The sequence below is a fragment of the Pseudarthrobacter sp. NBSH8 genome, from assembly GCF_014217545.1.
Classification (GTDB): Bacteria; Actinomycetota; Actinomycetes; order Actinomycetales; family Micrococcaceae; genus Arthrobacter.
On the sequence record NZ_CP043178.1, the window covers coordinates 1772574 to 1829083 of the forward strand.

Below are 56510 nucleotides of genomic sequence, written 5' to 3' on the forward strand. Positions count from 1 at the left end.
GGGCATGAGGTCTCCTGAGCGATGACGGGGGTGGAGCTTCGTGAGCAAGGTCGCTGTAGTGCCTTAGAATCCTCAGCGGATGGAGTTCGGGTGCTTGGCCAACGGTGTGACCTTAATTTTCATGAAGGGGTACATCGGGAAGCTGCTCAGGATCTGGTGCAGCTCGTCGTTGGATTCGACGTCGAACACCGAACAGTTCGCGTACTCGCCGACCACTCGCCAGATTGAGGCAAGGCGCCCTTCCTGTTGCAGGGCCTGGGAATATTCTTTCTCCAACCCCTGCATGCGGGTGACGTCCTCAGCGGAGAGGTGCGCTGGGAAGTGCACGTCCATACGGGCCAAAAACAACATTTTTCTCCTTGATGGTCGGGTTAGGACAGGCGGTAGGCCGCGAGTTTGTCCTCGTCGACCTCTGCTCCGACCCCGGGCAGATCGCGCACGGAGATCGTGCCGTCGACTATCCGGAGCGGATCAGCCAACAGGTCATCGGCCATATCGAGAAAGTTGGACAGTTCCCCGGCTCGACGGCTTGTGGCCTCGTGGGCGGCGCCGAAGGTTACAGTCGCAAGGGAGCCGATCTGGGTGTCGATCTGGTTGCCCATGGTCACGTCCACACCGAGACCAGTGCACAGTCCCAGTATCTCGGTGGCCTCGGTGAAGCCGGAACGGGCGGTTTTGATACAGATGGCATTGCAGCCGCCGGAAAGCAGTTCCCGGGATACGTCCCCGGCTGTGGGGACGGATTCATCGCCCACCACCGGGATTGGCGATTTATCGACCAGGCGGCGGCGGCTCAAGGCTTCCTTGGCATCGCACGGTTCCTCGAGCATGGTAAGCCCAAGCCCCTCCGTCCTCCGGAGCACCTCGAGGGCTTCGTTAGCGGTCCAGCCGCGGTTCGCGTCAAGGTAAATCTCCACGTCTTCGCCCAGTCCCTCGCGCAGCACATGGCAGGCCTCCACGTCCAGAGACAGCGGCCGACGGCCCACTTTAAGCTTGAAAGTCGTGATGCCATACTCCTGACCGAAACGCAGGGCCTCGTCGAGAAGTTCCTGCGCCGGCCGGAAGCCGAGCATGTGACTGACCCGCATTCTGTCGGTATACCCACCCAGTAGCTTGTGCACAGGAGTGGCGAGCGTCTTGCCGATCGCATCCCATACGGCGATGTCTACGGCGCCTTTGGCCACCTGGTTGTGAATGGTCCTGCGCATCACTGCCTGGATCTGCTCCCGGTCCACAATCTCGAGTCCGGTCAGCTGTGGGGCGAATGTCTTCTCGATGATCGTCCCGATGGACTCTTGCGTCTCGCCGTAGGTATAAGGACGGGGAGGTGCGTCCGCAACTCCTACGACGCCGTCGTCGGTGTACACGCGAACCAGAACGTGGTCAGCGTTTGCCACCTCGCCGCTGGCGAACTTCAGCGGGTGCGTGTACGGGATGGAGTACGGGATCACTTCGATCCGCTCGATCTTCAACGGCTCGGTTCCTTTCGATTGTGCCAGGCAGTCCAGTAGTACAGGGAGAACGGTGCCCCAGGGCTCATTGCCCTGGGGCACCTCAGTGGACGGAAATCATGAACCCGACCATGTCAAAGGAGCCACTATTTGGACTGTCCCACTTTGGCGAGGACATAGTCATATGAGGCTTCTTCGCCGGCAGCGCCGTCTGCCCGCGGTGTGGTGTTGAGCATCAGTTCCGGCTTGACAGCCGAAGCAATGTCATCCGCATTGTGCGGGTCGCCGGGGAAGTAGAGCTGCTGGGTTACAGACTGGTAGCCGGGCGCTGAAACCTTGATGTGAATGTGGGCCGGGCGCCAGGCGTGCCAGCCCGCAGCACTGATCAGCTGCCCACAGGCTCCATCAGTGGGGATCTGGTACGGAGCCGGGCGCATGGTGTGGACGACGAATTGTCCATTGCTGTCGGCCTGCACGTTGGCGCGGAACAGCCAGTCCGGCAGGCCTGGGGCGTATTGGGAGTAGAAGCCCGCCGAGTCCGCATGCCAAATCTCGAGCTGTGCACCTTGGATCGGGTGGCCGTCGGTGTCGGTGAACTGGCCGCTGAACTGCAACGGAACGCCACCTTCGTCATCACGCATCTCAACCGTGGCGGGGGAATCCAGCACAGGGGAGTTCGGGACGTAATAGGGTCCCTCGATGGTGCCTTTCGTACCGGGCCGGTCCTGGGAGTTGACATCCTCCACGGTGTGCTCGAGCCACACATCGAGGAATAGCGGCCACTCGCCGTCGTTGCCCACCTTGATTAGCCAGGCTTTCAGGGCGTTGTACTCCTCGTAGGTGACTTCGTGTTGGACGATAATGTCGTTAGCCGCTTTGATGAGGGCACCGGCGAGCAAGCTCACACGCTCCATGGGTACTCCCGTTCCCGTGGGCTTGCCCGAAGCGGCGAAGCGCTCGGTCGCCTTCGAGCCGGCCTCCACAGCGCTACCCTGATTCTCCTGGCGGGTGTCCAACTGATTCTCAGTCATAGTGATCTCCACACTCCTCTGTGCATTGGGAACGCGAGATATCCCGTTCCTTGAACGCGCCGGCCGCGGGCTGTGCACCCGCAGGTTCACCGACTTCGCGTGACGTCCATCTCATGCTAGTCACAGGATAAGGACGAAACAAGGACATATATTGCACTCATTATGTCGCCTAGGGTACATAAAAGAACCCTTGGGCGGCACTAGGGTTTTGCCTGATGTGAGCACTGTCACCTTGCGGCAGACTGGGTGGGACACATTCATTCCGCCGAGGGATTCAGATGTGGCCGCACAGTCGCTGCCCGCCTCCCGCACCCTCTCCAAAGAAGGAGCACACCATGACCGAGCATCTGACGCGGGTCCGTGAGGTCCTGGCTGACGCCGTCGTTGACGATCGAGAGAACGGCGTTATCCGGGCGAAGCGTGAAATCTTCACCGACCAGGAGATCTTTGAATTGGAGATGAAGCACATCTTCGAGGGCAACTGGGTTTACCTTGCCCATGAGTCCCAGATCCCCAACGTGGGGGACTATTTCACCACGTATATTGGCCGGACCCCCGTCGTCCTTACCCGGGACAGGGACGAGAAGATCAACTGCATTGTCAACGCCTGCTCCCACCGTGGCGCCATGCTGTGCAGGCGCAAGACCGATAACAGGACCACCTTCACATGTCCTTTCCACGGCTGGACATTCAAGAACTCCGGAGAGCTCCTTAAGGTCAAGGATTCACGCAATGCCGGCTACCCGGAATCCTTCAACAAGGAGGGCTCGCACGACCTCACCAAGGTGGCCCGCTTCGACTCCTACCGTGGCTTCCTGTTCGGCTCATTGAATGCTGACGTCCTCCCGCTGGAAGAGCATTTGGGAGATGCCACCAAGGTCATCGATTCGATTGTGGACCAGTCCCCGGAGGGGCTCGAGGTCCTGCGCGGGGCTTCCACCTACACCTATGACGGCAACTGGAAGGTCCAGGCGGAGAACGGCGCCGACGGCTACCACGTCACCGCCGTGCACTGGAACTACGCCGCGACAACCGCCCGCCGCACCGCCGGTGACTCCGCTAACAAGACCAAGGCCATGGACGCCGGCAAATGGGGCAAGGTCAAAGGCGGCTTCTATTCCTACGATCACGGGCACCTGCTGCTGTGGCAGGAGTGGACCAACCCCGAGGACCGTCCCCTGTGGGACCGCCGCGACGAGCTCGTCGAAAAGTACGGCGAGGAAATGGCTAACTTCATGATCAACATCTCACGCAACCTCTGCCTGTACCCGAACGTGTACATCATGGACCAGTTCTCGTCGCAGATCCGTCACTTCCGCCCCATTTCAGCGGACCAGACCGAGGTGACGATCTACTGCATCGCGCCGAAGGGTGAATCGCAGGAAAACCGCTCAAAGCGCATCCGCCAGTATGAGGACTTCTTCAACGCAACCGGCATGGCCACGCCGGACGACCTCGAGGAGTTCCGATCCTGCAACAAGACCTACTGGGCCACCTCCGCCCCGTGGAACGACATGACGCGCGGCTCCACCCATGAGATTGCGGGTCCTGACGAGCAGGCTACCGCGCTGGGCATGTCGCGGGTGATCGCCTCCGGTGTGCGCACCGAAGACGAGGGTCTCTACCCGATCCAGCACGGGTACTGGAAGGAAGTAATGGATAAGGCCCTCGCCGAGGCGGAATCCGTTGCCCAGGAATCCGTCCCGGTCACGGCGTAATCGATCCTTACAGAGAGTGCTGAACCAATGGCCAACTTCATTAACTCCTTGATCGCGCTCAAGAGCGCCGATGAAATCGCGACCCTTGAGACTGTTCGCGCCTTCCTTTACCGGGAAGCCCGGCTGCTGGACGACCGGCAGTTCGACGAGTGGCTCCAGTGCTACCACCCGGACTCCGAGTACTGGATGCCGGCGTGGGACGTCGATGACCGGCTCACTGTGGACCCTCAGAACGAGATCTCGCTCATCTATTACGACAACCGTGGCGGCATCGAGGACCGGGTATTCCGGATCAAGACTGACCGCTCCTCCGCTACCTCCCTCCCGGAGCCGCGCACCGGGCACAACATCACGGACGTTGAAGTCCTGGAGCACGACGGCGGCCAGGTCAAGGTCCGTTTCAACTGGTTCACCCTGTACTTCCGGTACAACACCACCGACACCTATTTCGGCACGAGCTTCTACACCATCGATCTCTCCGGCGAGCAGCCGGTGATCCTGAAAAAGAAGGTCGTACTGAAGAACGACTACATCCACCATGTGGTGGATGTCTACATGATCTGACGGCACCCCGGCACCCCGGCACCCCGCCACGCCGGCACGCGTACGGCGCGGCCGTAGCGGCGTCGCACGGCCCGCCGCCAGATCTGCTCGCAAGAGATATCCGCACTAACTTTCCGGGGGTTGCGAGGATGCGACCCCCAACCAGGAGGAATCATGGGCCATCAGGTAGCCCTCAGTTTCGAAGATGGCGTCACCAAAGTCATCAAAGTCGGCGACTATGAGACCGTCATGGACGCGGCGTACAAGGCGCGCATCAACATCCCTTCCGACTGTCGGGATGGCGCCTGCGGCACGTGTAAGGCGTTTTGCGACTCCGGCTCGTTCGACCCGGGCGACTATATCGACGACGCCATGACCGAAGAGGAGCTTGAGAAGGGCTACCTGCTCACCTGCCAGGCCGTTCCGGAATCGGACCTCGCCATCCAGATCCCGGCGACCTCCGAATCCGCGAAAACCTCAGCTGCCACTTTTGCTTCCACGCTGAAGGAACTCGACAAGCACTCGGAGTCCACCATCTCCTTCGCCCTGGAGGTGCAGAACCGGGAAGCACTGGCTTTCCTGCCCGGCCAGTACGTCAACATCAAGGTCCCGGGCACCGACGCGGAGCGCTCGTACTCGTTCAGCAACGGCCCCGAAGGGATGGATGCATCCTTCATGGTGCGCATCACGCCGCAGGGCGCGATGTCCGAGTACCTGCGTGACCGCGCTGCAGTAGGGGACGCCATCGAGTTCACAGGCCCGTACGGCTCCTTCTTCCTTCGCGACCCCAAGCGCCCCCTGCTCCTGCTGGCAGGCGGCACCGGCTTGGCCCCGCTCCTGTCCATTCTGGAGAAGTTGTCCGGGAACCCCCCGGCCACGCCGGTCCACCTGATTTATGGCGTCTCCCGTGAAGCCGACATCGTAGGACTGGACTGGCTGCGCACCTACGCAGCGAAGTTGCCGACCTTCACCTGGGATTACATTGCCTCCGATTCGGATACCTCCGCCCCGCACACGGGATACGTCACACAGATCATCCAGCCGTCCCACCTCAACGATGGCGACGTCGATATCTACCTCTGCGGGCCGCCGCCCATGGTCAATGCCGTCTCCAAGTGGCTGGACACCGAGGGCATCCAGCCAGCCAACTTCTACTTTGAACGTTTCGCTCCCAAGGAAACCACCGGCGGGGACGCCGAGACGGGCGCGCCCGCCACAGCGGACAAGGTGGAGACCGCAGGCGACACCATCAGCCGGGTGGAAGCCATTTCATCCATGGAAACCGGCCGGCTCGAGTTCCGTACCGAAGACAGCTTCGCGCACCTGGACGCCCGCATGGGCCTTGAACTTGCCGTGACCGAGCTGATGTTGGACCGCCTGAGCACAGAGCAGTTGCACCAGTTCCGTCGCATTGCCGAAGCGACCACCCGGGCGGTGGACGCCGGAAGGGTTCTCGACCCGGAAGAGTATGTCAGGACCAATGAAGAGTTCCACGAGTACCTGTTCATGATCTCCGACAACCCCATGCTGCTGGAGTCCTACCGTCGGCTCGACGTCCACGCCCAAATGGCAGCCACTTTTGCAGAGGGCACGCATATCTTTGACCGGGTCGCCCAGGACCACCTTGATGTCGTGGACGCGTTTGAACGCGGCGACAAAGAGCGGGCCCGGGAAGTGATCATGGCTCACACCCGCGATGCAAAAGGAACCATGGCCGAAGCGATCAACGCCACGGTCAAGGGCTTCTGACGGTGGCGGCGTACTCAGGTCAGTTCATCACGCCCGGCCGCTTCGCCGGCAAAGTGGCCGTGGTCACTGGCGCGGCCCAGGGAATCGGGCAGAAAGTCGCGGAGAGGATCGGGGCTGAAGGAGGCTCGGTGGTCCTGGTTGACCGCGCCGACCTTGTTCAGGACGTTGCAAAGGGAATCCAGGAAGCCGCCCAGGGGGCTGGCTGCGGCGGGTCAGCCAGCTCCGTCACGGCGGACCTGGAAAGCTTCGCCGGAGCAGAACAGGCAGTGAACGCCGCCTTGGCCCTCCACGGAAGGGTTGACGTGCTCGTCAATAACGTGGGAGGAACCATTTGGGCCCGCCCTTTCGAAGAATACGACGAGGAGAAGATTGAGCGGGAGATCCGCCGTTCGCTGTTTCCCACCCTGTGGTCCTGCCGCGCCGTCCTCCCGGCGATGCTCGCCCAGGGCTCGGGCACCATCGTGAACGTCTCCTCAGTGGCCACCCGCGGAATGCACCGCGTCCCCTACGCCGCAGCGAAGGGCGGTGTCAACGCATTGACCCAGTCCCTGGCCATGGAGGTTGCCGTGCGCGGCATCCGCGTGGTTGCTACCGCCCCGGGCGGCACTGAGGCTCCGCCACGAATGGTCAAGCGCGGACCGGAAGCCGAGTCAGCTACCGAAAAGGCGTGGCACCAGGCCATTGTGGACCAGACCGTTGAATCATCCTTTTTAAAGCGGTACGGCACACTGGATGAACAGGCTGCGCCTATCGTATTCCTGGCCTCCGACGAAGCATCGTATGTCACTGGCAGCATCCTTCCGGTGGCAGGCGGAGACCTGGGCTGAGCCCCCTGTGACTGCAACCCGCTGGGGTGGCCGTGACCCGCGGTCGAGTAAGCTTGCCAGCATGATTCCGGGCCACCACCACGGCAACCCCGAGGAGGACTTGGCGCTGCTCGGCCATGCCGAGGTCTTCGAGGAGTTGCTGGAGACGCTCCGCACTGTGCGTAAAGGCAACGTACGTACGGTGGTACTCAGCGGCCCCCGGGGATCCGGGAAAACGGCGGTGTTGGACTTTTTCCTGGAGCACTGCCGGGGCGTCACGCGTGGCGTGCGGGTGCTGTCCGCCACGGGCGATGAATGGGAAGCGCAGCTCCCGCTTGCCGGCTACTCCCAGCTCATGGTCACCCCGCCGCTGCGCTCGGCAAAGGACCCTGGCAGAGGAAACGGCAGTTCCGGGGAGCTAGGCGGCATACTCAACCCCGCCCAGGCCGCCAACTATGCGTCGACTCTGGGTGCACACCTCGACGGGCTTCAATTGCACGGGAGCGTGGTGGTTGCCGTTGACGACGTTCAGCATCTGGACGCAGAAACTCTCCACGTCCTCGTCTTCGTCATGCGCCGGCTGCGCAGCAAAAGAGTCCTGTTCCTGGTCACCTTGGATCCCGCTCAGGCCCGGCTGGTGCCAGCCGGCGTATTGGCCTTCCTCACTGGGCATCAGGTTTCCCGTCTTCCACTGGATCCCCTGTCACCGCAGCGGGTCCAGGAGCTCGCACGACGGTGGTTTGGCATCGACCTGAACGCGACTGCCGCCCACGAGATCGTGCGGCATACCGGCGGATGGCCGCAGCCGGTTGTCGAACTTCTCGGCGAGCTTCCACCGGAAACCTGGCAGACATGGTTCTCGTCCTTGCCTCCGAGTTCACGCGTGCGGGCCCAAGTGCGTAGCCTCCTCGCTGCCGCGTCCCCCGACCTGGTAGCTGTGGCTGAGGCCACGTCCGTACTCGGCCGCAATGCCGGGATGGCTGAGGTTGCCCGTGTCAGCGGGGTCGAATACGTGATGGATGCCCTCGACGAGGGCCACCGGGCCGGACTGCTGGGCCTCTCAGTGGACCAGGCCAACTCGCTGGTGACATTCTTCGAAACGGGAACGACCGAGTCCGTCTACGAGCAGATTGCACCCAGCCAGCGCATGCGCCTGCACCGCAGGGCTGCGGACTCGGTGCAGAATGAGGGCGACCGCCTGGGTCACCGGGTGTCGGCTACCCCGGGACCAGACGAGGCCCTGGCCTCCGAGCTTGAAGAGTACGCCCGGCAACAGGCCCTCGTAGGTGCCTGGCACGATGTCTCGACCGCATTGTTTTCCGCGTCCCGGCTCTCGGGTGATGTCCGGGTCGGCAACGATCGCCAGCTGAGAGCAGTAGATGCCCTCGTGGGGTCCGGCAACATTGCCCAGGCCCAAATGTGGGCCGCCGCCGTCGACGCCATGGCACCCTCGCCACTGCGTTCCTCCGTTCTTGGCTACCTCTCCACTGCGTCCGGACAGAACCACAGCGCCCAAAGCCAGTTGGAAATGGCCTGGCGAACAAGCAACCCACAACGGGACCCGACTGCCGCGGCCCAAGTGGCCCAGCGCCTGGTCCTGCACGGGGTGGCCTCCTGGGATGGCCCTGTCATCACCCGTTGGGCGGAGCAGGCCATGTCACTGACAACGGCGGGCACCCCCGCCTACATCGAATCCGAAGCCATCTACGGGCTGGGACTTTACGCCCAAGGCAGGCTGGCTGAAGCCGAGGCCTCCTATCGCCAGGCTTTCGAACGCGCTTCCGAAAACGCCCAAAAGCAACGTGTGCAGATGGGAGCCGGATGGCTGGCCCTGCGGCTGGATGACGCGGAGACAGCGCTTGTAAATTTCGAAGCCGCTGCCCCGACTGAGTTCCGCGGTGGCTCGTTGCGGATCTCGCTGTGGGCAGAGGCGTGGTTGGCCCGCACCCAACTCGTGCTCGGCAACTGGGACGCGGCCGCGGACACGGTTGCACGCGCCTCGGTTCGGCTGGAGACCTCCCGGATGCCGCTGATCCGCCCCTTGCTGTATTGGACTGCCGCTGAGCTGTGGTCCATGCGTGGGGATTGGGACCGTGCACGGTACTACGTCTCCCAGGCGGCGGTGCAGCCGGGCACCTACCGCGCCATGCAGGTACCTGCCAGCCTTGCCCGGGCGCGCTTCCATGAGGCGCGGGCGGACTATGAAAGCGCTTTGGCTGTGCTGCAGCCACTGACGGAGCTGGACCCCTGGACAGAGAACAGGGTGTCGTTTTGGCCGTGGCAGGACTCCTACGTTAACGCTTTGGTCATGACCGACCAGCTGGATACGGCCGACGCTTTCCTTACCGCCTTCGAGCAGGTGCCGCGGGAGCGGGCCGTGCCGTCAGATCTGGCAAGAATGGCGTGGGCGCGGGGCCGGCTCGTTGCCGCGCAGGGGGATCCAGACACAGCCCGTGAGCATTTCGAGATGTCGCTGGGACATCTGCGGGGTCTCAACCGGCCATATCTGCGGGCCCGGGTGAGCTTTGCCTTCGGGCAAAGCATGCGGCGCGCCGGAAAAAGACGCCTGGCATCCTCCGTGCTGCGCGTAGCGAGGGATCTCTATGATTCCCTGGGCGCTGCCACGTACGTCGACAGGTGCGATCGAGAGCTGAAGGCGACAGGCCTTGACGTCGGCAACATGCCCGATCCATCTGACGCAGTGCTCGTAGCCGTAACAGGACCGCAGGTCCAGCTCACGGCCCAGGAGCAGTCAGTGGCGGAACTCGTGGCGGCCGGGGCCACCAACAAGGAGGCTGCCCGTGCACTGTTCCTGGCCGACAAGACTGTCCAATACCACCTGACCCGCATCTATGGGAAGTTCGGGATCCGCTCCCGGAGCGAACTGGCCGCACGTTTCCGCCCCAAGGACTGAGGCGCATGCAACCTGGCACTAAACCGGCGGCGGCCCTAATCAGGATCCGGGCGGGCTGGGAGTGCGGTTGGGCAGGTCCTTGGTAGCAGCGCCGACGACATCCAAGAAGCTTTGGAGCAGTGATGACCGGTCCTCACGTCGCCACGCCACGGCCAGCTCCACCTCGGGGGCCTGTTCGATATCGCGGTAAACGACGCCCTCAAGCTGCAGGGCACGGACGCTCGCCGGAAGGATGGCAACTCCACTACCGGCAGCCACAAAGGAGAGCATCGTGGACGTCTCACTGATGACTTGGGTGATGCGTGGCTGGAAGCCGGCCTCGCGGCAAAGTCCTGCGGTGGTGCGGTAAAGCACCGACTCCGGTGGATAGGAGATAAATTCCTGGTCCTGGAGTTCGTGCACGGCCACTGGCCGGTCCAGCGCCAGGGCGCTGAAGGACGGCAACGCCACGATGAGCGCCTCGCGTGTCACGATGCGGTATTCGATGTCCTGGGAGGCAATGGGCGGGCGCAATAGGGCCGCATCCAAGGTGCCGTCCCTTAGACCGGCCTCCATGGCCGGGGTGAGCATCTCGCCATGTAGATTCAGCGACAGCCCAGGGAGTACCTGCTTGGCGCGTCGAACGATCGGGGGCATGACTCCGTAGGTCGCTGAGCCGGAGAAGCCCACGCGCAGAACACCCGACGCGCCCTGTCCCACCTGATATACGTCAGCCCGGAGTGTTCCGACCGCATTGACGATCTGCCGGCCCCGGTCCAGCAGCGCCTGCCCCGCGGCCGTGAGTTCCACTCGGCGGGTGGTGCGGTTCAGCAGGCGCACACCCAGTTGCTCTTCCAGCTGGCGGATCTGCTGGGACAGGGGTGGCTGGGCCATATGCAGGCGTTTGGCGGCACGGCCGAAGTGGCGCTCCTCCGCTACGGCAATAAAGTAGTTCAGCTGCCTGATCTCCATTGGTTGTGCCGTCCCTCCGTATGGCGCTTCCGGTCGCGCGCCGTATTGATTCAGAAATCAAGTATAAAGCGCACCACTCGTGTCAGCGTCAGACATAATGGCAGGCTTCGCAGGGCTAACTGTCCGACGACGGCTGGCCGGGTGCCCAGGCCTGGCCTGGGCACCCTCTCCGTGGATCGGCTCATTTCTGGCAGCCGCCAACCGGGCTGCGTCAGAGGCGCACCGGGGGAGTGGCGGTGCTAAGTTCCTCTTCCACGGGCCGCTCCACGATTTCCTCGGCCCTGTGCTCGGCTTCTTCCAGTTTGCGCTGACGGGGGACCAAGACCGTGACAATTGCACCCAGCAGGGCGACGCCGCCGTAGATGTAAAACGCGGTGGCTCCGCCGATTCCCGCCGCCGCCAGCCAGCCGCCGATGATTGGTCCGAGAATGCCGCCCAAGCGGCCCACGCTGGCACACCAGGCCACACCGGCCGCCCGGGCGTTAGTGGTGAAGTAGTTGGACTGGAAACCGTAAACCAGCACCTGGGTGCCGAGGGTGCCCACTCCGGCGATGGCGATGCACAGGAACAACATCGGCAGGGGGAAGCCGAAGGTCATCAGCACCAGTGAGATAGTGGCCAGGACGAAGGTGCTGGCAATGACCCGCTGGGGACCGGCCTTGTCGGCGTAGCGCGAGAGCAGCAAACCTCCCGCCACCGCACCGAGGTTCAACGCCAGGGGAAAGAACAGGGCGTATGTCCGCCCGTAGCCGTATCCCTCCATGATCTTCGGCAGCCACGTGTTCAAGCCGTAGGTCAACAGCAGGCCGGAGAAGGACATCAAGCCCAGAAGGACGGAAGCCACCGCGAATTGTTTGGAAAATACGGCCGCGAAGCCAGTCTTCTGCGGGGCCGCGCCTGTCTGCCGAATGACCTGTTCTTCAAGGAGCGAGACGCCGGTCCGCTGCGAAGCAGCCAGGGCCTCATCCTCACGGCCGCGGGCCAGCAACCAGCGGGGGGACTCCGGAAGTTTGAACCAGGCGATGGGCACGAGCAGGACGAGGGGCAGGGCACCGATCATGAAGAGTCCGCGCCATCCAATGTTATTGAGGAGCAGTATGCCCATGACGGAGGCGAACACACCGCCAGCGGGGACGCCAGAGTAGACGATCGCGTTGTAGAACTGTCGCCGGCCGGCTGGCGCGAATTCTGCCATCGTGGCGCCTGCGGTGGCGATGACGACACCGAGGCCCACGCCCGTGATGAAACGCAAAGCGCCGAAGGACGCCACGGTTGTGGTCAGGGCCGTGACGAACATCCCCACCGAGAACCAGGCGATGCCCAGGAGCATAAGACGGCGGCGGCCGAAGAAGTCGCCGACCGCGCCGCAGATCAATGATCCGACCAGCACGCCAACGAGCGCCCACGAGCCCAAGAGGCCGGCGGTAGCGGCGTCGAAGGCACCAATCTGGCTTGGGTCGGCCAGCAGTCCCGGCAGGACGGTGCCGTAGACAACAAGATCGTAGCCATCGAATAACAGTGCGGTGCAGATGACGAAGGCCACCCAGTTTGCGGTGCGCGCCTCTTTGCGCGGGTCTTCGGCGATGACGGTGTGGAGCGTAGCCATATACCTGTCCTCTCTGACGGAGCATGGAAGTAGTGCCGTGGGGTGAACCTGCGTCCCTTGGCCTTGCTCCAGTGTTCCAGAGGTGTGATGTCCGCCATATGCGGTAAATGCCCGGGTTTGGGCCGGGGTGCGATCCATACTTATCAGATATCAGTCGGACGTGGATATGAGAATTTTTGAAAAAGTAGCAGCAAGTGCCGGTACAGGCATGCGCCCGCAGTGAGGAAGCGCGAGCGGTTTAGCTTTCCGCTGCGGAGGATTTGCGGAACTCCGACGGCGCCATGCCAAACTCGGACTTGAAAGCCTTGGCGAGCCACTGGGCGTCATGGATGCACCATCTCGCCGCTACTTCCGCGATGGTGAGATGGGCGGTGCGGTTAGCAGCAAGGTCACGACGGACGGCCTGCAAGCGTCTCTGCCGTACCAGGCCGGTCAGCCCCATCCCGCTTCCTACGAATAGCCGCTGAACCGTTCGCACGGAGACGTGGTGCGAGGATGCGATCTGCTGCAGGCCCAGGTTCGGGTCCTGTAGGTTTCGATTGACATATCGCGAGGGTGTTCGAGGAAGCGGGATGGCGACCCGGAGTGCTCAACGTGGTGGTGGGCGCCGGATCCGAGATCGGTGATGACTTCGTCACCCATCCTGTCCCTGGCTTGATTTCGTTCACGGGGTCGACGCCGATCGGGCAGAACGTTGGCAAACTTGCCGCCGGTGGAAAGCACCTCAAGCACGTTGCCTTGGAACTCGGCGGTAACGCGACCCTGGTGGTCCTTGCGGATGCCAATCTGGATGCTGCAGTGGAGGCTGCCGTCATGGGCAAGTTCCTGCATCAGGGACAGATCTGCATGGCGGTCAACCGCATCATTGTTGAGGCCCCGCTCTACGATGAGTTTGTGGAGCGTTTCACCGCAGCGGCCTCCGGAGTAGCCTTCGGCGACCCTGCTTCTGAGCAGACCCTGGTGGGTCCGGTGGTTAACGACAGCCAGCTTGAAGGGCTTAAAACGAAAATCGCAACAGCCAAGGCTGAGGGCGCCCGCACCGTCCTTGACGGCGAAATCACAGGCGGGTCGTCCCGCCGCATGTACTCGCCGACGTCAGTCCCGACATGGAGATTGCCCGCGAGGAGATCTTTGGACCGTTGGTGGGAATCCTCAAGGCCAACGCCGACGCCCACGCCCTGGAATTGGCCAACGCCACCGAATTCGGGCTTTCCAGTTCCGTGTTCACACAGGACCTCGATCTCGGCGTGCAGTTCGGACTTGGCATCAAGGCCGGCATGACGCATATCAATGAGATGCCTGTCCATGACGAATCACACGTGCCTTTCGGCGGCGAGGCAACTCCGGGCTGGGCCGGTTCAACGGCGACTGGGCTACTGCCGAATTCACCACCGACCACACGGTTGGAGTCAAGCGACTCTAACGCCGGGTGCCCCGCCGATGCACGGTTAGCGTGCATCGGCAGGGCACTTCCGTTTCCATCGTGCCGCTTACAGCCATCACGGACGGTATGGATCGGTACGATTTCGATATGAATCATTGGCCCGGAGTGTCCGCCGGCATCCGGGCCAATGGATAAGGTGAATTTATGATCAATCCCGCACGCCTGCACTCGGACCTGTCCCGCCTGGGCCGGGAGACCGATATGTTCATGGCCACCGTAGAGTCGCTGTCCGACGACGAAATGGCCGCCCCATCCTTGTGTAAGGGTTGGACCCGGGCAGATGTCATCGCCCACATCGCCTCGAACGGTGTGGCCTTGGTCAAGCTCATCGACTGGGCAACCTCCGGCGAAGAGCAGCAGCTCTATGCCTCGCAGGAGGCCCGCGTCCAGGAAATAGCCGAGCTGGCCAGCCTGCCCCGCCAGGAACTGCTGGGCAAAGTCCGCCAGTCCTCCGCCTATTTCGCCGAACGGGCCCTTCGGCTCGGCGGGGAGATCGCCGTCGAGGAAGTGCACTTACACGGTAAGCAGATTCCCGCGACGTCCATTGTGGCGTTGCGGATCGCCGAGGTCGTGGTGCACCACCACGACCTCGACACCGCATGGACCATAGAGGAGGCAGACCCGGACTCTGTGCTCAACGCCCTGGAAGCCGCCGTGCGCACCATGCGCGCCCAGGGGGCGCCGGGGATGACCCTGGTGACCGAGGAACGCGACGAGTGGGTGATCGGTGACGGCGCATTGCGCGTCATTTCCGACAGAGAGGGACTGCTCGAATGGCTGGCCCGCGGTGTCACCGACAACGTCGACGCTGACGGTCCGCTGCCCGTACTGCCATCCTGGTAAGCTCTGTACCCTTCGCGCCGGCTTTCCGCAGGACCCACGAAATGAGGGGCCGCAGGTTCCTCGTGTTACCTGGACGCAGCAAGCCGTGCATCCAGCAAGCCGGCCGCGACTGCTGGAGCAAGCCCTGGTGCCAGTGGAAGTCGCGGGACCACCAGGCAGTGCCAGAGGTGATAGATGTCCGCCTTGCCTGACCACACGGTCGAGGTGACATTGCCATTCTCGTCCAGTTCCTGCTTCCAGGACCCGTGCTCGTAGTCGATGAACCAATCGCGGGCGTGGTCCCAGATTCGCTCGTACCAGTCCGCGTACTTCTGGTCACCGGTGGCGATGTAGAGGGCTGCCGCGCCTCCAATTGCCTCGGCGGGAACCCAGCGGATGCGGGTGGTGACAACCGGCTTGCCGTCCCAGTCGACGGTGTATACAAATCCCGGATGACCGTCCGGTTGCCAGGCGTCGCGAATTGCGGCGTCGAACAAGCCCCGTGCATCGTCCAGCAGCCAGGGCGGAACCTCCATGCCGCGGGCTTCGAGCCCGGCACGGACATGCAGGAGCAGGCGTGCCCACTCAACCCAGTGGCCGGGGGTTCCGCCGTACGCGCGGAACTGGCTGGCCCGGTCATCGGTGTTGTACTCCGGCATGGGGTTCCACTCCGGGTCGAAGTGCTCGAAAACCCGGTAGTTGTTGTTGCGCGCAAATTCGTGGATGAGCACCTCGGCGATATGGAGGGCCCGTTCGAGCCAGCGGTTCTCCCCGGTCACATCGGCGACGATGAGGTACGCCTCGACGGAGTGCATGCTCGCGTTCCCACCACGGTAGGCTTCGGTTTCCGTGAACTCCCGGTTCCAGGAGTCGAAGCACATGCCGGCGTCGTGGTCCCAGAACCTCGTGTCAGCGATTCGCAGCGCCTCGTCGAGCAATTCCCTGGCGCCCGGGCGCTTGGCGGCGACGGCGCTGGCAGCAGCGAGCAGCACGAATGAGTGCTGGTAGCCGGACTTGGTGTCGTTTACCGGTCCGTTCCCGTCTATCTCGGCATACCAACCGCCGAACTCATCATCGTGGAAGACTCCGTTGAGCGCAGTGATGCCGTGGTCGACGAGCGCCGCAGCACCAGGTCGTCCCATGAGGGCAGCGACGGCGAAACTATGGATCATGCGCGCAGTAATCCAGAGGTGGGTCGGCTTGTCGGTGAACACGGCGCCGTTGTTGTCGAGCCAGCCGAATCCTGTGGGCACCTTTGAACCCGCGGCGAAATTGATCAGCCGATCGGTTTCGGCCTCGAGCCATCGTGCGTGAGCGGCACTGTTCAGCCACGTCATGTTATTTCCTCTCCATGGTGCGGGTGCAATTGAGAATGATGCCTGATTAGCGGGTGCCGAAGTCGGAATCTGTGTAGGCGCCTGCGCCACGGGCAGCGCCCCGGCAGTTGCATTGGTCTCCTACTTCGAGCTGGATGGTCACCGGAGCGCCCGCATCAATCGTCAGGGAGACGGTCTCGCCCTTTATGGTGGACACGCGCAGGAGGTTTTCTTGCGGAGAAACGACTGTCATAGCCGGCCTTTCGTTGGTGGTTCGGTGGATGGGATGGGGGGATGGGTGCCGCAGCGGCTGCTAGACGACGACATCGAGCACGCCGCGGATGATGGTGGCAGCCGCTCCGAGGTACGCCAGGACGATCAGCAGGACCTGGGCGGTCCGGGCCGGGACGTACCGGGCAGCGACGTCGCCCAGCACCAGGCCTGCGAGGCAGGCCACGGCGACGGCCACCCACATTCCCCATGGCAGCGCGGGGAACGTCTCCGGGGCAGTGAGGGCTTTGGAGATCAGGGAGAACACGCCGATGGTGAAAAAGTACGGTTGCATGGTGGCAGCGAACGATTTGTGCTGCCACCGGGTGGCGATGGAGTACATGCTGACGGCAGGCCCGCCCACCCCGGCCGCCGTATTCATAAACCCGCTCAGGCCGCCGGCCGTGAAAAGGTAGCGGCGGCGTGGAGTGAGCGTGGCGGACTTGAGGCCAAGTAAAATGGTGAGCCCAACGGCGAGGAGCACCCCGATGGAGATCTCCAGCACCGCCGGCGGGATGAGCCGGATCAGGAAGGCCGCCGGGATGATCCCCAGCAGCGCCGACGCCGCCAACGCCACGTACCGCTTCCAGTCGATGTCCCGCGCCACCCGGAAGATGATGGCTCCCGCCGTCACGGCGCCGCAGAGGTTCACCAGCACCACCCCTTCCACCGGGCCAAGGAGCAGGACCAGGAAGGGAGCAGCCACCAGCGCGAAGCCCATGCCGGTGATGCGCTGCATCCCGGCTCCCATGACGACGGCGCCCAGCACCAATCCGGTGGTCAGCATTTACGGCTTCCAGGCCACGTACTGGACCTCCTCGAACTCCTCGAGCCCGAGGCTTGATCCTTCGCGGCCCAGGCCGGACTGCTTGGCACCGCCCATGGGAGCGAAGGCCACGGAGGGGAGGGGATCGTTGACCCCTACGATGCCGGCTTCCAGGCGTTCGGGGATGTCCCAGGCGCGCTTGGGATCGCGGCTCCAGAGGTACGCGGCGAGGCCCATCTCGGTGGCGTTCGCCTTGCGGATGGCGTCCCCATCCGAGGTGAAGGTCACGACGCCGGCCGCCGGGCCGAACACTTCTTCGCTCACCAGGGGTGCGTCGTCGGGGACGTCCGTGAGCAGTGTGGGGGCCATGAACGCGCCGCGCGCCGGAACCTCGGTCCGCTGCGTGACGCGGCGGGCGCCGCGCGCGAGGGCGTCGTCCACCAGGGCCTGGACGGCGGCTACCCGATCGGCCTCGATCATGGGGCCGAGGTCCGGAACGTCCGAACCGTCGTCGGGAACGCCGTGGCCGATGCTCATGGCGTCGAACCGTGCCGCCAGTTTCTGTGAAAATTCCTCGGCGATGCTGTCCTGGACCAGGAACCGGTTGGCGGCCACGCAGGACTGGCCGGTGTTGCGGAGCCGGCCCAGGACCGCGCCGTCGACGGCTGCGTCCAGGTCCGCGTCCTCAAAGACGATGAACGGTGCGTTGCCGCCCAGTTCAAGCAGCGGACGGACCACGCGTTCTGCGGCGGAGGCCATGATCTGCTGGCCCACGCCGGTGGATCCGGTGAAGCTGACGGCCCGCACGGCGGGGTGCTGGAGCAGGGCGGCGGTGATTTCGCGCGAGGGTCCGTGAACCAGGTTGACGACGCCGGCGGGGAACCCGGCGTCGTGCAGGACCTCGAACAGGCCGGCGGCGGCGAGTGGCGCCTTTTCGGACACCCGGCCCACCACGGTGCAGCCTGCGGCCAGCATTGCGGCGAGCTTGCGGGCCTGGATGGATACGGGAAAGTTCCAAGGGGTGAGGCTCAGTGCAACGCCGATGGGTTTGCGGAGGCTGAGGTGGCGCCGGCCGTGGAGTTCGGGCGGGCTGACGGTGCCGGTGGAGCGGCGGGCTTCCTCGGCGAACCAGCGGAAGTACTCCACCGAGAAGTCCACCTCACCCTGGGCTTCCGGGAGCCGTTTTCCGGCTTCCAGGGCCAGGGTGTGGGCCAGTTCGTCGCGGCGTTCGGCCAGCAGGCCGGCGGCGTTCAGGAGCAGGTCTGCCCGGTTGCGCGCGGTGGTCCGGGACCAGGAACCGAAGGCGTCGGCCGCGGCGTCTGCGGCCGCAGTGGCATCGTCGGCGGTGCCCCAGGCCACTTCGCCGACCGTGCTGCCGTTTCCGGGGTCGGTCACGTCCTTGGAACTGCCGGCTGAGAGCCAGGTTCCGTTCACCAGGTGTCGGGCTGATTTCAGGTTCACGTGTGTTGCCTTTCGTTGGGCTGGTGGAGGTCCGGAACCGCCGGACGGGCGAAGCGGTCCTCCGTCCAGGAGGGCGTCGCCGGAACAGTCATGGCTGCTGCCTCATCCCTTGCTTGCTCCGGCGGTGATCCCGGCAACGAAGTAGCGCTGCAGGAAGACGTAGGCCACCACCACGGGCAGGGATGCCAGGATGACTCCGGCGAACAGCAGCGGGTAGTTGGTCTGGAACTCGCCCTGGAAGCTGAGCAGTGCCAGCGGCAGGGTCCGGTTGCCCGGGGACTGGATGAACAGCAGCGGGTAGAGCAGTTCGTTCCAGTGGATCACGAACAGGAAGATGGCCGCGGCAGCAACGGACGGGGCGGACAGGGGGAGCGCGATGGACACGTACGTCCGCCACGGGCCGGTGCCGTCAATGGAGGATGCCTCGTACAGCTCCTTGGGCAGGGTCCGCATGAACCCACCGAGGATAAAGACGGCGATGGGCAGGGTGGACACGACATTGGCCAGCACCAGGCCTGCCAGGCTGTCCAGCAGACCCAGCCGGCCGAACAGGACATACAAAGGCACCATGTTGGCCTGCGCCGGGATGGCCATGCCCAGGACCAGGAAGCCGAAGATGGCCCAGCCCATGAACCCCTTGAGCCGGGAGATGGCGTATCCGGCGAGGCTGGCCAGGAACAGGGTGAGCGGCACGGAGATGGCGGTGACAATCACGCTGTTCGTGAAGGACGAGCCCAGGTCCTGGCCTCCGATCACCTCGGCGTAGTTGGCCGGGGAGAGGGACTGCGGCAGGCTGAACGGTCCGGCGAAGAGTTCCTGCGTGGACTTGAAGCTGCCGAACCCAACCACGGTCAGCGGAACGATGATGATGACCGCGTAGATTCCAAGAATTGCGCGGCGGCTTAGTGAAGCGAGCATGCTGTCATTCCCCCTTCGGGGTCAGCCGGAGCAACCGGCGCTGGAGCCAGGTGACCAGGGCGATCATCGCCATGAAGATGATCGACTGGGCGGCGGCGTAGCCGAACTCCGAGTTGGCAAAGGTGCTGTAGATGCGGGTGGAGAGGATGTCCAGGGACTGCTTGGGCGGGTTCCCCGCGATGCCCAGGATCAGGTCGAAGGCCTTGAACGACTGGACGGTGGTGTAGGCCACCACGATGGACGTTGCCGGGGCCACAAACGGCCAGGTGATGGATTTGAACTGCTGCCATTTGCCGGCGCCGTCCATTTCCGCCGCCTCGTAAAGTTCCCGGGGGATGGCCTGCAGGCCGGCGATATAGACCACCATCATCTGCCCGGCGTGGAACCAGACCTGCGTCACGGCCACCCAGGACAGGGCCTGGGCATTGTTGCCGAGGTAGGAACCCTGCAGGGCTTCGAGCCCCACGCCGCCCAGGACCGCGTTGGCGAGGCCGAAGTTGGGGTCGTAAATGAACTTCCAGATGAAGGCCACGGAGACGGAGGACAGGATGGTGGGGAAGAAGAACAGGGCCCGGAGCAGGATGCTGCCGCGCGAGTTCTTCGTCAGGAGCAGGGCCAGCACCAGCGAAAAAGCGGTCTGCGCGATCACCACCAAAAGCACAAACTTCAGGTTGTTGGTCAGCGCGTTGGTGAAGAGCGAGTCCTTGGTGAAGGCACGGACGAAGTTGTCCAGCCCCACGTAGTTGAACGCCGCCGAGAAGCCGTTCCAATCCGTGATGGCGTACTGAAACGCCTGCAGGGTGGGCATCACCAGGAAGAACGCAATGATGGCGACGGCGGGAAGCGGGAAGAGGTACAGTGCTGGATTCACCCGCGTGGGGGAGCGGCGGCGCCCCTTCGCGGCGCCGGTTTCAGTCCCGCCGTCCGGGGCCTTCCGTTCGTCAGCCATTTTGGTGTGGGTGCTCATAGCCGTTCGTCAACGATCTTCTGGGCGGCTTCGGCGGCCTGCTCGGGGCTGGTGCCCGAGATGACAGCCGTGGCGCTGGCCTCCACCGCGTTGCGGACATCGAGGTTCTGGAACTGGAAGCGGGCGGCCAGCGCGGTCTTTTTGTCCAGCCAGGGGCTGAGGCGCTTTAGGTCCGGGTTGGTGTACTCCACGTTGCTCACGGCCACGTGCTGGGCTGTTTTGTTGGCGTAGTAGCCGGCGTTCTCGGGCTCGGAGAGGAAGTCGATCCACGCCGCGGAGGCGGCCTGGTTCTTGCTTGCTGAGTTGACGCCCAGGATGAACGTCGCGTTGTAGGCGCCCTCGAACTTGCCGCTGCCGTCGGAGGTGTTGGGGAACACCAGCTCGATGGGGAACGTCGCGCCCAGGCCGCGGACGGCGGCGATGTGGTACGAACCGGTGGCCAGCATGGCGGCCTTCCCCTGGGAGAACAGGTTCTGCGCCGGCTCCACGGCGGTGCCTGTGGCGTTGGGCTGCAAGTACGGGACCAGTTCCTTGTACTGGCCCAGCATTCTCAGGAACCAGTCGTCGGTGCACTTGAGCTTGCCCTGCTCAATCTGGGCGCACATGTCGTCCACGGGGGCGTTGTTGGCGATCATGCAGTTGAACAGCTGGCCGCCATTTCCGACGTCGCCGCCCGGCCAGGAGATGGGAATGACGCCGGAGGCCGCGAGCTTCTCGCACATGGCCAGGAAGCCGTCCCAGTCCTTCGGCGCGATCTCCGCGCCGGCCTTATCGAACAGGTCGGCGTTGGCCATGGGCATGGGGAAGACCACCTGGTATGGCAGGCCCAGTTGGCTGTCACCGGACTGCCCGGCGGTCAGCAGGCCCGGCTGGTAGCTGGCGGCGGCCTTGCTGCCTTTGAGTTCGGCGTAGATCCCGGCCTCGGTGAAGTTCTTGAACTGGGCGCCACGGAAGGTAGCGAACGCGTCGCCGATGGCTGCACCGCGGACCTTCTGAAGGCCCTGGGCGTTGTAGTCGTTGGAGGTGGAGATGTCCTGGACCACCTCCACGCCGTCGTGCAGCGCCGCGAAGCGCTTGATCAGTTCGTCGAATACCACCTTGTCCTCGCCGCGCCAGTGGGCGAAGGAGACCTTTCCCGTGACGGCGCCTGTGGAGGGGGCCGCCGGTCCAGTGGCGCCACCGGGGGCCGTGCTGCCGCCCGGCCCGGCGCACGCTGCCGCGGTTGCTCCGAAGCCCAGGGCTCCGAGAATCGCGATGGCCTGCCTGCGTGAAATCTGACTCACAATATTCTCCTCGTTGAGTGTGTTGCTGTGCCTTGCTTGTTGCCTACGGAATGGCTGTCACCAGGAAGCGCTTGGCGCGTCGGGACTGCTCATGCACTGGTCTTTTGCGCCGAGACAACGTCGTCCACCACGGCGCAGAGGCGCTGCAGCCGCCGGACGGCGTCCATGGAGAGGGATTCGACGACGTCGGGGGCACCGATGCAGGACGCCCAGACGGCGCGTCCGGAGAGGAAGCCGCTGGCGCCTTCGAGGCAGGCCCACCGGACCGCGTCGGGGAAAACATCTTCGGGGACGCCGGAGGAGAGGACCACCCACGGGCCGTCGATGGCCCGGGTCAGGTCGGCGCAGGCTGCGCGCACCTCGGCTTCGGGGGCTTGGCCGTGGAAGGGGACCTCGGCCTTGTAGAGGTCCGCTCCGAGGCTGCCGAGTTCCTGCGCGGCGGCGAGGATGCCTGCGTTCCAGTCAAAGTCATCGCCGGAGAGCGGTTTGCGCGAAACAGGCTCGATAATGCTGATGAGCCCGGCGGATCGGCAGATCTCCACGAATTCGCGCACCATGGCCACGCGGCCGTCGGCGGGCTCGTCCGGGCGGTATAGCACCAGCAGCTTGAGGGCCTTGACGCCCAGCGCGGCGTATTTGTGCGGGTCCACCAGCCGGTCGATGGTGACCTCGCCCACCAGCTCGCCGTGCGCGGATTCAAAGTGGTCGGCGGAGGCGATGAGCCCGCAGCCGGGGTCCACCACGTCGTCCTCGATGGCCTGGTCCAGCGCGAACTGCCGGTCGATCAGGACGCCGGAGGCGTACGGGGTGAGGATTCTGGCGGCCTGGAGCTTGAAGTCCTGGAGGTCCTGGTCCGTGACGGGGGCATCCTGGTGTTCGGCGATCATGTTGCGCATCGCCTCGCGCTGGTCGACGGCGAGCATCGCGAAGGCGCCTGACGGGCGCTGCAGGGGTGAAAGATCGGTGGAGGTCATGGGTTGCTTCTTTCAGCTAGGGGTGAGGTTGGAGGCAAGGGCGGGGGTGATGTTCTGGTGTGGGATGCCGGAGCGGCCGTCCAGTCGCCCGCAGGAGGCGGCTGCGGTGCGGCCGGCGAAGGCTGCCGCGTCCACCAGCGGCAGGCCGGCGGCAACGGCGGCGAGCAGGGCGCCGTGGTAAACGTCGCCCGCGCCCAGGGTGGACACGATGGTGGCGGGCGTCGCGGGCACGTGCACGGTGTCGGTGTGGCCGGTTTTGACCCAGGCCCCTTCGGACCCGGCGGTCGCGACGACGGCGGAGGCGCCGTCGTCGATGGCTTTCTGGAGCAGCGCCGCAACACTGTGGTGGTCGCCGTAGTCGGCGCGGAGCCGCTCGATGGTGGGGACATACAGGGCGACGCCGCGCGGACTGAAGGACGGGATGGGGTTGCCGGCGTCCACACTGAGGTTCAGGTTTCCGTGGTTGAGCCCGGGGAGGTTGGCGACGGCGCTCCAGCCCAGGTGGTCCACGTGCACCCACGCCGAGGAGTCCAGGAGTTCGCGGAAGCGCCCCTCGGCAGGGAAGCTGACCGGCGGCACCGGGCGGGTGACGATGGCGCGGCTTTCGGTGGCCTTGCTGACCACGATGACGCTGGCTCCGGTTTTGACGCCGGGATCGCGGACCACGGCTGAGGTGTCCACGCCTTCAGCCTGCAGACCGCTGATGATACGGTCGCCTTCCTCGTCGGTGCCGATGACTCCGGCGAAAGCGGCCTGCGCGCCTGCCCTGGCGGCAGCAACGGCGGCGGTGGCAGCCGGCCCGCCTCCCGCCGTCGTAAAGTCTGTGGCGACAGTGCGGCTGTCTGCAGCGGGATAATCCTGAACCAGGGCTATGGAGTCCAGGGTGGCGGAGCCTATAAAGAGTAGGGTTCCGGTTGATGGTTGGGACACGTTCCACCTCGTTGTAGTCGGCTTGTACTGAAGAAATATACACACGCTATGTTGGAATAACAACACTTTCTGTATAGTTCTGTTTGGGATGCAACGCCGCGGTCCCACACTCAACGTAGAGAAACGGAGCAGCTCATGTCATTGCCTTCTGCGGAATCGGTCCGGACCATTCGTTACGGCCTTATCGGTGCCGGCCACATGGCCCGCGAACACGTCCGGAACCTTGCCCTGATCCCGGGAAGCCACATCACCGCCGTCTCCGATCCCCAGCCGTCATCGCTGGCGGAGACCGTTGCGGAAATCGGCTACGAGGTACAAACCTTCTCCCGCCACCAGGACCTGCTCGCGTCCGGACTGGTCGATGCCTTGGTGATCGCCAGCCCCAACGACACGCACCTGGCCATCCTCAAAGACATCTTCGCGAGCGGCACCAACCTGCCCGTGCTGGTGGAAAAGCCCGTGTGCACCACGGCTGAACAGGCGGACGAGCTTGAATCGCTGGCAGCTGACTACACCGCGCCGGTGTGGGTTGCCATGGAGTACCGCTACATGCCGCCGGTGCAGGAGATCATCCAGGCAGCCCACGGCGGCAGGCTCGGCAACGTGTACATGCTCTCCATCGTGGAGCACCGCTTCCCATTCCTGCACAAGGTGGACGCCTGGAACCGCTTCACGGAGCGGACCGGAGGCACGCTGGTGGAGAAGTGCTGCCACTTCTTTGACCTGATGCGGCTGATCCTGCAGGACGAACCCGTCCGGGTCTACGCCAGCGGCGGCCACGACGTCAACCACATGGACGAGATGTACAACGGCAGGGTGTCGGACATGCTCGACAACGCGTACGTAATTGTGGACTTCAAGGGCGGGCGCCGGGCCATGTTGGAGCTGTCCATGTTCGCCGAGGGTTCCAAGTTCCAGGAGCGGATCTCCATTGTGGGCGACGCCGCCAAGATCGAGACCCTCATCCCGGTGGCAGCCAACCACTGGATTGAAGGCGACGAGGCCGAGGCGACGGTGGAATTCAGCCCGCGCTCGCCGCTGGGGCCGGAAATGCACGAGGTTCCGGTGGACGAGGCCGTCCTCGCTGCCGGCGCCCACCACGGCTCCACATACTATGAACACCTTGGCTACCGCAAGGCCATCCTGGGTGACGGGCCGGTGGAAGTTACGGTTGCCGACGGCCTGCAGTCCGTGCGCATGGGCCTGGCGGCCGAGCGCTCCATCATCGAAGGACGCCCCGTAGAGCTGACGAATGCGGGTGCCGGGCTCAGCCACTGAGTAGATTTGTGTTGGAATTGCAACACCCCGGCAGGCCAAATTCGCCCGGTTAAGGGAAGCAGGAGAAGGGTTTATGAGCAGCTCACCGAAAGAGGCGCCGTTGACGCCCCGCCAGCGCACCATCCTGGACCAGCTCGAGCAGCGGGGCTTCATCTCCACGATGGACCTCGCCGAAACGTTCGCGGTCTCGGACATGACGGTGCGCCGGGACACCCGAGTGCTGTCCCAAAAGGGGCTGGCGCGGGTGGTTCACGGCGGCGTCAGCGCCGTCAACGCCAGCGGGCAGAACGCGGACTTCGCGGCCCGGGCCCGGGAGGATGCTGACGCCAAGCAGCGGGTGGCCCGGGCCTGCGTGTCCATGATCGGCGAGCGGGACGCCATCATCTTGGACGCCGGGACCACCACGTACCAGATTGCTCTGGAGCTGCCGCCGACGTTCGCGGGCACCATCATCACCCACTCCGCGCCCGCCATCCAGCGCTGCCTGCAACTGTCGGCGGCGCGGACCATCTGCCTCGGCGGTGAGCTGCTCCTGGACAGCCAGGCGTTCAATGGCCCCATGACGGTGAGTGCCGCCGCCGGCCTCCGGGCCAAAACGGCGTTTATAGGGGTCAGCGGGCTCCACGACGAGGCGTTCTACATTGAGCGGGACGTGGAGCGCGCCACCAAGAACGCCCTTATGGACGCAGCCGAACAGGTGGTGGTGGTGGCAACGCACCAGAAAATGCTGCGGTACGCGCTGGCGCGGCTCGCCGCATTCGACGCCGTGGACGTGCTGGTGACGGACGCGCCGCCGCCCCGGGAGATCGAGGACGCACTGCGTGCCGCCAACGTCAAGGTCGTGGTGGCCGCGTGAGCGCGCCGCTCCGGGTGGCCCTACCCGACCGGAAGATGCTGGACGCGCTCGAGCCGATTGCCGGCGTCGAGTTTGTCCTGTGGGACCTCAGCGGCCCGCCGCCGTCGGGCCGTTTCGACCTGCTGGTGCCTCCCTACATGGGCAAGCCTGCGGCGCTGGCCGCGCTGGACTGCGTTGAGGTGGGGCTGGTGCAGAGCCAGTCGATCGGGTACGACGGCGTAGCTGCAGTTCTGCCCGGCGGCTGCCTTTTCGCCAACGCGGCCGGGGTCCATGAGACGTCGACGGCGGAACTCGCGTTGGGCATGATGATCGCCAGCCAGCGCGGGATGCCAGACTTTGCCCGGAACCAGGTGTCCGGGACGTGGGACAACAGCCATCGGCCCAGCCTCGCGGACCGGCGCGTGCTGCTGGTGGGCTACGGGGGAGTGGGGAAGGCCATCGAGGCCAGGCTCCTGCCGTTCGAAACCCACGTGACGCGGATGGCCAGCCGGGAACGCGACGACCAGCGGGGCCGGATCCACGGGATCGACGCACTCTACGAACAGTTGCCGCTGCACGACATCGTGGTGATCAGCGTCCCCCTGAGTGAGCGCACACACCAGCTGGTGGACCGGAAGTTCCTGGCCGCGATGCCGGACGGAGCGCTGCTGGTGAATGTGGCCCGAGGCCCCGTGGCGAACACGGATGCCCTGCGGGCCGAGACGTCGTCCGGGCGGCTGCGGGCCGCACTGGACGTCACCGACCCCGAGCCGTTGCCGGCCAGCCACCCGCTGTGGACTACTCCCGGCGTGCTCATCACCCCGCACGTGGGCGGGGCAAGCTCGGCGATGTTCCCGCGGATGGTCCGGCTGGTCAGGCAGCAGATCTCGCTGCTGCTGGCGGGCGGGGAACCGGTGAACGTGGTGCTGGGCCGCTAGGCCCGGATCTGCTGCAGGACGGCGTCGCGCACCTGGGCCATGGTGGCGGCGTCGGTGGCTTCGACGTTAAGCCGCAGCAGTTCCTCCGTGTTGGAGGCCCTCAGGTTGAACCACCAGTCCCCGCCCTTGCTGCTGACGCTGAGCCCGTCGAGTTCGTCGATCACGGCACCGTTCGCGTAGCTGGCCCGCACGTCCGCCACCTTGCCGTCGACGCCGTCCACGGATGAGTTGATTTCGCCGCTGGCTGCGTACGGGTCGAACTCGCGAACCAGTTCGGACAGGGGCAGCTCCTGCTCGCCGAGGGCGGCCAGGACGTGCATTGCGGCAAGCATGCCCGTGTCCGCGTTGTAGAAGTCGCGGAAGTAGTAGTGGGCCGAGTGTTCGCCGCCGAACACGGCGCCCTCCTCGGCCATCCGGGCCTTGATAAAGGAATGCCCCACCCGGGTCCGGACCGGCCATCCGCCCGCGGCGGCAATAATTTCCGGCACTGCGCGCGACGTGATCAGGTTGTGGATGATCACCGGCTTGGCTTCCCCGGCGGCCTGGGCGCGGCGGATCTCCCGGACGGCAATCAATGCCGTAACGGCCGACGGCGTCACTGGCCTTCCGTTCTCGTCGATCACGAAGCAGCGGTCGGCGTCGCCGTCGAAGGCCAGGCCAATGTCAGCGCCGTGGGCGATGACGGCGGCCTGCAGGTCGCGGAGGTTCTCCGGCTCGAGGGGGTTGGCAGGATGGTTGGGGAACGTCCCGTCGAGCTCGAAGTACAGCGGCACAACAGTGAGCGGCAACGCTGGGTGGAACTGGTCCCCAAGGACCGCGGGAACGGTCAGGCCCGCCATGCCGTTGCCGGCGTCCACAACCACCTTTAGCGGCCGGACGGCATCCAAGGGCACCAGCGAGCGGAGCTTTTCGGCGTAACCGGCGAGCACGTCAAGCGTGGACACGGTGCCCTGGGCCGCGGCTGCGGGGATCCCGCAGTCGACATACTGCTGGGCCAGGTCCCGTATGGCCGTGAGCCCGGTTTCGGCGGAGACCGGCACGGCGCCGGCCTTGGCCATCTTGATCCCGTTGTATTCCGCGGGGTTATGGCTGGCGGTGAAAATGGCTCCGGCCATGTCCAGGGCGCCGCACACGTAGTAAAGCTCATCTGTGGAGATAAGGCCCAGGGACTTCACGTCCGCACCGCGCCGGGCAGCGCCCGCCGCAAAGGCGCCGCTGAAGCCGGGTGAAGAGGGCCGCATGTCCCCCCCGCAGGCGATGGTTTGGCCGGACAGGCCCAGCACGTCCACAAACGCGGCGCCCACGGCTTCGGCGCTTTCCGCGCTGATGGAAACGCCGACGAGGCCCCTCACGTCATAGGCCTTGAAGGAGGGTGTCAGGTCCATGTTGCTCCTGGGAAGTCGTGGCCATGCGCATTAGTAGCTATGCGAACATGGAATGTTGGAATTTCAACACAACTCTAGCAGGTGAAGGTGACATTGCACGGAAACGGCTCAGCAACAATTTTCCCGTTTGGCTGGGCTGTCCAGCCGCCGGACTGGCCCGGATCCCGCATGTTTCCGCACGTGCCCAGTATCCACCGGGGTTGAAATGCAGCCCGAGTCCCACGTCGGGCACGTGTTTTCCCTGCTCAGGGTCCTTTGAACCGCTCACTTGAGGTCGTAAATTCTGGGTCCCCGGGGCCTAGTCTTGTTGGACGAGGGTTTCCTTATTGTACCGGCCGCTGCCGGTTAGAGGAGACTGAGGCACGCAACTGAGCCGCCGTGCAAGGTCCGCAAGACAGCAGGGGAGAACCGCCATGATCCAGACCGTCCAGTCCGCTGACGGAACCACCATCGCCTATGAGTTGGCGGGGTCCGGGCCGGCGCTTATCCTCGTGGGCGGGGCGCTGAACAACCGGCATTCCGCTGCCAGCCTGGTCCCCTTGCTGGCGGACGCGTTCACAGTGGTCAGCTACGATCGCCGCGGGCGTGGTGACAGCACGAACACGCCGCCCTATGCCGTCGACCGCGAAGTCGAAGACCTGCAAGCACTCGCGGCCGCAGCGGACGGCCCCGTGCATCTGTATGGACACTCCTCGGGAGGGATTCTGTCCCTGGAGGCGGCCGCTGTGGGAATCCGGGTCGGGAAGGTCGCCGTCTACGAACCGCCCTACCTGACCGGCGGCGGCGATGACTGGCAGGCTTTTGTGGACAAAGTACGTTCCCTGGCGGACAGCGGCCGCGGTAGTGAAGCGGTCGAGGCATTTTTCCGGCACGCCGGTGCCGGCTTTGACCCCGGAATGACCAGGGCGCCCTGGTGGCCGGCGTTGGTGTCCCTGGCACACACGTTGCCCTACGACCTGACGCTCTCGGCCGACGGCGGTGTGCCGGCAGACCGGTTTGCGGGCATCGCCGCCCCCGTCCTTGCCCTGCATGGTGGCTCCAGTGATTCCTGGGCAGCGGCAGCGGCCACCGCAGTGGCCGCTGCCGTGCAGGACGGGCGGAAGAACGTCATCGACGGCCAGGCCCACGCGGTGGCGCCCGACGCCGTCGCTCCCGTCCTGCTGGAATTCTTCCGCTGACACTCAATTACGGTCATTGCCCATCGCGGGCGGTGTTTAACCCCTCGGTCAGTGACGGAAGTGGATGCTCCACTGTAGCTGCCAGGCCTGGGCTGGGCCGAGCCAGCGCAGCCCTTCACCGCTGTTGAACGCATCGGGGGGAGCGGTCATCGGTTCCACCGCGACCGCGGTAACCATCCCGTTCTCCGTTGGGAAGCGCTTAGTGGTGAATGCCTGGACATACCCGAATGAGGCGTCCATGTGCAAACGTACCTGTCGCCCGTCCGGCGCCTCCAAGTAGTGGGCGGAGCCGCCGGAGCGGTCCCGGCGAACATCTGCCCAGGCATCGTCCAGGTTCACTGTCCCGATGGTCTGTCCGGCCCGTAAATCGTGCCGGGTTCCGGCGACGCTGGTCGTAGTTCCAGTGGGGTTTTGCCTGTCGTCGACTTCAATGTGGGTTTCGGCATCGATGAACAGTTTCAGTTCATCCGTGGCCACCGTTCCCAAACAGAGGAATGGGTGGGCGCCCACTGCCACGGGAGCCGGATGGGTACCGCTGTTCTTCAGAAGGTGGGTGACGGTTATGCCGTCCTCTGTCAGCTCGTAATGGACGGATGTTTTCAGTTCGAAGGGATAACCGGGCTGTGCTGAGATGTCGGCGGCCAGGGTGATGCTGCTTTGGGTCCTACGCGCGGTGCGATAGGCCGAATGTGAGAGGAGTCCATGCATGGCGTTGTGGTTCTCCGGCTCCGTTATATCCAGCTGCAGGCTCTCGCCTCCATAGGTCCAGCAGCCGTCGGCCACCCGGTTGGGCCACGGGACGAGCACCCATCCGGCGCAAAATGGCGGCTCCGCATCGACGGGGTATTCCTGGATCAGGGCGACACCATCCACGGTGAGGCTGCGCAGGCTTGCGGCGACTTCCGTCACGACGGCGTGCTGGTGGCGGCCGCCGATGGTGGCCGTGAGGTCAAAGAATGCGCCCATGGGCGAGGTGTTCGGGACGGGCATGTCAGCCTTCCGGGAGGGCGGGCGCGGGCAGGGTGCCCAAGCTTGCGGGATCGGCCAGGAACCGGGTGAAGGCGAGCTCGGCGGCGCCGATCATCATCAGGTCAGGACCCAGTGCTGAGCGGTGGATTTTGACCTCGTCGGCAGGACCGTCGAGGGCTTGGGATCGGATGAGTCGCTCCAAGGCGCCGGGGGAGAGCCCGTGCAGGACGCCCAGGAAGCCGTCCAGGACCAGTGCCTCCGGGTTGAACATGTTGACGGTGTTCCGCAGCGCGATGGCCAGGTACTCCAGCTGCCGGTCAACTTCCTCCGTTACCCCGGTGCCGCCGGTGTTCCGGAGCGCGCGTTCCAGCTCGGTGGCGTCGCCGCCGTCGAGCCCGGCAAGGTCGAAAAGCCGGGACTGGGAGACCTCCGTCTCCAGGCACCCGGTGGCGCCGCAGTGGCAGGTCGATCCGGACGTCCGGACGAAGGTGTGGCCCAGTTCGCCGGCGTAGCCAGAGGCGCCGCGTAGCAGCACGCCGTCGCAGATAACTCCGCCGCCGATGCCGGACGCGCCGCCGTTGACGTAGACCAGGTTTTCCCGGCCGGCGCCGGCGCCGAAGATGAGTTCGGCTTCGGCGGCGAGGGAGGCGTCGTTGGCAGCGCTGCAGTCAAAGCCGGTTGCGTCGCTGAGCATTTGGGCCACGGGTTCGTTGCGCCAGCCCAGATGGGGGGCGTGCCGGACGACGCCGTCCGCCCGGTTGACCAGTCCCGGAACGGCAATGCCGATGCCGGTGATCCGGTAGGAGGCCTCGAGCTCGGAGCGCATCCCCTCGATGACCGCCGCGGCGCTGTTGACGGCTTCCCGGGCGGTGGGGATCCGCTCCGTAGCGAAACGGATCCTCCGCTGGACTTTCCCGCCGAGGCTCACCAGCCCGATCGTCACAGCATCGATTTCCGGGTTGACTGCAAGGGCCGCCGTGGACCGGCTCGGGTGCACCTCGGGGCTGGGCCGGCCCACCTGGGCCTCACCGGTGGGGGCAGTCTCATAAACCAGCCCCCAAGCCACAAGCTGACCGATCAGGGTTCCCACCGTGGACCGGTTCAGCCCGGTCCGCTTGGTCAGCTGGGCCCGGCTGAGGACGCCGTGGTGGTGGATGAGGGAGGTGAGCAGCGCCAGGTTGTTTCGCCGTGACGGATCCGGCTCGGCGGACGGCGGGGCGGGGCGCGGGATTGAGGTGGGCATCATCGCGAGATTATCAGCTGCCGAACACAGTGCGGTCCAGGAAGCTGTTCCGGAACTTCCCGGCCGGATCCAGGCGGTCCGCTAGGGCGGTGAAGTCACCGAAACGCGGGTAGAGCGGCGCGAGGGTGCCGGCGCCGGCGTCGAACAGTTTGCCCCAGTGCGGGCGGGCCCCGAACGGTGCCAGTTCCGCTTCGATCAGCGGCAGGATGGCCTCAACGGCCGGCTGGTCCGGGCGCCAGGTGAAGTGCAGTGCGATGCCGTCGCGGCCGTAGTTGGGACTCATCCACAGCCTGTCCGCGGCGACGGTGCGGATTTCGCCGACCAGCAGCAGCGGGGTGACCACGTCCGAGAGCCGGCGCATGGTGCGGAGCGCGTCAGCGGCGTGCTCGCGGGGGAGGAGGTATTCGCTCTGCAGCTCATCGCCGTTGCTGGGGGTGAATTCCAACCGGAAATGGGCCAGCCGGTCCGACCACGGGCCCGGCACGCCGAGCTGTTGGGTGCAGATACTGCCGGAGGCCGCGGGCAGCGGGTGCAGGGCCGCCGTGGCGGGGGTGCCGCCGAAGAACCCTGCTTGGTCCGGGACGGGATCGCCGGTGCGGCTTTTGAGCCAGGCCTGCCCGATGGTTGATCCGCTCCAGTCGGTGAAGAGGCTCACGCTGTAGGCGGCGGATGTTACGGCGTCGAAGTTCGCCAGGACCTGGTCCCAATCGAGATTTTCAAACACCCGCTGGCTGACTTCGAAGCTGGGTTCGATGTCCAGGGTAAGGCGGGTGACGATGCCGAGGGCTCCGAGTCCCGCCACCATGCCGTCGAAGTAGGCGTCGCCCCGGCGGGCGGAAAGGAGTGTGCCGTCGGCGGTGACCAGTTCCAGTGCCCGGACGGCGGTGGCGAGGTTGCCGTTGGCATCCCCGGAGCCGTGTGTGGCCGTGGCGACGGCGCCGGCTACGGAAATGTGCGGCAGGGACGCCAGGTTGTGCAGGGCGAAGCCCTGACGCTGCAGCTCGGCGGCGAGGGTTCCGTAGCGGACGCCCGCGCCGACCGTCACGGACATGCTGACCGGGTCCACGCTGATCCCGGCGTCCGGCCGGCCCGCATCCAGGCGGTCCAAGACTGCCAGGGTGCCGGAGGTGTCCGCAATGTCATTGAACGAATGCCGGGAGCCCAGCGCCCGCACCCTATCCGCGCCGGCCACCAGTTCCTGCAGCTCCTCCACGCTGGCCGGGTGGGCGATCCGGGGCGCCCGGTACGTGTGATTCCGGGCCCAGTTGCGTTCGGTCACGAGCTGCTCCATTACAGGCCATCCTTTAATTTTGAGCCTCAGGGGCCCAAATTTGGTGTTTTCTAAAACATAACCCTACCTGTAGGCGGGTTCAGCGGAAAGACTTTTCTGCGGAGGGTTGGTACAGCAGAAGATTTTTCCGGAAGTGGTTGACATCACCACGATTTCGAATATGTTTGATTGCAGAACAATTTGCGCGGGTCGCTACCAAACGGCCCGAACCGGCACCATCCACCACAACACTCTTTGGAGCTTTCAATGGCGATTCAGCCCACCCGTGAAGACAAGTTCTCGTTCGGCCTCTGGACCGTGGGCTGGCAGGCCCAGGACCAGTTCGGGTCCGCCACCCGCCCGCCGCTGGACACCGTTGAGGCCGTCAACCGGCTCAGCGACCTCGGCGCCTATGGCATCACCTTCCACGACGATGACCTCTTCCCCTTCGGCTGCTCCGCGGCTGACCGCCAGCGGGAAATCGACCGCCTCACCGGTGCGCTGAAATCCACCGGCATGGTGGTCCCCATGGTCACCACCAACCTGTTCAGCCACCCCGTGTTCAAAGACGGCGGCTTCACCAGCAACGACCGCGGCGTGCGCCGCTTCGCCCTGCGCAAGGTGCTGGACAACATCGACCTCGCCGCTGAACTGGGCGCCGAGACGTTCGTGATGTGGGGCGGCCGCGAAGGCAGCGAGTACGACGCGGCCAAGGACATCCGCGGCGCCCTGGAACGCTACCGCGAGGCTGTGAACCTGCTGGGCGACTACGTCACGGACAAGGGCTACAACATCCGGTTCGCGATTGAGCCAAAGCCGAACGAACCCCGCGGCGACATCCTCCTCCCCACCCTGGGCCACGCGCTCGCGTTCATCGAGACCCTGGAACGCCCCGAACTGGTAGGCGTCAACCCCGAAACCGGGCACGAGCAGATGGCCGGGCTGAACTTCACCCACGGCATCGCCCAGGCTCTGTACCAGGGCAAGCTCTTCCACATCGACCTCAATGGCCAGCGCAGCATCAAGTTCGACCAGGACCTGGTGTTCGGCCACGGCGACCTGCAGAACGCGTTCTCGCTGGTGGACCTGCTCGAAAACGGCGGGCCCGACGGTGGCCCCTCCTACACGGGCCCGCGCCACTTCGACTACAAGCCGAGCCGCACCGAGGACATGGACGGCGTCTGGGACTCCGCGGCCGCCAACATTCAGACCTACCTGCTGCTCAAGGAACGCGCCAAGGCATTCCGCGCCGACCCCGAGGTCCAGGCAGCCCTGCTGGCCTCCCGGGTGGCCCAGATCAACGAGCCCACGCTCAACGCTGGCGAAGGCTACGAGCAGCTCCGGGCCGACCGGTCCTCCTATGAGGACTTCGACTCCGGCGCGTACTTCGGCGGCAAGGGCTTCGGCTTCGTGAAGCTGCAGCAGCTCTTCATCGAGCACCTGCTCGGCGCGCGCTGAACCCATGACACTGGTTGCCGGGGTGGACTCATCCACACAAAGCTGCAAGATTGTCGTTCTGGATGCCGTGAGCGGCGCCCTGGTCCGCGAGGGCCGCGCCGGGCATCCGGACGGCACGGAGGTCCACCCCGACCACTGGTGGCAGGCCTTGTCAGAGGCCATCAACGACGCCGGCGGGCTGGGCGGCATCAGTGCCCTCTCTGTCGGCGGGCAGCAGCACGGCATGGTGCTGCTCGACGCCGAGGGCAACGTGGTGCGGCCGGCACTGCTCTGGAACGACACCCGCTCGGCGCAGTCCGCCGCGGACCTCACCGCCGAAGTCGGCGCCGAGGACTTCTCGCGGCGGACCGGGCTGGTCCCGGTGGCGTCCTTCACCGTCACGAAGGTCCGGTGGGTACGCGATCACGAACCGGAATCCGTAGCCCGGGTCGCCGCCGTCGCCCTGCCGCACGACTGGCTCATGTGGCGCCTGCGCGGCTACGGCCCGGCCGGGTCCAGCCCGCTGGGCCCGGACCTGGAACAGCTGACCACTGACCGTTCCGATGCCAGCGGCACCGGCTACTGGAGTCCTTTCTCCGGCAGCTACGACCTGGACCTGTTCAAGCTGGCATTCGGGCGCGACGCCCGGGAAGCCGGGGCAGCAGGGGAGCACGGCGCGGCGGTGATCCTCCCGCGGGTCCTGGCCCCCGGCGCGTCCGCCGGGCCCGTCCAACCGGAATGCTTCGGCGCCCAGGGCAGCACATTGCCGGGCGGCGCGGACGGTTCCGGGGACGAGGGCATCATCCTCGGCCCCGGTGCCGGTGACAATGCCGCTGCCGCCCTCGGGCTCGGCGCCGGACCGGGGGACGTGGTGGTCTCGGTAGGGACCAGCGGCACGGTCTTCGCCGTCGCCGCCGAGCTGCACTCCGACACCACCGGTACCGTGGCGGGATTCGCCGACGCCGGCGGAGCGTACCTGCCCATCGCGGTGACCCTGAACGCTGCCCGGGTCCTGAGCTCCATCGCAGGACTGCTGGCCGTGGATTTCGCGGAAATGGCAAAACTCGCGCTGGAGGCCGAACCCGGCGCCGGCGGCGTCGTCCTGATCCCGTATTTCGAGGGCGAGCGGACCCCCAACCTCCCGCACGCCAAGGCAAGCTTCCACGGGCTGAGCATTGAGTCCACCACCCGGCCGAACCTGGCGCGCGCCGCGATCGAAGGCATGCTGTGCGGACTGTCCGGAGGCCTGGACGCGCTGCGGGAGCTCGGCTACCCGGCCGGGCGGCTGCTGCTGATCGGCGGGGCGGTACAGAACCCTGCCGTGCAGCGGATCGCCGCGCAGGTCTTCGACGTCCCGGTGGTCATCCCCACCCCCGGCGAGTATGTGGCCCGGGGCGCCGCTGTACAGGCGGCCTGGGCGCTCACCGGCAACCGTCCCGGTTGGGACGTGGCCCTGGACGCGACCCCAGAGCCGGACTTCCAGGCGCTCATCAGCGCCAACTACAAAAGGGCGGCCACCCACATTGATGCCGGCAACTGAACCGCTGCTAGTTCGGACACCGTTGCTGGCAGCAGGTCTCGACGACCCGCTGCCGGCCTCCGGCCGTCCGCTGCGCTGGGGGGTCATTGCCACCGGACGGATCGCGTCCATTGTGGTCAGTGACCTGGCCCTGCTGCCGGACGCGGTCCTTCAGGCCGTGAGCTCGCGGACGCAGGCCGGCGCCGAGGCCTTCGCCGCCGAATTCGGCTTCGTGAGCGCTTACGGTGACCGGGCAGACAGCGGTGAACGGGCCGGCGTCGGGCTGTCCGGCTACCAGCGGCTGCTTCAGGACCCCAACGTGGATGTTGTGTATGTGGCCACGCCGCATGCCAGCCACTACCCGGTGGCCCTGGAAGCTTTGAACGCCGGCAAACACGTCTTGTGCGAGAAGCCGCTGACCCTGAACGCGGGGCAAGCGGAGCACCTCGCCAGCGTCGCCCGGGACAAGGGCCTGTTTCTCATGGAAGCCGTCTGGACCCGGTTCCTGCCCAGCGTGCAGCGGGCGGCGGAGATTGTGGCGTCCGGTGAACTGGGCGAGGTCCGCTGGATCCAGGCCGACCTTGGTTTCCCCGCGCCCTTCGACCCGGAGGCCCGGCTGTGGAAGCGGGAGGAGGGCGGCGGTGCGGTCATGGACCTTGGTGTTTACCTGCTGACCTGGGCACTGACGGCCCTGGGCCGGCCCAGGTCGCTGACGGCCACCGCCCACCTGAACAGCGACGGCGTCGACACCACCACCGCCATGACGCTGCAATACCCCTCGGGAGCGCAGGCACAGCTGCTCGCATCGTTGACTACGGTCTCCACGCAGGCGGCCACCGTCGCCGGCACCCGGGGCATGCTGCGCTGCGGCGCGCCGCTGTTTAACCCCCGCCAGCTGACAATCACGCTGGCTTCGGGCGAGCAGCGCGTGGAGGACTTCCCTGCGGCCGGCCACGGTTACACGTACCAACTGCGCGAAGTGACCCGGTGCATCCAGCAGGGGCAGAGGGAGAGCCCCACCCTGCCGCTGGCCGACACCCTGGCCACCATGTCCCTCCTGGACGAGGTGCGGAGCCAAGCCGGAATCCGGTACCCGGGCGATTAGCTCCACCCCGTTCCCGGATGCAATGGCAGCTCCAGAGGCTCAGTGGTCGACAGACCCTCATGGAAGGATCGTCTAGCGGTCGTGATGGGAAGTCTGGACGACAAACTTCCTCATCGCCACCCAGTGGAAGAGTCCGCCCAAGGCGGCACCGAAGAGCCATGCGAATCCGCTGAGCTGTGCAAGCTGGGGCAACCACACGGCCAAGATCGAGAACACTGCAGCCACGCCGAAGACCACGAGTGCCCTGCGGTTCCATCCACCGGTGAAGTGGTAGGCGCCTTTGGGGTCGGTTGAGTACAGGTCGTGAAGGTTGAGGCGTTGTTTCCGCACGAAATAGTAGTCGGCGATGATGATGCCGTAGAGCGGCGCGAGCACAGCACCGAGCGTGTCCACGAACTTGGGAAGGCCGATGCTTGAAATGACAGCGACCCACAGTGCACCGATGATGAACCCGGCGACGGCTGTGATCATGCCCGCCTTGCGGAAGGAGATCCTGGCGGGGTTGATGTTCGACAACGAGTAGGACGGGGGAATGAAGTTGGCCACCACGTTGATGCCGAGGGTCGCGACCAGGAATGTCGCTGCAGCCAGGACGGTCAGGGGAACGTTGTCCACGAGGCCGACGATGTCGGCGGGATTGGTCAGTGGTTCCCCCTGCCCGCCCTGGTACAGGAGGTAGGCGCCCGCCGTGATAAACACGGAAAGAAAGGTGAACAGGGCCAGGCTGATCGGCAGGCCCGTCAGGTTGCCGAAGCGCATGGCCTTCTCCGTGCGGACGTTGCGGGCAAAGTCACCAAAGTTGATAACGACGGCGGCGAAGTAGGCCACCATGGTGCCCGTGACCCCCGCAAAAGCGGAGAAGGCGGCCCACCCTGTGACGTCGGCGCGGGAGAAAATGGTGCCGACCGCCTGAGGCAGTTCAGCACCCACCTGCACCCAGATAGCCACGAGAAGTGCGATCATCACCAGGTAAACGGCTGGGCCTGCGATGTTGAGGAAGCCTGCAATGCGTTCGATGCCGCCAAGGAAGAGCGCCACCTGCAGGGCAGATGCGATCACGTAGGAAGCCCAGGACACCCAGTCCATCCCGAGGAACTCGGCGCCTCCCGGCCTCCCCAGCAGAGCGTTTATCGCCAGTGAAATCGCCGTCGAAGCGAAATATGTCTGGGCGCCGTACCAGAAAATGGCGACCACGGCACGGATAATGGCCGGGAACTGGGCCCCCCGCACGCCCATCGACGCCCGGGCAAGCACCGGGAACGGAAAGCCGTACTTGACGCTTGGCCGGCCGCTCAGGTCCACGAGGACCTTGATGATGAAGCCGGAGAGCAGGATGGCGGCAAAAACGAACCAGCCATTGATGCCGGCGGTAATGAACAGGCTGGCGGCCAGCGTGTAGCCCGCCAGGCTCTGGATGTCGTTTGACCAGACGTTGAAAATGGCAAACCATCCCCAGGTTCGTCTGGACGCCGGCAGCGGGGCGAGGTCCTCGTTGTACAACGAAGGATCGGCGTCAGAGACCGCCAGATCGGCATCCGTCAGGTCGTTGTTGCGAATGGTCACGACAGCCTCTATTCATGGTCGCCGGTGCGCAGTTTACGCATCGTGGAAGTATTCTTCCAAAAACAGAGTATGACGCAGATCACTTGAGGTCAATGGGTAATTAACGCCCGGCACCTTAACGAACGGCGGCCGGTTACGGAAGTTATCCGTGACCGGCCGCCGATTCAGGTCCTGCTAGGCAGTGACTTCCTGCACCTGTTCTTCCGTCCTGGCGTCTGCCAGGACGGTCAGTTCCACCAGGGCCGGCCGGGCTGCGGTGCTACGGATCTGAACAGCCGCTCCGCTGCGGGCTGACTCCAGCACGGATTCCATGACCTCGAGCGCATGGTAGGCCAGCTGCCCGCCGGCCCGCGGTTCTGATCCGGCCGGGGTGGCGGCCAGGTCCGCGATGCCGAAGCCGCGGCCGGACTCAACATAGCCGGCGGAGACCGGGAGGGTCTCCCACGCGTCGGCGCCCAGGGTGAAGAGTTCCACGGCGCCTTCGAAGTAGTTGGGGTCCGGAACCACCAGGGAGCCGAGCTCGCCGTGGATCTCGATGTTCGAGGATTTGGTGTTCACTGCGTCGAAGCTCATCACCAGGGTGGAGAGAGCCCCCGAGGCGTGGACCAGGATCCCGGTCACGTGCGAGTCTGTGGCGACCGGAATCACCTCGCCTTCGCGCGGGCCCGAGCCGATGGTGCGCTCGGTCCGGGTGTGGCTGGCGGCGCCGATGACCGAGACCACCGGACCCAGCATGTTGACCAGGGCGCTGACGTAGTAGGGGCCCATATCCAGCAGCGGGCCGCCGCCGGGCTGGTAGTAGAAGTCCGGGTGGGGGTGCCAGCGTTCGTGGCCGGGGGTGACCATGGTGGCCGTCGCCGAGATCGGGGCCCCGATCAGGCCATCGTCAATGGCCTTGCGGGCCGTCTGCACCCCGGTCCCCAGGACGGTGTCCGGCGCGCAGCCGACGGCGACCCCGGCCTCGCGTGCCGCGTCCAGGACCTGGCGTGCTTCGGCCGTCGTGGCCGCCAGCGGCTTCTCGCCGTACACGCTCTTGCCGGCGGCAATCGCCTTGAGGGCGACGTCGGCGTGCGCGGCCGGGATGGTCAGGTTCAGGACCAGGTCCACGTCCTCGGCGGCCAGCAGGTCCTCAACCGAGACGGCACGGACGCCGTCGTAGCCGTCGGCCACGGCCTGGGCGCGGGCCGGATCAAGGTCCGCGACGGCCACCAGTTTGAGGGTTTCGAGGCGGGGGATATTGGCCAGGTACTGGGCGATGATTGCGCCGCAGCCGATGATTCCTACATTTAACGGCTTGCCCACAGCAGGCCCCTTTCGATGATGGTGCGGACGTTGCTGTCCTGGAGGATTTCGATGTTGTGGCCGGGAGTGGCGACAAAAATGCGGCCCTTGCCCCACTGCCGGGTCCAGATGGCGGGCGAGGTCACTTCACGGTTCCAGGGGTCCCATTCGCGGACCTTCTGCGTGGTGGTGGCCAGGACGTTGATGTAGTCGTCGGTGAGGACCCAGTACTGTTCGGTGACGAGGTCGAAGTCGCCGATGCCCTGGGTGATCGGGTGGTCTGCGGCGGCCGGGAGCATGTTGACCGTGTAGGGAACGTAATTGTCCGGCTGCTCGCCCGTGAGCTCGTCGGGGTGCTTGCCGGGGTGGCAGGCGAACTGGCCGCCGATCAGGTGGAGGTAGTCCGAGGTGTTCCGGTAGGAATCGGCGATCCCGCCGTGCCAGCCGGCCATGCCGGTGCCGTTCTCAACGGCCGTGCGCAGGCCTTCGAATTCGTCTTTTTCGATGGTGGTCATGGTCATGCACTGCATGATGAGGTCCACGCCGGCCATGTACTCGGCGTCGGCATAGATTTTGGTGGATTCCTCGACCCGGACGTCGTAGCCGTTGTCCTTGAGGAACGGGATGAACAGTTCCGTGGCCTCCAGGGGCTGGTGGCCGTCCCACCCGCCCCGGACCACGAGTGCGGTCTTGTTCTCTGTCATGGCATTTCCTTTGTTTGGATTGCGGTCCGGAGACCGGAAGTGGTGGTCAGCGGCTCGCGAAGGCGGAGTCGAAGGCGGCAACGGGAGGGGCGATGCGGGCGAGTTCCTGGACCATGGCCAGGGCCTGGGGCGCTCCGATCATCCGGTCCATGCCCGCGTCTTCCCATTCGATGCTGGTGGGTCCGCTGTAGCCGATCGCGTTGAGGGTGCGGAAGATGGGTTCCCACTTCACGTCACCGTGACCGGCCGTGACGAAGTCCCAGCCCCGGCGCGGATCCGCCCAGGGCAGATGCGATCCCAGCCGGCCGTTGCGGCCATCGAGCTGCCGGATGGATTCCTTGACATGTACGTGGAAGATCTTCTCGGCGAAGTCCTGCAGGAACATGACCGGGTCCAGGTCCTGCCAGATGAAGTGGGAGGGATCGAAGTTCAGGCCGAAGTTTTCCCGGTGGCCGATTGCCTCCAGGGTGCGCTTGGCGGTCCAGTAGTCGTAGGCGATTTCGGAGGGGTGGACCTCCAGGGCGAAGCGGACTCCGGCGTCGTCGAAGACGTCCATGATGGGGTTCCAGCGGTCCGCGAAATCCTGGTAGCCGCGGTCGATCATGGCTGCGGAGGCCGGCGGGAACATGGCCACGGCCTTCCAAATGGAGGACCCGGTGAATCCGGTGACGGTGGTGGCGCCCAGGCGGGCCGCGGCCCGGGCCGTGTCCTTCATGGCCTCGGCGGCCCGGGTGCGGACGCCCTCCGGGTCGCCGTCGCCCCACACGCCGTCCGGGAGGATGTCCCGGTGTCGCTCGTCGATGGGGTCGTCGCAGACAGCCTGGCCGGTGAGGTGATTGGCGATGGCAAAGACCTTGAGGTTGTTCTTTTCCAGGATGTCCAGCCGGCCCTGGAGGTAGAGATCGTCTTCGACGACGCGCCGGGGGTCAAGGTGGTCGCCCCAGCAGGCGATTTCCAGGCCTTCGAAGCCCCACTCGCCGGCGAGGCGGGCCACCTCCTCGAAGGGCAGGTCAGCCCATTGGCCGGTGAAGAGGGTGATAGGTCGTGTCATGGAGCGTGCCTCGTTTTCGCGTACAGGTCTGGTTTTGGGTTCCGGCATTTGTCTCAGGCGTTTTGCCATTGGCTGGAGTTCGCGGCGCTGGTTTCCACGGCGGCCAGCACGCGCTGAACCTGCAGGGCATCGGCAAACGACGGTTCCGGCTGGCGCTGTTCCGCGACGGCGTTCACCAGGTCGACAACCTGGTGGGTGAAGCCGTGCTCGTAACCGAGGCCGTGGCCGGTGGGCCACCAGTTGGCTGCGTAGGGGTGTTCGGGTTCGGTGACGAAGATCCGGCGGAAGCCGGCATCGGGGGATTCGGCGGCGTCGTAAAAGGACAGGACGTTCATCTCTTCGAAGTCGAAGGCCAGGGATCCCTTGGTGCCGTTGATCTCGATCCGCATGGCGTTCTTGCGGCCCAGCGCGTAGCGCGTGGCCTCGAACACGCCGATCGGGCCGCCGTCGAAGCGTGCGGTGAAGATTGCTGCGTCGTCCACGGTGACACTTCCGCGCGGCGCGTCTGCTCCGACGTCGCCGTGGCCGCCCAGGCCTACCATGTCTCCGGCAAGCGGGCGTTGCTGCACGAAGGTTTCGAGGAGGGCTGAAACACCGGTGATGTTCTGGCCGGTGATCCACTGGGCGGCATCGATGATGTGCGCTCCGATGTCCCCCAGGGATCCGGACCCGGACTTGGACCTGTCCAGCCGCCAGGTCATCGGGGCATTTTCGTCGCTCAGCCAGTCCTGCAGGTACTGGGCCCTTACGTGGCGCACAGTCCCCAGCCGGCCCTGCTGGACAAAGCGCCGGGCCAGCGCGAGTGCCGGAGTCCGGCGGTAGCTGAATCCGCACATCGAGAACACCCCGCGCTTGGCAGCAGCGTCTGCGACCGCTGTCATGCGCTCGGCCTCGGCGACCGAGTTGGCCAGCGGCTTTTCGCACAGCACGTGCTTGCCGGCCTCGAGGGCTGCAATTGCGATCTCCGCGTGGGTGTTACCCGGGGTGCAGATGTCGATCAGGTCGATGTCGTCGCGTTCGATCAGGCGCCGCCAGTCCGTCTCGGTGGAGGCCCAGCCAAGCTTGGCCGCCGCCGCCCGGACGCCGTTGTGATTGCGGCCGGCGACGGCGGTGAGGTGCGGTTCCAGCGGCAGGTCAAAGAACCGGGGGGCGGTCCGCCAGGCGTGGGAGTGGGCGGCGCCCATGAAGGCGTAGCCGACCATCCCGACCCGGAGGGGCTGGGCGGTTGTCATAATGATTCCTTTCGGGGCGTGGGCCGGTTACTTGCTGAACCCGGCGGTGAGTCCGCTGATCAGTTGGCGGCGGGCCACCACATAGAGGACCAGCAGCGGCAGGGTGGCGAGCACCACGGAGGCCAGGACGGCGGGGATGTTGACGCTGAATTCGCCTTGGAAGGTCCACAGGGACAACGGAAGCACCCGGGTGGAAGGGCTCTGGGTCAGGATGAGCGGGAACAGGAAGCCGTTCCAGACGCCCAGTGCGTTGTAGATACCGACGGTCACCACGGCCGGGCGGGTCATCGGCAGCGCCAGGCGCCACATCATGGCCCAGTCCGAGCACCCGTCGAGGCGCATGGATTCGAACAGCTCATTGGGCACGTCACGCATGAAGTTGGAGAGGATAAGGACGGAGATCGGGATGGCAAAGGCGATCGAGGGCAGGATGAGCGCCAGCAGCGTGTCATACAGGTGTGCCTTGGTGATCATCCAGTAGATCGGGATGATCGTGGCGTGCAGCGGAACGGCCAGGCCAAGGAGGAAGAGGTTGTTGGTCCAGCTCAGGAACCGGGACTTGCCCCGCACGATGGCGTAGGCGGCCATGAACGAGACCAGGAGGGCCGGGATAACGCTGCCGATCGTGACGATCAGGGAGTTCGTGAAGTATTTAACGAAGTCGTTTTCCAGAACCAGCTTGTAGTTGTCCAGGGTCGGCTCGGTGGGCGGCAGCATCGGATTCGAGGTGAAAAAGCCCGCCTGGTTCTTCAGGCTCGTCACCACGACGTAGTAGATAGGCACGATGATGACCGCGAGCCAGATCCACCCGGCCGCTCCGCCGATGAGGTTAGGCCGGCTGCGTCCCGGGCCCTTCGCGCGCCGGCGGGGCGTTCCGCCGTCGTCCGTGGGTGCTGCGGGCCGGGCGGGAAGCTGGGTTGTGGAAGCCATCAGGCACCTTCCATTTGGCTGTCGTTGCGGTTCTTGCCGCCGAGGCGCTGCAGTATCAGGGCCAGCGCAAGGCCGATCACCACGAGGATGACGCCAAGGGCGCTGGCAGCGCCCATGTCATTGGCCTTGAAGCCGGTCAGGTACATATGAAGGGGCAGCAGGCGCGTGGCGTACCCCGGCCCCCCGCCGGTCAGGACAAAAATGAGGTCGAAGTAGGCGAGCGAGCCGACCACCATGAGGGTGGAGGAAGTTATGATCGTGTACTTCAGCTGCGGCAGCGTGATGCTGAAGAACTGCTGCATGCGTCCTGCACCGTCGATCTGTGCCGCCTCATACAGCGACGTGGGAATCTGGCGGACACCGCCCTGGTAAATGAGGGTGTGGAACGGAACGAACTGCCACGCAATCACGAACACCACCACGAAGAGCACGAGGTCGGAATTGCCGAGCCAGTCCTGGGTGAGGATGGGCAGGCCCAGCCCCGCGCCCAGGCCGAAGTTCGGGTCCAGCAGGGCCTTGAAGGCGATCGCGACTGCTGCGGAGGACAGCAGCAGCGGCACGAAGTACAGGACAGCCAGGGCCGCCCGGTATTTGTGGCCGGCGGAGGTGAATACGCCCAGCAACAGGCTGATCGGCGCCTGGACGATGAAGGAGAAGAACATGATCTTCGCCGTCACCACGAGGGCGTTGGCGGTGATCGGGTCCGTCAGCGCCGTGATCCAGCTGGAGAACCCTTCAAGCTGGATCTCGCCGAGCCCGTTCCATTTCGTGAAGCTGAGGAAGAGGACGCCGAACAAGGGAATGATCGCGAAGGCGAGGAAGAAGACGAGGGCTGGGACGGCCAGCCACCCCGACGGGCCCGTTTCAAGGGCCCGTCGGGAGGTTCCGGTTGAGGCAGACACTGGCTATTTTCCGATCGTGGCGTTCATGGTGTCGATGAACTGCTCGGGGCTGATCTTCTTCAGAAAGATCTGGTCCAGGTTGGAGAGCATTGCGTCGCCCTGGGCGGGGCTCAGCGCCTGGTCCCAGGACATCGTGAAGTCCGGAGCGTCCTTGGCCATGCTGTAGACGAAGGTCAGGAAGTCCTTGTCCGGGGAGGCAGCCAGTTTGCTTTCGATGCCGGTGGTCACGGGGACGGCTCCGGAGTCGATCAGGGCCTGGGTGTCGGCCCCGGTGAACATCCCGCTCTTGACGTAGTCGAGGGCGGCTTTCTTCTGGCTGTCGGTGGCCTTGGAAGAGATGGACCAGAAGTTGGAGGGGTTGCCCACCACGTTCGCGGGGTCGCCCTTACCGCCGGCAACGGTCGGGAACGTGGTGAAGCCGAGCTTGCCGCTGGAGACGAAGTCCGCAGCGTCCTTCTTCATGCCCTGGTAGATCCAGCCGCCCTGCAGGACCATGGCGGCCTTCCCGGTGTACAGCAGGGCCTGGTCGGCGTTGCTGTCGGCGGCGATGGAGGAGAATCCGTTGATGAATCCGCCCGCGTCCACGAGTTCCTGGATTTTGGTGAGAGCCTCCTTCACGGCGGGGTCCGACCATGCGCCGGGCTTGTCCGCGGCGATGTTCGCGAAGACCTCCGGGCCGCCGATCCGGTCAACGAGGTACTCGAGCCACATCAGGTCCGGCCATTTGGACTGACCGCCCAGGGAGAACGGTGCCACGCCGGCTTCTTTGAACTTGGGCACCAGCGCCATGAGTTCATCCCACGTCTTGGGCGGCTGAGCGCCGACCTTTTCGAAGACTTCCTTGTTGAAGTACAGGACGACGGGCTGGACGTTGTTGTTGGGCACCGCGTACATCTTGCCGTCGATCTTGCCGTTTTCCAGGATGGACGGCAGGTAACGGTCCGCGACGTCGGGGTTTTCCTTGAGGAAGTCCGTCAGGTCGGTCACCTGGCCAGCGTCCACGTAGGACTTCAGGACCCCGCCGCCCCACCCGTAGATGAACGTGGGGCCCTGGCCGGCGCCGACGGCGGTGCGGACCTTGGTCTTGTAGGCATCGTTCGCGAAGAAGTCGAGTTTTATTGTCTGGTCGGAGTGCGCTGTGTTCCAGGCATCCACCGACTGCTGCAGGACGGGCTGGTTGCCGCCGGTGAGGCCCCACATGGTGGCCGAGTCCGCGCTGGCGGTCGTTCCGGCGGGGCCGCTGGAGCCGCAGGCGGCGAGGGAGAGCGAGAGCGCCGCGGCGGAGAGAGCCATCGCGGCTGAGCGCAGTTTACGATTAGTCATTTGCATTCCATTCATCCTTCGGGCTCGACGCTGGTGGCCCGTTGTGTGTTCGGAAGTCCGGCCTTTGGATCAGGCAGCACTGCCGGGGTAGTGGTCGGTCAAACTATTCAAACCAAAGTTTTCGAAATATTTCGCTAAAACTTGCGATCTGTTTAGATAAAGCTAGCGGCGCGGGGAACGGCCGTCAAGCTTTTTTAGTGAGAGTCATCACATATTTCTCGGTCGCAGGTTGACTTAGCAAGTAAATGCACCGAAGCTGATGGCAGCGAAATATTTCGAAAACATAAGGGAGCCAAATGTCCGCCGCTGAACACCAGGAAAAGTTGACGCTGGCTGCTGTTGCCCGTGAGGCCGGCGTTTCAGCGCCGACAGTCTCGAAGGTCATCAACGGGAGGGACGACGTTTCCGCTGACACCCGGGCCAAAGTCATGACCGTGCTCGCCCGGACCGGGTACAAATCGCCGCTGCAGCAACGCAAGAATCTCTCCGGCCGGCAGGCCGTGGAAATCGTCTTCGACTCGCTCAACTCGGCCTACGCCGTTGAGGTGCTCAACGGCGTCCTGGAGTATGCGGCTGAATCCGACATTGAGGTGCTACTCAACGTCACGGGCAAGCAGGGCGCCTCGACCCTGACGGCGGAGCAGCGGGCACAGCGCATTATCGACGAAGGACGCTGCGGGATGATCGTGGTGACCTCGGCGTTCGGTGCGGCCCAGCTGGATGCCTTCCACCGCCGGGGGATTCCCGTGGTGGTCATCGACCCGCTCAATCCGCCGCCGGGGGATGTGGTCAGCGTCGGAACTACCAACTGGGCCGGCGGCAAAGACGCCACCTCACACCTGCTGGGACTGGGCCACCGTCGGATTGCCTATATCGGCGGGCCTGATGCGGCCGAATGCAATCAGGCACGGCTGCATGGATACCTGGCTGCCCTGAGGGCGGAGGGAGTACCGGTCCAAGACCAATACATCATCTCCGGTCACTTCCGGTCCGAGCACGGCGCCAACGGCATGAAGGCCCTGCTCCAGCTCGAGCAGCGGCCGACGGCCATCTTTGCGGCAAGCGACAGCATCGCCCTGGGCGTCCTTGCCGAGGCGCGCCGGCAGAAAATCCGGGTTCCCGAGGACATGAGCCTGGTGGGATTCGACGGCACCTACCAGGCCGAGGAATCCGTGCCTGCCCTCACCTCCGTGACCCAGCCGCTGCAGGAGATGGGCCGGGCCGCGCTACGGTTTATCCTCCGACAGATGCGTGGGGAAGTGCTGGATTCCCGCAGGGTGGAACTCGTCACGCGGCTGGTCGTCCGGGAATCCACCGCCCCGCCCCGGGACTACCAGCGCGAGTGAAGGGCCCCGCGGAAGTTTCTGTCGTAAATCTCCTGCACACCGTCGCTGAAGTCCCGGCCAATGGACTCCATCACCGCTGCCGCGGCGGCGTTGGAGCGGGCCTGTTCCGGGCTCCTGGCCCCGGGGATGACAGTGCTGACGCCGTCCTGTGCTGCGATCCAGGCAATGGCGGCCTGGGCCGTTGTTGCCCCGGCAGGAACGAGTTTCCCGAAGTCCGCCACAGCCTCCAGCCCCTGCTCGAAGTCGACGCCGGAGAACGTCTCGCCCACGTCGAAGGCCGCACCGCTGCGGTTGTAATTGCGGTGGTCGTCCGCGGCGAAAGAGGTGTCACGGGAGTACTTTCCGGACAGCAGTCCGGAGGCCAGCGGGACCCTGGCGATGATCCCAACACCAGCGGCCTGCGCCGCCGGGAGGACCTCCTCCAGCGGTTTGAGCCGGAAGGCGTTCAGGATGATCTGCACGGTCGCTGTACCGTCATGGCTGATGGCTTCCAACGCTTCGTCTGTACGTTCGACGCTGACGCCGTAGTTCCTGATGACGCCTTCGCTGACCAGAGTGTCCAACGCCTCGTAGACTTCCGGGCGGCTGTAGACCGAGGTCGGGGGACAGTGCAGCTGCACCAGGTCCAGACAGTCGGTCTGCAGGTTCCGCCGCGAACGGTCCACCCACTGCCGGAAATTGGCCAGCGTGTAGTTCTCAGGCTGCTGTTCCATGCGCCGGCCCATCTTTGTGGCCACCGTGATGTCCAGGCCGGGGTTCGCGGCGAGGTAGGCCCCGATGGTCTGCTCGCTCCGCCCGTCGCCGTAGACGTCTGCGGTATCAAAAAACGACACTCCGGCGTCCGCCGCGGCTGCCAGGATCCGGCCGGCCTCGGCTTGGTCCACGCTGCCCCAGTCGGCTCCCAGCTGCCACGTACCCAGACCCACCACAGAGACCGTACGCCCTGTCTTGCCTAATATTCGTTGCTCCATTCTTCGACTATAGGTGTAGCTCGGAGAGGTCCGCCGACGGGAAGGGGGTTCTGTGAGTCCTAGGAACGCCGGCCGCGGCATGAACCGGCGGCCTGCACTGGGGGAGCAGTCCTATAGGAGCTGAACCAAGCAACCAGCCTCCCGGGGCGGCCGCCCGGCAGCGTGTAGCGTCAGCCGCCAGGTCCTCGCAGACCACGTCTATGAATAACTTCTGGCATCGCTGATGGACGGCCGGATGGAGCCCGGCACCGTGGTGAGCATCGACGGAACGGCGTGGGAACTCGACGGAGACGACACCATGATTGCCCGCAAGGTCCGGTTCGCCCCTATTGCCGGGCTCACACCGATGCTCTGCGTTGGGGAGCCCGACGGCGGCACGACAGCAGATGCCGCGGACTTTGTATTTCGTGTCTCCGGATCTTTTCTGGGCTGCTTTGCGCACGATCCAACGAATTTCGGCAGGGTCCTGGACGAGGCACTCGCCCTGGGGGCAGCTGGTTGCCCGGCGTCGATGCCCGGCAGGTCAGCCGGATTGGAGTTCAAGGCGGGCGCCTATCATAATGAGCGCACCATAGAGATCAGGGACACCCCACCATTCGACGGCGAGGCCGTCCTCAAAGCGGAGGATGTGAATGGAGACCACCGTCACCGGTTTGCCGGTAGCTGCCAGACCAAGGAAAGGCCCGGTGTGCGTCCCACGCCACGTCACGCGACCGGCAACTTTGTCCCCCTCTACTACTGTGTCCTCGACGCTTCCCGTGAAGTCGGACAGGCTGGCATGGAATCCCCGCATCCAGAAGACAATTCCGGCCAGACCTGGAGGCTGGCCTGGACCGGCACTGTGGTCCACGATGCCCGCGCTGACGATTCCGGCCAGCGCATCCTCGTCGTTGGCTGCGACGGCCCCTATTAGCTGGCGGTACGCTCGCCGCAGCTCATCACTGTTGCCCATTGTTCCTCCTTGAACGGAGCCCTCGCAGCCAGAACGGCTGCTACGAACTAGTTTGGACGCCGCCTGGGACGCAGACAAGGGAGCCTGTTGCGGCCCGGAGGGGACAGCTCATTCCTCATGCGGCCTAGGTAGCCGACTGATGGTGCGGCCGGGGCTTAGGACGGGAGCGAACGCTGGACGTCCTGCTCCGGCGTTACCCTCGCCAGCAGGGTCCGGGCGGCCGTCTGGGCCATCTTGCGGGTCGCGGGGGAGAGATACGCACCCTCCCGCTGAATCAAGGCGATCGTGTCATACAACGGCTCGGCAAAAGGAACTGCACGAAGGTTCTTCGGAAAACCCGGCGCCTTGGTGGTTGCTTGGGGGACAAAGGTGTCGACCGCTCCGGTTGCCGCAAGTCCTAAGGCGGTATCAACATGTTCGACCTCGATTGCGGGGTCGATTTTAAGTCCCTTGAGTCGGGCTCGCTCCAGGACTTGCCGCCTCGTCGGGTCTTGCCAGCCGGCGAAGGCGTCGTATAGGACCAGCTTTGATTCCGTCAGTTCCTCAATGGTCACCGGACCACGCGTTGGACTCCGGGTGGCTGATACGTAAAAAACTTCGTCACGGAACAGGGGCCGGACCTGAAGGCCAGCTTCTGCCACGGGCAGGACGATCAGCCCCGCTTCAATTTCTCCCGACAGTACTGATTCCGCCACGGCCAAGGAATTCAGCCCGACGAGGCGCACCTTTACCTTGGGATACCGCCGGTGGAAGTGGTTGGGTCCCCGGAAAGTAGTCCAGTGTTTGTGTGAGTTTCGTGTCCGAGAATGGACACAGGAGGAAATTCACGAATCATGGCACGCAGACACACCCCCGAGCAGGTCATCGCCAAAGTCCGGCAGGGCCAGAAAATGCTCAATGACGGGCGCCCGATGGTCGAGGTCATCAAGGAGCTCCAGGTCACCGAGGCGACCTGGTACCGGTGGCTGAACCAGTACGGGTCCGAGAGGAACGCCGAGGCGTCCAAGCGGACCAGGGAGCTGGAGAAGGAGAACGCCCGACTCAAGCGCCTCCTGGCAGAGAAGGAACTGGCCATCGACATCCTCAATGAGGTGGCCAAGGGAAAATTCTGAGCCCCGAACCCCGCCGCCGTGCCGTGCGCATGGCGGTGGAGAAGTTCGGGGCATCCGAGCGTTTCGCGTGCGCGCTCCTGGGCCAGAACCGGTCCGCGTTCCGCAAGAAGAAACCCGACATGGGCTTCGAGGAAGCCCAGCTCCGGGCAGCCCTGCGCGCCGTCGCCGGGAAGCACCCCGCTTGGGGCTGGCGGAAGGCCCGCTGGCACCTGCTGGCCCAGCCGGACTGGGACGGCGTGGCGCTGAACAGGAAGCGGGTGCGACGGCTCTGGCGCGAGGAAGGGCTGACCTGTAAACCCAGGGCGCGGAAGAAGCGCCGCACGGGGCCCGGCGCCGGAGAGCAGAAGCGCCTCACAGCGGAGTACCCGATGCATGTGGTCAGCTTCGACTTCCAGTCCGATGTGACCTCCTGCGGCCGGCACATCCGGTTCTTCAACGTCATCGACGAATACACCCGCACCGCGCTGGCCATCATCCCGCGGCGGTCATTCAAAGCCACCGACGTCGTCGCGGTACTGGAGAACATCATCGCCGAAACCGGCACCGCGCCGACCTACATCCGGTGTGACAACGGGCCGGAATTCACCGCGGCCGCACTGGTCGACTGGTGCAACACCGCCGGGGTCGACACCGCATTCATCGACCCGGGATCACCATGGCAGAACGGCTTCATCGAATCCTTCAACGCCCAATTCAGAAGGAACAACTCGCCGGAGAAATCATGGACACCATGGCCGAAGCGAAGTATTTGGCCGACGAATGGAAAGCTATCTACAATCATGAACGGCCCCACGGATCCCTGGACGGCATGACGCCGAAAGACTACTGGGAAAACTGGACGCAAGAAAACCAATTAGCTATCGCATAGACGCCGGACTGCTAACGGGGGCCCAACCAGAAGCGCTGCACCAGGTCGTAGTGGGCGCCGTACCGCAGGACACCGAACGTGCAGACGCCTCCTTCGAGTGATGACATGGATTTCAGGGCCTCCACGCCGCTGTCGAACGAGGTGACGGACTGCAGCGCATGCACCTGCAGTTCGACGGCGGCCGTGGTGGGTAAAAGACGCCGCCCGCCCCGGGTAAAGAGCCTGTGTTCAAGCTCGTGCTCCAGCCTGCCGATGAGTTCGGACACGGAGGCTTGACTTGTTTCCAGTTTTTGCGCCGCGGCCGACGTGTCGCCGCCGAGGTTTAGAACGCGCAGGCCGGCTCGACTGCGGAGTTCGTCGGCGAAGGCGAGCATGTTCTGTGTGGATCGTCCGAGCCTGTCCAGCGTGGTGATGACGAGGGTGTCGCCATCGATCAGCGCGTCGAGTGCCCGATCGAACTGGGGTCGTGAATTTCGCGCCCCGGACACGCCGTGATCGATGTAGAAGTCATCGCGCCGGACGCCAGCGGCAAGAAGGTCCGCCTTGTTGTCGGTCGGTGGATTGCTGTCGCGTGGAAACGCGTGCATAGCCAATCAGTTTGGCCATAGGCTGCTCCGATGTGCCTCATAACTAATGGTGGATAAAGCGCTTCAACCAAAATGTTTCGAGACATAGTTACGAGAATCGCCTATGGCGAAGTAACTCGGACAATGTCATTTTCCGTACTCGTCTGCACAACTCATCCACACCGACGTCGACCCTTGCTGCCGTCGCATTTGGGGAACCCTTTGCGGGCGTTCTGTACGAGACTGCGTTCTCATGCAGTGGCAACGAGCTCAACTTCGAAGCCTTCGGAGTTCACGAGGTAAGCGGCGTAGTGTTCGGGCCCGCCAGCGTTCGGGTATTGTCTACGAACAACGGACGCTGGCCGTGATGTGCATTCTCTCCAGCCACGGCATCTGCACAGTCTCTCCTAATACGGACAGCAGGCCGGTGGTGAGCTTGGAATTGCTCACCACCGGACCGTGGGTCCGCGGGCAAGCCTTCGGGGTTCACATTGATGGTCATCGGCCAATGTCGGTGGAGACAGCGTCCTTCCGCAGGGCGCCCTGGAGGAAGCGGTGTTGGTTTGGTGTTGGATACTGCGACGCTGCGTGTCGCTTTCGCCATTGTGGCTGTAGTACTCGTCGTCCTGTTCCTGGGCGGCTTCCTCCGGACACGGTCCTCTTACAGCGGCTGGTGGTGCATCGCGTTGATGAACTTCCTCACCGGCTCGCTGCTGTTCCTCCTCAACGGCACGGCTCACCAGCCATGGGCCAACCCCCTGGGTAACACCCTTCTGGTGCTTGGCTCAGCCAGCGTATGGGCCGGGGCGCGTTCGCTTCTGGGCCGCCGGCTGGGGATCCCGCTGCTTATCGTCGCTCCGGCAGTTACAGCCGCAGCTTCCGTCCTGGACCAGCGCCCCGATACATGGTCAGGAGGGCTCGTCTTCCTTGCCATGATGTCCCTCATGATCGCCATGGCTTCAAGGGACATGTGGAGGCCAGGACAGGAACCGGTCATCGAACGCAGGACCCTTGCTATCGCGGCAGCCTTGTTCGCGGCCTACTACGCAGCCCGGTGCCTCGTATTCGCCCTGCAGGGGCCCCACAGCCAACTGTTTGAAACCTACTTCGGCTCCGCGGTCACGACAATCGCCACCCTTGTCCTTATGGTCATCGTGTCCCACAGCATGACCGCACTGAGCAATGTCCAGCTAATAACAACACTGCACCACCTCGCCTCCAGGGACGCGCTAACCGGCCTGCTCAACAAAGGCGCCTTTTTGGAGCTCGCCACGACCGAACTTGGCAGACTATCGCAAACCGGATCGCCCGCAGTGCTGATCATGGCCGACCTTGATGACTTCAAAGCCGTCAATGACAACCACGGGCACTTGGCAGGAGACCAGATTCTGCGTGACTTCGCGGCAGCGTGCTCCAACGCACTCCGAAAAGAGGACCTCATCGGGCGATTCGGCGGAGAGGAGTTCATCCTGCTCCTACCCGGCGCGTCCGAAAGCAAAGCACTGGAAGCGATCTCACGAATCAACAACGGCATGCTCCGCTCCCAAAAAAACACGGCCCCGCAACCCACTGCCAGCTACGGCATCGCCCCAATACCGAACGCGGCCCCGCAGAACCTCAACGAGCTGATCCAAGCAGCCGACGCAGCTCTGTATGAAGCAAAATTCCGTGGCCGAAACCAAGCCGTAGCAGCATCCACAATCAAACCTCAACAATAGATAACCGCCACCCACACTATGACGCACCACCAAATCCGGCCGACCCGGAATTTTTCAAGCTGAACGGTACCAGCGGGAGTTAGGCGGCTAACTGTTCGGTGATTTCCTTGGGCTGGTTGATCCATGCGGGTCCTGGGAGCGCGAGGATTTTGGGGTCACTGGTGGTGGTGAAGCGTTCGGGGTATTTCTCGCGGGCTGCAGCGAGGGTTGCCGAGCGTTCTTTGGCCACCGCCGCGGCATGGCCATAGTGGACGTTCGCGGGCGTGTGGAAGCCAATGCCTGAGTGCTGATGGTAATGGTTGTACCAGTCCACGAAACCGCTGATGAATGCCCCGGCGTCGTGGACAGATGCGAACCGTTCGGGGAATTCCGGACCGTATTTCAGGGTCTTGAACAGCGCCTCCGAGTAGGGATTGTCATTCGATACCCGGGGTCTGGAGTGGGATCTGGTGACTTCCAGATCCGAAAGCAGCGCAGCGACGGTTTTGGAGGTCATGGACGTTCCCCGGTCCGCGTGCACGACCTGGGGGATGCCGTTGGTTGGGTCCCCAGGTAGAAGTCCAGTGTCTGTGTGAGTTTCGTGTCCGAGAATGGACACAGGAGGAAATTCACGAATCATGGCACGCAGACACACCCCCGATCAGGTCATCGCCAAAGTCCGGCAGGGCCAGAAAATGCTCAATGACGGGCGCCCGATGGTCGAAGTCATCAAGGAGCTCCAGGTCACCGAGGCGACCTGGTACCGCTGGCTGAACCAGTACGGCTCCGAAAAGAACGCCGAGGCGTCCAAACGGACCAAGGAGCTGGAGAAGGAGAACGCCCGACTCAAGCGCCTCCTGGCAGAGAAGGAACTGGCCATCGACATCCTCAATGAGGTGGCCAAGGGAAAATTCTGAGCCCCGAACCCCGCCGCCGTGCCGTGCGCATGGCGGTGGAGAAGTTCGGGGCATCCGAGCGTTTCGCGTGCGCGCTCCTGGGCCAGAACCGGTCCGCGTTCCGCAAGAAGAAACCCGACATGGGCTTCGAGGAAGCCCAGCTCCGGGCAGCCCTGCGCGCCGTCGCCGGGAAGCACCCCGCTTGGGGCTGGCGGAAGGCCCGCTGGCACCTGCTGGCCCAGCCCGAGTGGGACGGCGTGGCGCTGAACAGGAAGCGGGTGCGACGGCTCTGGCGCGACGAAGGGCTGACCTGTAAACCCAGGGCGCGGAAGAAGCGCCGCACCGGGCCCGGCGCCGGAGAGCAGAAACGGCTCACGGCCGAGTACCCGATGCACGTGGTCAGCTTCGACTTCCAGTCCGATGTGACCTCCTGCGGCCGGCACATCCGGTTCTTCAACGTCATCGACGAATACACCCGCACCGCGCTGGCCATCATCCCGCGGCGGTCATTCAAAGCCACCGACGTCGTCGCGGTACTGGAGAACATCATCGCCGAAACCGGCACCGCGCCGACCTACATCCGGTGCGACAACGGGCCCGAATTCACCGCGGCCGCCCTGATCGACTGGTGCAACACCGCCGGGGTCGACACCGCATTCATCGACCCGGGATCACCCTGGCAGAACGGCTTCATCGAATCCTTCAACGCCCAATTCAGAAGGGAACAACTCTCCGGAGAAATCATGGACACCATGGCCGAAGCGAAGTATTTGGCCGACGAATGGAAAGCTATCTACAATCATGAACGGCCCCACGGATCCCTGAACGGCATGACGCCGAAACGCTACTGGGAAACGTGGACCGAAAAAACCACATTAGCTATCGCATAGACGCTGGACTGCTAACGGGGGCCCAACCACCGTGGACCCCGAAGATTCCCTTCATCATTTCCACCGCCAGCGCACCGGATTCGGTGGCGTGAACGTGCGCACCGACGATGAACCTGGAATGGATATCGACCATCATGTAGCAGTCGAAATACTTGCCCCTGACCGGGCCGGCGAGCTTGGTAATATCCCACGTGAACACCTGGCCCGGGGCTGTGGCGACCAGTTCAGGAACCGTCCGGGGCGGGTGTTTGGCCAGCCGGCGGCGTTCTTTGACCTGATTGTTTTCCTCCAGCACCCGGTAAAAGGTCGACAGGGATCCCAGATAGATTCCCTGGTCCAGCAGCTTCGTGTAGACCTGCATGGGTGCCAGGTCCACGAACTCCCGTGAGTTCAGCGCCGCCAGGATCTCCGCCCGCTCGGCAGCGCTGAGCTTGTTCTGCGGCACCACCGCCTGCTGGTCCCGCGGCGGTGCCGGTTTGCGGTTCGCGGTCGTCCGGGACACACCGGTCAATGATGCTGCCTTCCGCGTGGGGATTTTCAGTTCCAGCATCGACCGGTACGTTGCCATCAGCGTTTCTTGGACCGGGGCCCGTCCGGCATATCCTCTGAGGCGCTCTCTAAGAACGCCTGTAGTTTTCCCATCAGGTCCAGGGCTGCCTCGGTCTTCTTCAACCGGCTCTCGCTCACCTCTAACTGGCGGCGCAAACGCGCGTTCTCGGCCTGGTCCGCCGACAGTTTCCCGATCGATTCCCCGGCCTTCTTCCCGGCCAGGACGCCGGCGTCACGCAGTCGGCGCCACTCGGTCATCTGCGAGGAATACAGCCCCTCACGACGCAGGAACGCGCCGCCCTCACTGTTCTCGCACGCCCTCTCGTAACCGGCCAAAAACTCAAGCTTCTGCACCGGCGTGAACGACCGACGGGACCGCGGACCACCAGCCCGCGGCCCGGAACCACCACTACTACTACTACTACTACTACTCACAGATCTATCTTCGCGTACTGCACTCAAAACTGGACTGGACATGATTACTAGATTCCTGGTTCTCGCCCCACGCGATTAAGCGGACTTGCTATGAGCCCCTGGTACCGTTCCAGCCTGACACGTAGGGGCCGGGTGACAAATAGCGCTGCGAAAACACCGCCATTT

50 protein-coding genes and 5 pseudogenes (1 of these 55 only partly in view) are annotated in these 56510 nt (G+C 64.6%); 20 read left to right on the forward strand and 35 right to left on the reverse strand.

Features of this window, described 5'->3' with window-relative positions; all coding sequences use genetic code 11:
• From FYJ92_RS08130 to catA, 4 genes are all read right to left on the reverse strand, one after another.
• On the reverse strand, positions 1-6 hold the start of the coding sequence (locus tag FYJ92_RS08130; RefSeq protein WP_185263385.1) for a benzoate/H(+) symporter BenE family transporter. 1290 nt of this gene lie to the left of the window's left edge; 6 of the gene's 1296 nt are visible here — the first part of the coding sequence; it begins with the start codon at positions 4-6; the stop codon falls past the left edge of the window.
• A gap of 66 nt (positions 7-72) precedes the next feature.
• Positions 73-351, reverse strand: a complete 279-nt coding sequence (gene catC / locus FYJ92_RS08135) for a muconolactone Delta-isomerase (protein ID WP_185263386.1) — start codon at positions 349-351, stop codon at positions 73-75.
• 20 nt (positions 352-371) lie between these two features.
• Complete coding sequence (locus tag FYJ92_RS08140; RefSeq protein WP_185263387.1) at positions 372-1472, reverse strand: mandelate racemase/muconate lactonizing enzyme family protein; 1101 nt, start codon at positions 1470-1472, stop codon at positions 372-374.
• A 125-nt stretch (positions 1473-1597) separates the two neighbouring features.
• Positions 1598-2482: a catechol 1,2-dioxygenase gene (catA, locus tag FYJ92_RS08145; RefSeq protein ID WP_185263388.1), complete on the reverse strand. Its 885-nt coding sequence runs from the start codon at positions 2480-2482 to the stop codon at positions 1598-1600.
• Between the two features lie 335 nt (positions 2483-2817).
• Here catA and benA point away from each other — a divergent pair, with 335 nt between their 5' ends.
• From benA to FYJ92_RS08170, 5 genes are all read left to right on the forward strand, one after another.
• The gene (benA, locus tag FYJ92_RS08150; RefSeq protein WP_185263389.1) at positions 2818-4200 is read left to right on the forward strand and encodes a benzoate 1,2-dioxygenase large subunit; all 1383 of its coding nucleotides are present in this window, start codon (positions 2818-2820) and stop codon (positions 4198-4200) included.
• Positions 4201-4227: 27 nt separating this feature from the next.
• Positions 4228-4764 (forward strand): benzoate 1,2-dioxygenase small subunit, encoded by a 537-nt coding sequence (gene benB / locus FYJ92_RS08155; RefSeq protein ID WP_185263390.1) that lies wholly within the window; start codon positions 4228-4230, stop codon positions 4762-4764.
• 153 nt (positions 4765-4917) lie between these two features.
• Positions 4918-6492, forward strand: coding sequence for a benzoate 1,2-dioxygenase electron transfer component BenC (gene benC, locus FYJ92_RS08160; RefSeq protein ID WP_185263391.1), 1575 nt, complete (start codon positions 4918-4920; stop codon positions 6490-6492).
• Between the two features lie 2 nt (positions 6493-6494).
• Entirely contained in the window at positions 6495-7319 is an 825-nt protein-coding gene (locus tag FYJ92_RS08165) for a 1,6-dihydroxycyclohexa-2,4-diene-1-carboxylate dehydrogenase (protein ID WP_185263392.1), read from the forward strand.
• Positions 7320-7380: 61 nt separating this feature from the next.
• Entirely contained in the window at positions 7381-10212 is a 2832-nt protein-coding gene (locus FYJ92_RS08170) for an AAA family ATPase (RefSeq protein WP_185263393.1), read from the forward strand.
• A 39-nt stretch (positions 10213-10251) separates the two neighbouring features.
• Here FYJ92_RS08170 and FYJ92_RS08175 read toward each other — a convergent pair whose 3' ends face one another.
• The 3 genes from FYJ92_RS08175 to FYJ92_RS08185 all read right to left on the reverse strand — a co-directional run bounded on the left by FYJ92_RS08175 (position 10252) and on the right by FYJ92_RS08185 (position 13211).
• Positions 10252-11163 carry a LysR substrate-binding domain-containing protein gene (locus tag FYJ92_RS08175; protein WP_185263394.1) on the reverse strand — a complete coding sequence of 304 codons (912 nt, stop codon included), beginning with the start codon at positions 11161-11163 and terminating at the stop codon, positions 10252-10254.
• Between the two features lie 211 nt (positions 11164-11374).
• Positions 11375-12769, reverse strand: a complete 1395-nt coding sequence (locus FYJ92_RS08180; protein ID WP_185263395.1) for an aromatic acid/H+ symport family MFS transporter — start codon at positions 12767-12769, stop codon at positions 11375-11377.
• Positions 12770-13007: 238 nt separating this feature from the next.
• On the reverse strand, positions 13008-13211 hold the full coding sequence (locus FYJ92_RS08185) for a helix-turn-helix domain-containing protein (RefSeq protein WP_255482348.1): 204 nt from the start codon (positions 13209-13211) through the stop codon (positions 13008-13010).
• Positions 13212-13369: 158 nt separating this feature from the next.
• Here FYJ92_RS08185 and FYJ92_RS08190 point away from each other — a divergent pair.
• Positions 13370-14304: pseudogene (locus FYJ92_RS08190) on the forward strand (aldehyde dehydrogenase family protein).
• 53 nt (positions 14305-14357) lie between these two features.
• On the forward strand, positions 14358-15056 hold the full coding sequence (locus FYJ92_RS08195; RefSeq protein ID WP_185263397.1) for a maleylpyruvate isomerase family mycothiol-dependent enzyme: 699 nt from the start codon (positions 14358-14360) through the stop codon (positions 15054-15056).
• Between the two features lie 65 nt (positions 15057-15121).
• Here FYJ92_RS08195 and FYJ92_RS08200 read toward each other — a convergent pair whose 3' ends face one another.
• The 9 genes from FYJ92_RS08200 to FYJ92_RS08240 all read right to left on the reverse strand — a co-directional run bounded on the left by FYJ92_RS08200 (position 15122) and on the right by FYJ92_RS08240 (position 23920).
• A complete protein-coding gene (locus FYJ92_RS08200; RefSeq protein WP_185263398.1) occupies positions 15122-16372 on the reverse strand; it encodes an AGE family epimerase/isomerase in 1251 nt (416 codons plus the stop codon).
• 46 nt (positions 16373-16418) lie between these two features.
• Entirely contained in the window at positions 16419-16604 is a 186-nt protein-coding gene (locus FYJ92_RS08205) for a hypothetical protein (RefSeq protein ID WP_185263399.1), read from the reverse strand.
• Between the two features lie 60 nt (positions 16605-16664).
• On the reverse strand, positions 16665-17408 hold the full coding sequence (locus FYJ92_RS08210) for a sulfite exporter TauE/SafE family protein (RefSeq protein ID WP_185263400.1): 744 nt from the start codon (positions 17406-17408) through the stop codon (positions 16665-16667).
• On the reverse strand, positions 17409-18848 hold the full coding sequence (locus tag FYJ92_RS08215; protein ID WP_185263401.1) for an NAD-dependent succinate-semialdehyde dehydrogenase: 1440 nt from the start codon (positions 18846-18848) through the stop codon (positions 17409-17411). It lies immediately after the preceding gene.
• Between the two features lie 102 nt (positions 18849-18950).
• Positions 18951-19766: a carbohydrate ABC transporter permease gene (locus tag FYJ92_RS08220; protein ID WP_185263402.1), complete on the reverse strand. Its 816-nt coding sequence runs from the start codon at positions 19764-19766 to the stop codon at positions 18951-18953.
• Between the two features lie 4 nt (positions 19767-19770).
• Positions 19771-20733, reverse strand: a complete 963-nt coding sequence (locus tag FYJ92_RS08225; RefSeq protein ID WP_185263403.1) for a carbohydrate ABC transporter permease — start codon at positions 20731-20733, stop codon at positions 19771-19773.
• A complete protein-coding gene (locus FYJ92_RS08230; protein ID WP_185263404.1) occupies positions 20730-22016 on the reverse strand; it encodes an ABC transporter substrate-binding protein in 1287 nt (428 codons plus the stop codon). Before FYJ92_RS08230 ends, FYJ92_RS08225 begins: the two co-directional genes overlap by 4 nt.
• An 89-nt stretch (positions 22017-22105) precedes the next feature.
• A complete protein-coding gene (locus FYJ92_RS08235; protein ID WP_185263405.1) occupies positions 22106-22990 on the reverse strand; it encodes an aldolase in 885 nt (294 codons plus the stop codon).
• Between the two features lie 12 nt (positions 22991-23002).
• Positions 23003-23920 carry a carbohydrate kinase family protein gene (locus FYJ92_RS08240; protein WP_185263406.1) on the reverse strand — a complete coding sequence of 306 codons (918 nt, stop codon included), beginning with the start codon at positions 23918-23920 and terminating at the stop codon, positions 23003-23005.
• 135 nt (positions 23921-24055) lie between these two features.
• On the opposite strand from FYJ92_RS08240, the gene FYJ92_RS08245 reads away from it, so the two are divergent.
• From FYJ92_RS08245 to FYJ92_RS08255, 3 genes are all read left to right on the forward strand, one after another.
• Positions 24056-25198 carry a Gfo/Idh/MocA family protein gene (locus FYJ92_RS08245; RefSeq protein ID WP_185263407.1) on the forward strand — a complete coding sequence of 381 codons (1143 nt, stop codon included), beginning with the start codon at positions 24056-24058 and terminating at the stop codon, positions 25196-25198.
• Positions 25199-25271: 73 nt separating this feature from the next.
• The gene (locus FYJ92_RS08250) at positions 25272-26054 is read left to right on the forward strand and encodes a DeoR/GlpR family DNA-binding transcription regulator (RefSeq protein ID WP_185263408.1); all 783 of its coding nucleotides are present in this window, start codon (positions 25272-25274) and stop codon (positions 26052-26054) included.
• Positions 26051-26971: a 2-hydroxyacid dehydrogenase gene (locus tag FYJ92_RS08255; RefSeq protein WP_185263409.1), complete on the forward strand. Its 921-nt coding sequence runs from the start codon at positions 26051-26053 to the stop codon at positions 26969-26971. The genes FYJ92_RS08250 and FYJ92_RS08255 overlap by 4 nt, the downstream gene beginning before the upstream one ends.
• Here the strand turns inward: FYJ92_RS08255 and FYJ92_RS08260 are convergent.
• Positions 26968-28356 carry a phosphomannomutase/phosphoglucomutase gene (locus FYJ92_RS08260; protein ID WP_185263410.1) on the reverse strand — a complete coding sequence of 463 codons (1389 nt, stop codon included), beginning with the start codon at positions 28354-28356 and terminating at the stop codon, positions 26968-26970. The genes FYJ92_RS08255 and FYJ92_RS08260 overlap by 4 nt on opposite strands.
• A gap of 413 nt (positions 28357-28769) precedes the next feature.
• On the opposite strand from FYJ92_RS08260, the gene FYJ92_RS08265 reads away from it, so the two are divergent.
• Positions 28770-29534, forward strand: coding sequence for an alpha/beta fold hydrolase (locus FYJ92_RS08265; RefSeq protein WP_185263411.1), 765 nt, complete (start codon positions 28770-28772; stop codon positions 29532-29534).
• A 48-nt stretch (positions 29535-29582) separates the two neighbouring features.
• Here FYJ92_RS08265 and FYJ92_RS08270 read toward each other — a convergent pair whose 3' ends face one another.
• Genes FYJ92_RS08270 through FYJ92_RS08280 form a run of 3 tightly spaced genes read right to left on the reverse strand, consistent with a single transcriptional unit; the run spans position 29583 to position 33037 of the window.
• Positions 29583-30524 (reverse strand): aldose 1-epimerase family protein, encoded by a 942-nt coding sequence (locus tag FYJ92_RS08270; RefSeq protein WP_185263412.1) that lies wholly within the window; start codon positions 30522-30524, stop codon positions 29583-29585.
• A 1-nt stretch (position 30525) separates the two neighbouring features.
• Positions 30526-31749 (reverse strand): ROK family transcriptional regulator, encoded by a 1224-nt coding sequence (locus FYJ92_RS08275; protein ID WP_185263413.1) that lies wholly within the window; start codon positions 31747-31749, stop codon positions 30526-30528.
• A 10-nt stretch (positions 31750-31759) separates the two neighbouring features.
• Positions 31760-33037, reverse strand: coding sequence for an FAD-binding protein (locus FYJ92_RS08280; protein WP_185263414.1), 1278 nt, complete (start codon positions 33035-33037; stop codon positions 31760-31762).
• Between the two features lie 246 nt (positions 33038-33283).
• On the opposite strand from FYJ92_RS08280, the gene xylA reads away from it, so the two are divergent.
• From xylA to FYJ92_RS08295, 3 genes are read left to right on the forward strand one after another with little or no spacing between them, the layout of a single operon-like run.
• Positions 33284-34474, forward strand: coding sequence for a xylose isomerase (gene xylA / locus FYJ92_RS08285; protein ID WP_185263415.1), 1191 nt, complete (start codon positions 33284-33286; stop codon positions 34472-34474).
• 4 nt (positions 34475-34478) lie between these two features.
• Positions 34479-35993, forward strand: a complete 1515-nt coding sequence (xylB, locus tag FYJ92_RS08290; protein ID WP_185263416.1) for a xylulokinase — start codon at positions 34479-34481, stop codon at positions 35991-35993.
• Between the two features lie 22 nt (positions 35994-36015).
• Positions 36016-37077 carry a Gfo/Idh/MocA family protein gene (locus FYJ92_RS08295; protein ID WP_370526213.1) on the forward strand — a complete coding sequence of 354 codons (1062 nt, stop codon included), beginning with the start codon at positions 36016-36018 and terminating at the stop codon, positions 37075-37077.
• Between the two features lie 72 nt (positions 37078-37149).
• Here FYJ92_RS08295 and FYJ92_RS08300 read toward each other — a convergent pair whose 3' ends face one another.
• The 8 genes from FYJ92_RS08300 to FYJ92_RS08335 form a co-directional block, all read right to left on the reverse strand.
• The gene (locus FYJ92_RS08300) at positions 37150-38640 is read right to left on the reverse strand and encodes an NCS1 family nucleobase:cation symporter-1 (protein WP_185263418.1); all 1491 of its coding nucleotides are present in this window, start codon (positions 38638-38640) and stop codon (positions 37150-37152) included.
• A 174-nt stretch (positions 38641-38814) separates the two neighbouring features.
• Positions 38815-39942, reverse strand: a complete 1128-nt coding sequence (locus FYJ92_RS08305) for a Gfo/Idh/MocA family protein (RefSeq protein ID WP_185263419.1) — start codon at positions 39940-39942, stop codon at positions 38815-38817.
• On the reverse strand, positions 39927-40625 hold the full coding sequence (locus FYJ92_RS08310; protein ID WP_185263420.1) for a ThuA domain-containing protein: 699 nt from the start codon (positions 40623-40625) through the stop codon (positions 39927-39929). The genes FYJ92_RS08305 and FYJ92_RS08310 overlap by 16 nt, the downstream gene beginning before the upstream one ends.
• A 46-nt stretch (positions 40626-40671) precedes the next feature.
• On the reverse strand, positions 40672-41676 hold the full coding sequence (locus FYJ92_RS08315) for a sugar phosphate isomerase/epimerase (protein WP_185263421.1): 1005 nt from the start codon (positions 41674-41676) through the stop codon (positions 40672-40674).
• 53 nt (positions 41677-41729) lie between these two features.
• On the reverse strand, positions 41730-42908 hold the full coding sequence (locus FYJ92_RS08320) for a Gfo/Idh/MocA family protein (RefSeq protein ID WP_185263422.1): 1179 nt from the start codon (positions 42906-42908) through the stop codon (positions 41730-41732).
• Positions 42909-42935: 27 nt separating this feature from the next.
• Entirely contained in the window at positions 42936-43838 is a 903-nt protein-coding gene (locus FYJ92_RS08325) for a carbohydrate ABC transporter permease (protein ID WP_185263423.1), read from the reverse strand.
• Entirely contained in the window at positions 43838-44740 is a 903-nt protein-coding gene (locus FYJ92_RS08330) for a carbohydrate ABC transporter permease (RefSeq protein ID WP_185263424.1), read from the reverse strand. The genes FYJ92_RS08325 and FYJ92_RS08330 overlap by 1 nt, the downstream gene beginning before the upstream one ends.
• A 3-nt stretch (positions 44741-44743) precedes the next feature.
• Positions 44744-46063 (reverse strand): extracellular solute-binding protein, encoded by a 1320-nt coding sequence (locus FYJ92_RS08335; protein WP_185263425.1) that lies wholly within the window; start codon positions 46061-46063, stop codon positions 44744-44746.
• Between the two features lie 296 nt (positions 46064-46359).
• Here FYJ92_RS08335 and FYJ92_RS08340 point away from each other — a divergent pair, with 296 nt between their 5' ends.
• Positions 46360-47409 (forward strand): LacI family DNA-binding transcriptional regulator, encoded by a 1050-nt coding sequence (locus tag FYJ92_RS08340; protein WP_185263426.1) that lies wholly within the window; start codon positions 46360-46362, stop codon positions 47407-47409.
• Here FYJ92_RS08340 and FYJ92_RS08345 read toward each other — a convergent pair.
• From FYJ92_RS08345 to FYJ92_RS08360, 3 genes are all read right to left on the reverse strand, one after another.
• On the reverse strand, positions 47394-48380 hold the full coding sequence (locus tag FYJ92_RS08345; protein WP_185263427.1) for an aldo/keto reductase: 987 nt from the start codon (positions 48378-48380) through the stop codon (positions 47394-47396). The two genes, FYJ92_RS08340 and FYJ92_RS08345, sit on opposite strands and share 16 nt — an antisense overlap.
• Positions 48381-48903: 523 nt before the next feature.
• Complete coding sequence (locus FYJ92_RS19285; protein ID WP_185263725.1) at positions 48904-49332, reverse strand: ester cyclase; 429 nt, start codon at positions 49330-49332, stop codon at positions 48904-48906.
• A gap of 155 nt (positions 49333-49487) precedes the next feature.
• Positions 49488-50057 carry a LysR family transcriptional regulator substrate-binding protein gene (locus FYJ92_RS08360; RefSeq protein WP_185263428.1) on the reverse strand — a complete coding sequence of 190 codons (570 nt, stop codon included), beginning with the start codon at positions 50055-50057 and terminating at the stop codon, positions 49488-49490.
• Between the two features lie 108 nt (positions 50058-50165).
• On the opposite strand from FYJ92_RS08360, the gene FYJ92_RS19290 reads away from it, so the two are divergent.
• The 3 genes and pseudogenes from FYJ92_RS19290 (at position 50166) to FYJ92_RS19300 (ending at position 51312) form a co-directional block, all read left to right on the forward strand.
• The gene (locus tag FYJ92_RS19290) at positions 50166-50444 is read left to right on the forward strand and encodes a transposase (RefSeq protein WP_370526216.1); all 279 of its coding nucleotides are present in this window, start codon (positions 50166-50168) and stop codon (positions 50442-50444) included.
• A 119-nt stretch (positions 50445-50563) separates the two neighbouring features.
• A pseudogene (locus FYJ92_RS19295) lies at positions 50564-51040 on the forward strand (DDE-type integrase/transposase/recombinase); the annotation flags it as partial.
• A 59-nt stretch (positions 51041-51099) separates the two neighbouring features.
• A complete protein-coding gene (locus tag FYJ92_RS19300) occupies positions 51100-51312 on the forward strand; it encodes an integrase core domain-containing protein (RefSeq protein WP_370526217.1) in 213 nt (70 codons plus the stop codon).
• An 11-nt stretch (positions 51313-51323) separates the two neighbouring features.
• On the opposite strand, the gene FYJ92_RS18965 is transcribed toward FYJ92_RS19300, so the two are convergent.
• Both FYJ92_RS18965 and FYJ92_RS08370 read right to left on the reverse strand, forming a co-directional pair.
• Positions 51324-51578 carry a hypothetical protein gene (locus FYJ92_RS18965; RefSeq protein WP_255482390.1) on the reverse strand — a complete coding sequence of 85 codons (255 nt, stop codon included), beginning with the start codon at positions 51576-51578 and terminating at the stop codon, positions 51324-51326.
• A 41-nt stretch (positions 51579-51619) separates the two neighbouring features.
• Positions 51620-51918: pseudogene (locus FYJ92_RS08370) on the reverse strand (recombinase family protein); the annotation flags it as partial.
• 526 nt (positions 51919-52444) lie between these two features.
• On the opposite strand from FYJ92_RS08370, the gene FYJ92_RS08375 reads away from it, so the two are divergent.
• Positions 52445-53596: a GGDEF domain-containing protein gene (locus FYJ92_RS08375; RefSeq protein ID WP_370526253.1), complete on the forward strand. Its 1152-nt coding sequence runs from the start codon at positions 52445-52447 to the stop codon at positions 53594-53596.
• Positions 53597-53675: 79 nt separating this feature from the next.
• Here FYJ92_RS08375 and FYJ92_RS08380 read toward each other — a convergent pair.
• Positions 53676-54134: pseudogene (locus tag FYJ92_RS08380) on the reverse strand (transposase); the annotation flags it as partial.
• Between the two features lie 79 nt (positions 54135-54213).
• Here FYJ92_RS08380 and FYJ92_RS08385 point away from each other — a divergent pair.
• Positions 54214-55361 (forward strand): IS3 family transposase gene (locus FYJ92_RS08385; protein WP_185263430.1). Its coding sequence is split into 2 segments (ribosomal slippage): positions 54214-54487 and positions 54487-55361, totalling 1149 coding nucleotides; the frame shifts between segments, so codons are not numbered across the junction.
• A gap of 28 nt (positions 55362-55389) precedes the next feature.
• Here the strand turns inward: FYJ92_RS08385 and FYJ92_RS18970 are convergent.
• A pseudogene (locus FYJ92_RS18970) lies at positions 55390-56345 on the reverse strand (IS3 family transposase); the annotation flags it as partial.
• Between the last annotated feature and the right edge of the window lie 165 nt (positions 56346-56510).

Bases quoted from the DNA above. Each gene is read 5' to 3' on its own strand.
- FYJ92_RS08280 (WP_185263414.1), bottom strand. From the start codon at position 33,037: ATGGAGCAGCTCGTGACCGAACGCAACTGGGCCCGGAATCACACGTAC.
- FYJ92_RS08345 (WP_185263427.1), bottom strand. From the start codon at position 48,380: ATGGAGCAACGAATATTAGGCAAGACAGGGCGTACGGTCTCTGTGGTG.
- FYJ92_RS08185 (WP_255482348.1), bottom strand. From the start codon at position 13,211: ATGGGGCTGACCGGCCTGGTACGGCAGAGACGCTTGCAGGCCGTCCGT.
- FYJ92_RS08195 (WP_185263397.1), top strand. From the start codon at position 14,358: ATGATCAATCCCGCACGCCTGCACTCGGACCTGTCCCGCCTGGGCCGG.
- FYJ92_RS08325 (WP_185263423.1), bottom strand. From the start codon at position 43,838: ATGGCTTCCACAACCCAGCTTCCCGCCCGGCCCGCAGCACCCACGGAC.
- catC (WP_185263386.1), bottom strand. From the start codon at position 351: ATGTTGTTTTTGGCCCGTATGGACGTGCACTTCCCAGCGCACCTCTCC.
- FYJ92_RS08210 (WP_185263400.1), bottom strand. From the start codon at position 17,408: ATGCTGACCACCGGATTGGTGCTGGGCGCCGTCGTCATGGGAGCCGGG.
- FYJ92_RS08170 (WP_185263393.1), top strand. From the start codon at position 7,381: ATGATTCCGGGCCACCACCACGGCAACCCCGAGGAGGACTTGGCGCTG.
- FYJ92_RS08265 (WP_185263411.1), top strand. From the start codon at position 28,770: ATGATCCAGACCGTCCAGTCCGCTGACGGAACCACCATCGCCTATGAG.
- FYJ92_RS08235 (WP_185263405.1), bottom strand. From the start codon at position 22,990: ATGACCTCCACCGATCTTTCACCCCTGCAGCGCCCGTCAGGCGCCTTC.
- FYJ92_RS08225 (WP_185263403.1), bottom strand. From the start codon at position 20,733: ATGAGCACCCACACCAAAATGGCTGACGAACGGAAGGCCCCGGACGGC.
- FYJ92_RS08315 (WP_185263421.1), bottom strand. From the start codon at position 41,676: ATGACACGACCTATCACCCTCTTCACCGGCCAATGGGCTGACCTGCCC.
- benB (WP_185263390.1), top strand. From the start codon at position 4,228: ATGGCCAACTTCATTAACTCCTTGATCGCGCTCAAGAGCGCCGATGAA.
- FYJ92_RS08250 (WP_185263408.1), top strand. From the start codon at position 25,272: ATGAGCAGCTCACCGAAAGAGGCGCCGTTGACGCCCCGCCAGCGCACC.
- FYJ92_RS08275 (WP_185263413.1), bottom strand. From the start codon at position 31,749: ATGATGCCCACCTCAATCCCGCGCCCCGCCCCGCCGTCCGCCGAGCCG.
- FYJ92_RS19285 (WP_185263725.1), bottom strand. From the start codon at position 49,332: ATGGGCAACAGTGATGAGCTGCGGCGAGCGTACCGCCAGCTAATAGGG.
- FYJ92_RS08220 (WP_185263402.1), bottom strand. From the start codon at position 19,766: ATGCTCGCTTCACTAAGCCGCCGCGCAATTCTTGGAATCTACGCGGTC.
- catA (WP_185263388.1), bottom strand. From the start codon at position 2,482: ATGACTGAGAATCAGTTGGACACCCGCCAGGAGAATCAGGGTAGCGCT.
- FYJ92_RS08245 (WP_185263407.1), top strand. From the start codon at position 24,056: ATGTCATTGCCTTCTGCGGAATCGGTCCGGACCATTCGTTACGGCCTT.
- benA (WP_185263389.1), top strand. From the start codon at position 2,818: ATGACCGAGCATCTGACGCGGGTCCGTGAGGTCCTGGCTGACGCCGTC.
- FYJ92_RS08340 (WP_185263426.1), top strand. From the start codon at position 46,360: ATGTCCGCCGCTGAACACCAGGAAAAGTTGACGCTGGCTGCTGTTGCC.
- xylA (WP_185263415.1), top strand. From the start codon at position 33,284: ATGGCGATTCAGCCCACCCGTGAAGACAAGTTCTCGTTCGGCCTCTGG.
- FYJ92_RS08260 (WP_185263410.1), bottom strand. From the start codon at position 28,356: ATGGACCTGACACCCTCCTTCAAGGCCTATGACGTGAGGGGCCTCGTC.
- FYJ92_RS08180 (WP_185263395.1), bottom strand. From the start codon at position 12,769: ATGGCTACGCTCCACACCGTCATCGCCGAAGACCCGCGCAAAGAGGCG.
- benC (WP_185263391.1), top strand. From the start codon at position 4,918: ATGGGCCATCAGGTAGCCCTCAGTTTCGAAGATGGCGTCACCAAAGTC.
- FYJ92_RS19300 (WP_370526217.1), top strand. From the start codon at position 51,100: ATGGCAGAACGGCTTCATCGAATCCTTCAACGCCCAATTCAGAAGGAA.
- FYJ92_RS08205 (WP_185263399.1), bottom strand. From the start codon at position 16,604: ATGACAGTCGTTTCTCCGCAAGAAAACCTCCTGCGCGTGTCCACCATA.
- FYJ92_RS08200 (WP_185263398.1), bottom strand. From the start codon at position 16,372: ATGACGTGGCTGAACAGTGCCGCTCACGCACGATGGCTCGAGGCCGAA.
- FYJ92_RS08175 (WP_185263394.1), bottom strand. From the start codon at position 11,163: ATGGAGATCAGGCAGCTGAACTACTTTATTGCCGTAGCGGAGGAGCGC.
- FYJ92_RS08320 (WP_185263422.1), bottom strand. From the start codon at position 42,908: ATGACAACCGCCCAGCCCCTCCGGGTCGGGATGGTCGGCTACGCCTTC.
- FYJ92_RS08310 (WP_185263420.1), bottom strand. From the start codon at position 40,625: ATGACAGAGAACAAGACCGCACTCGTGGTCCGGGGCGGGTGGGACGGC.
- FYJ92_RS08335 (WP_185263425.1), bottom strand. From the start codon at position 46,063: ATGACTAATCGTAAACTGCGCTCAGCCGCGATGGCTCTCTCCGCCGCG.
- FYJ92_RS19290 (WP_370526216.1), top strand. From the start codon at position 50,166: ATGGCACGCAGACACACCCCCGAGCAGGTCATCGCCAAAGTCCGGCAG.
- xylB (WP_185263416.1), top strand. From the start codon at position 34,479: ATGACACTGGTTGCCGGGGTGGACTCATCCACACAAAGCTGCAAGATT.
- FYJ92_RS08270 (WP_185263412.1), bottom strand. From the start codon at position 30,524: ATGCCCGTCCCGAACACCTCGCCCATGGGCGCATTCTTTGACCTCACG.